Genomic DNA, 56,035 nt, shown 5'->3' on the forward strand with positions numbered 1-56,035 from the left:
TGGATCTGAAAGGGCAATACGCCCACGCCGACGTCCACCAGCCACCCAACGCGACCCTATACGAACGGGTGTTCGGCGCGTTCCCCGACGCGATCGTCGAAGATCCGGCGACCAGCGAGGAGACCCAGCCGTTGCTTGCCGACCACGCCGACCGACTCTCGTGGGACGTCCCCATCACAGACGTCGACGCGATCGAGTCACTCCCGTTCGAGCCGGAATGGGTCAACGTCAAGCCCTCCCGGATCGGCAGCGTCGAAGGGCTCTGTGACGTCGTCTCGTACTGTCAGGAAAACGATATCACGATGTACGGCGGTGGCCAGTTCGAACTCGACGTCGGCCGCTCACAGATCCAGACACTGGCGTCACTGTGCTATCCCGACGGCCCGAACGACGTCGCCCCGAGCGCGTTCAACGACCCCGATGTCGAAGGTGGACTGCCAGCGAGTCCGCTGGGTCCGCCGGAGCAGACGCCCGGTTTCGGTACGCACTGAGGACCTGGATCGAAGGGCCCACCTCGCTACGCCGACTCCTCGACGAGGTACTCCTCCTGGACGGCGACGACCTCGCTGGAATCCCCACAGTTGGCGTAGCGTTCGAGGGGCTCGGCGTTGAGTTCCAGGAACGTATGGCCCCACCGGAACTTCGAGAGGATGCGTTCGGCGTGGGCGCGCTCGCCGAGGATGACCAGCCCGCCGGCCAGCGCCTCGACGGTGTTCAACTGGAACGGCGTCCCGTAGTTGACGGGATTGGCAGCGACCAGAAACGGCAAGGATCGCTGGACGCCCGCGAAGTCGAAGGCCTCCCGTTCGGCTGTCTCCCAGGAACAATCCAGCGCGACCAGCCGGTCGTGATCGGCGTCGGCCGGTGAGAGTGCGCGGTCGGCGAAGGGATTAAGCACGACCCCGGCCGGCGTCGCCCGGGCCGATCGATGGAGCGTCACCATGTCCATGCGGTCGAGTTTCCGGGCCGTGCACTTCTCGGGATCGTCGTCACCCTCGTAGCGGACGTGTAACTCCACGGGCGAGCTAGCGGCCAGCGGGACAAAAACTCCCCGGAGCGCCAGCGGGTCACGCGCCCAGGGAAACACCGATCCGGGCGTCTTCAGGCGACGAAAGCGCGAGGTAGCCTTATCCCGGCGGCAGTACAATCCCCACCAATGCTGTCGCCGGGTGAACAACCGCCAGCCTTTACGCTCCCTGCGGTCGTCGAGGGCGACATCGAGACGGTGTCGCTGGACGAGTACCTCGGCGATCGGATCGTCATTCTGGCGTTCTATCCCGGCGACTTCAATCCGGCGTGTGGCGAAGAAAGCGACCTCGACGAACTGGATCTGTTCACGATGCAGCCGGACGTCGCCGTGATCGGGATCGCGCCGGACACGGTGTTCAGCCATCGAAAGTTCGCCGAGGAGTACGATCTGGCGATCCCGCTAGCTGCGGACACCCGCGGCGAGGTCGCGAGCGCCTACGGGGTCGATTTCGAGGACGAGCACGGTCAGCACCTGGCTGAACGGGCGGTGTTCGTGATCGATCTGGATGGCGTTGTCCAGTATACCTGGTCGACACAGGATCTCCGGAAGGTCCCGCCAACCGAACCGATCCAGCGAGCGGTCGGCGACATCGGGGGGGACAGGGCGGCAGTCTCGCGATATCGAGTCGCCCACGCCCACTACATCGAAGGACGCCGGGCGTTCACGAGTGCGATGGGCGAGTTCGAGGACCACGACTGGATGGTTTCCCGGTCGGACTTCGAACGCGCCCGCGAGGAGTTCACGACTGCCACCGATCAGTTCGCGTCGGCCGGCCGGTTCGTCGACGACGATCGGCTGTCAGAGCACTTCGAGCGTGCCCGGCGGAAGGCGAACGCACTCTGGCAGGCCGCCGACTGGCTCGCCGAGGCGGCCGACGCCTTCTCGAGTGGTGACGGCGAGGAGGGCAACGCCTACCGTTCGGACGCCGAATCACCCTTAGAGACGGCTCGGGACCTGGCCGAGCCGCTCGATCCAGACGACATCACTGTCGAGGACGACGAGATAACCATCGATCCCGACGCACTCGAGGACGACGACACCGTCTCCGCGATGGAGGCGATTCGGTCAGGCATGGACGAGGGGGCGGCGGCCGGCGGTGTCGACCTCGAACTCGAGGAGGTGACGATCGAGACCGATGATGACGACGAGTTGCCGGATCATGACGACCCGGATACCGAGACAGCCAGGCGAATGCGCGAGTACGCCGGGGCGGGAATGGAGATCGACGACCCCGGCGGGGCCGAGGACGATCAGATCGCCGACGCACTGGCCGAAGCCGACGAGAGCATCGAGCCGGCCGACGCCACCGACGAAGGAGAGGCAAAAACAGATGCGGGGGAGCAACCGCCCGATGGGTCACGCGGGCAGAACGGACCGGCCGAGACCGAGGGTAGCGACAGACCGGCCCAGCGGGAAGCCGAGACCGGTCATGAGAATGAAGCGACCGGCGAGACCGAGACGAGCGACACAGCTGCGGACGCCGAAGCGGACGTCACGGACGAAGAAATCGAGGAGATCGCCGAGGAACTCCAGTCCCAGAGTGACGAGACAGCAGCCGACGATGAGCGCTCAGAATAGGCTCGGCCGAGCAGCCACGCCCGAGTCGAGAGGCCCTTGTGTCCGGTCGTCGTGGGTCGAGTATGCCCACTGACGATCCCGCAGACCGCGTGCGATCGTTCTATGACGCCCTGGACGATCACGACTACGATCGGTTGACTTCGCTGCTCGCTCCCGATTTCGTCCACGACCGTCCGGGACTCACCCTCGACGGACGCGACCGGTTCGTCCAGTTCATGCGGGAGGAGCGACCGAACCGGGAGACGAGCCACCCGATCGACGCGATCTATCGCGACGGCGACGGCGAACTCGCCGTCCGTGGCCGACTGCTCGACGATGACGGCGAGAAAATGGCTGCCTTCGTGGATGTCTTCGGATTCGGAGATGACGGAATCGAATCAGTGCGGACGTACACCAGGTAGTCAATGAGCACCCGCACGGTGGCCGGTTTTCACGACCCGTTCGAGCGCCCGACGAAGCCGTCGGCCCGTCTCGATCACCCCCCAGTGGAACGCGACCACGAAGCTGATCGCGAGAATGGCAACCCGTGTGGGCAGATACACCCACGACCAGCCGGGGACGAAAAACCACCAGAAGGCAACCGGAAAGAGAAACACTGTCACACCCAAGAATGCGAGCGCGCTCCCGACAGCGGGCCGCCGATCACCGACATCCATCACAGCGAGGACGACTGCAACGAACGTGGCTCGCGGCACGCTGGGACCGACGGCCAGACTTATCAACGCCCAGACCACGAGCAGTTTGACGTACTCCGCCGTCTCGGCGGCAAAGAGACGAGCAATCTGGCCCGCCGTGGTCGACTCGCTCGAAAGCAGCGACACTACAACATTATTTTCGATTGATGCAAATAGGTGTTCGGGATCGCGGGAGTCCCTATTCGAGGCCGCGCCTCAATGGCCCTCGTCATGAGGATTCATGGTCGTCCCGTAGTCCTCGACGTGGTCGGTGTACTCGATGAATCGTGGCGCGTCGGGGTCGAACGGGCGCTCTAAGGCGTCGAACGCTTTCTTCTTGTCCCAGGACTGCAGACCGCCGACGGCCGAGCGGTCCTCCAGGTCGTGATAGTCCAGATCGTCCTTGGTCAGGTTCCAGGCGTCCAGTCCCGCCTCGGTGCGGACGATCACCGAGGAGTACTCGTCGCTCGATCCGACGGAGCCGACCGTCAGGTCCGCACAGTAGCCGGTGAAGTCCGCACACTCGTCACAGCCCTTCAGCGCGGCGTCGTGGAAGTTTTCGACGTCCTCGTCGACGATCAACTCGCCGTCGCGGTCGTACACCATCATCTTCCCGTCGAGGACGTCCATCTTGCCCACGTTGTCGAGGTCGATGTCCCGCTGTTCGACGAGTTGCTCGCCCATCAGGCGCTCGTAGTTGAAGTTCTTCGTACACATCAACGCGATGGCGTAGTCTATCGCCCGGACGCCCTCCTCGTGGCTGCCGTACTCCCACTCGAAGTCCTGCAGGGCGCGGATCCCCTCGATCTCGCAGGGCGTGCCCACGAGGGCAAGCGAGGCGTCCTCGATCAGCCCGTCGATCTTGTGATCCCACTGCTGCAAGTCGAGATTCCCCAGCGCCATCGTCTGGGTGTAGATCGACCCGGCGTTTTCGATGCACTCCTCGGGGGACGTGGCGAGAAAGGCCTCGGCCTTCCAGGGGTCCTCGTCGCTCTCGGTGGCGATGAGCGCGCCGTCGATCTCGCCAGCCTCCAGCAGGTGGCACAGCACGCTCGTGACGAGCCCGCCGTCCTGGGCGTTCTCCCGCCAGTCGTCCTCGACCTTCGCCGAGAACTCGGTGATCGGATCGCCGGCCCCGGAGACGTTGTCGTCGCCGCCCGTGATCTTCCACTGGCGTTCGTACCGGAGGCCACCGCGGGGACAGAAGTCCCAGCACAGCGAGCAGCCGGTGCACATCTTGACGAGTTCGGGCAAGCCATTTTCGTCGACGCCGATGGAGTCGCTGGGACACGAGGCGACGCAGGTCCCACACTGGATGCACCGCCCGTCGTCGATGACGGCGTCGTCGAGTTCCATGAACCACGTCTTCTCGTCGGGCGTCTCGATGTCGCTCATCCGCGAGCGGATCTCGTACGAGGGCGTGTCGAGTTCGAGGTGCTCTTCGCCGGGGCGCTGGACGCGCTGGTCGGGCGGCGTCTCGTAGACGTCCTGGCTCTCGTCGGCGGCGGGTTCGGTAAACTCGGTGTCCCGAAGCTGGCCGTGCTCGTCGACGTTCGCTGGCTTCGAGCCACCGTCTGACCGGACATCGGCCGTTCCGCCCGATGTGGTCTGTCCGCCACAGCCACAGGACGATCCACAGCCACAGGCGTCGCCCTGGTCACGTTCCGACTCGTCGCGACCGCCAGGGACGCCCGGCAGCGGGTCATCAGTCATCACTCGACCCCCGGCCGCCCGTCTCCTGGGCGACCCCGGCCGCGACGGGCGCGTCGGCCCGCTGCATGATCGATCGCAGGCGGTCGTTCTCGACACGGCGACACCACGCGTAGAACCGTTCGCCCTCGTTGCGCTCCTCGGTGTAGGCCGCGAACAGTTCCTCCAGGGCGGGAATCACCGCCCGGGCGGGCACCGCGGTCTCGACCCAATCGAGGAACTCGTTGTCGGTCCCGAGCGCGCCGCCCAGGCCGAAGTCCATCCCCTCGACGATGGCGTCGCCCTCGAAATTCGTCGAGTCCTCGGGATCGTCGACCTTCACCGTCTCCCCGCGGAACCCGATGTCGGCGATCTGTGGCTGGGCGCAGGAGGCCGAACAGCCGGACATGTGCATCCGGACGACATCCAGATCGTCGGGCGTCTCGATGCGGCGGTCGAGGGCCTTCGCCCACCGGTAGACCCGATTCTTCGTCTCGATGATGCCGTAGTTGCAGAACTCCGAGCCGGTACAGCCGACCGCGCCCCGAGAGAAGGGCCCGGGATCGGGGCTGTACTTCCGGGCGAACGGTTCGGCCATGAGGTCGCCGACGTTCTCGGCCGGAATGTGCGTGATCAGGAAGTTCTGGTCGGTCGCCAGCCGGATCGAGGCGTCGTCGGTGCCGTATTTCTTCGCCGCGCGGGCGGCCTCGACGAACTCCTCGCCGCTCATCCGGCCCGCGATCACGTTGAAGCCGACGTACTTCAGGCCGTCCTGTTTCTGGTCGTGGACGCCGACGTGATCGCCGGCGTAGCCCTCGGTGAGGTCGACGCCGCTCTCCGGGAGATCGACGCTACAGCGCCGTCGGACCGCAGCCTCGAACTCCTCGGTGCCGAGCTGCTCGACAAGGTAGCGCATCCGGCAGACGCCGCGATTCGACCGATCGCCCAGCTCCTTGAACGTCTGGGCGATGGCACGACAGAACTCGACAGCGTCTTCGGGTGGAACAAAGACATCCATCTGCGTGGCCATCCGCGGGCCATCGGAGAGCCCGCCGCCGACCTTGCAGTGGAAGCCGTAGATGTCCTTCCCACCGTCGGACGAGTCCGACGAGCCTCCGGCTTCGCCGGAGACGTCCACTTCCTTCCGGGCCGGCGTCAGCCCGACGTCGTTGATCTGGGACTGGCCACAATCGTGGGCACAGCCGGTGATCGTCATCTTGAACTTCCGGGGCAGGTTGGCGTACTCCCGGTTCTCCGTGAAGAACTCGTTGACGGCATCGATCACGGGCTGGGCGTCGAAGCACTCGTGGCCGTCCAGGCCGGCGGCCGGACACCCCAGGACGTTCCGCGCGGAGTCGCCACACCCCTGGACCGTCGTCAGGCCGACCTCGTCGTAGGTCGCCCAGATCTCGGGGACGTCCTCGACCTCGATCCAGTGCATCTGGATGTCCTGACGCGTCGTGATGTCGAGATACGCGTCGCCCCAGATTTCGTTCTGGTCCTCGCCACCGTGTTCGGCTGGAGCGGTGGCGTATTCCTCGGCCACCTCGCCGATCACCTCGGCCTGCTCGGGCGTGAGGTACCCGCCGGGCACCTTCGTCCGTTTCATGAAGAAATCGTCGTGCTCACCGTGGGCGTACAGCCCGGCCCACTTCAGGCGCTCCCACTCGCCGTCGCCCGCCCGATCCTCGATCTCGGAAAAGGAGAGGCCATCCTCTGCGTATTCCGTGACGTCCTCGATCACGTCGAGGGGGTGTTTCTCCTGTTTCCACTGTTCGACTGTATTCATTTATCTGACAGGTCATACTGTACCCGCACGGATAATCGTGATTGACACGGCAGCACGTGTCAGTGCTCGTGGGAAGGGGCGAGGCGTGCCGACAGCTACGACACAGCCGAGGTGATTGTCGGGGAGACGCTCACTCGCCGAGCGTCAGTTGATCGACGACCTCCTCGGGGTCGAACCGTTCGAGGTGATCGTAGCCCTGGCCGGTGCCGAGAAAGAGAATCGGCTTGCCCGTGACGTGGGCGATCGAGATCGCCGCGCCGCCCTGCGGGTCGGCGTCGGCCTTCGTGAGGATCGTCCCGTCGATCTCGGCAGCGGCGTCAAACTCGGTCGCCCGAGTGACGGCGTCCTGGCCGGCGACGGCCTCATCGACGAACAGCGTCATGTCCGGCTCGATGATGCGCTCGATCTTCGAGAGCTGATCCATCAGCCCCTCGCTGGTGTGGAGTCGCCCCGCCGTGTCGCCCAGCACGACGTCGACATCGTTGGCTTCAGCGTACTCGACGGCGTCGTAGATGACCGCCGTCGGATCGCCGCCCTGCTCGTGGGAGATGTAGGGGACATCGAGTGCCTCGGCGTGTTCGCCGAGTTGCTGGTTCGCGCCGGCCCGGTAGGTGTCGCCGTTGGCCAGCACCGAGGAGTGGCCCCGATCTTCGAGATACTGGGCAAGCTTGGCGATCGTCGTGGTCTTGCCGACGCCATTGACGCCCGTAAAGACGATCACGACCGGCTTCTCTGCCGCGGCGATTCGTTCCTCGAAATCGAACTGCCCGACGCTGATGACGTCGTACAGTGCCTCCCGGAGGGAATCCTGGACGAGATTGCCCGTGCTCTGGAGGCGACGGCGAGTCTCGCCCACGAGATTCGCCTCGACGCCGTCGAGGATCTCGCCCGCGACACTCATCTCGACGTCGCTGCTCAGCAACGCGAGTTCGAGATCATCGAGATGGTCCTGGAGGTCGTCCTCGTCGATGACGGTCTTACCGGTCGCAAAGAGTTTCGCCCGCTCGGCGACGCCACGGTCGGGTTCCGCCGCGTCCTCGGTGGACGCGTCCGGTTCGGCAGACGTCTCAGTAGCGGCTGTGCCGTCTGCTGGCTGCGTGTCGACCGTCGATTCAGCGTCTGCATCGGATTGGCTGGATGCGTCGCTCTCTGCCGCGGATTGGGTGACATCTCCCGCAGACCCACCCTCACCCGGGGCCTCAGCGTCGGCCCCGCTGTCATCGATATCGTCGGCCTCACCTTCTTCGACGGCGTCGACATCTTCCTCGACGTCGTCGCTGAAGCGGCCGAGCTTCTCGCGCAGTCCGTCGAACATCGCCTACTCTTCGCCGCCTTCCTGCTGTTGCATCTGCTGCATCTGCTGTTGCATCTGCTGCTGTTGCATCTGCTGGGCCTGCTGTTCGAGCTGTTGGCTCTCCTCTTCGAGCTCCGAAATTTCCTCGGAGAGCTGCTCGATCTGGTCGTCGATGGCGTCTTGCTTGCGTTCGAGGGTGTCGGTCGCGTCGTCCTGTCCCTGCTCGGCCGCGTAATCGGCACCGAGGCTCACGGTGATCTCGTCCATATCGAGGACTTCCGCGCGGACGTAGGCGTCGCCGCCGAGGGGAACCTGCACGGTCGAGCCCGTTTCGAGCGTCTCGATGGCCTCGATCGCCTCGTCGATCTCGGTCTGCTTGTTGCGGAGGTCCTGGACTTCCGCTTCGAGTTCCTCGCGTTCCTCGTCGATCGCTTCGATCGCCTGGGCGATCTCCTGGAGTTGTTGCTGACCGCCGCCACCACCGAGACTCATGCGTCTACCCCCTCGATCTCGATCTGGGTGCGTTTGAGTCCGTGCTGGGAGCCGAACTCGGCGAGAGTGTGCTCCTCGGCGACGTTCTCGTTCGGTGCCTCGATCTCTGTCTCGAACGATTGCCAGCCGTCACGGGCCTGGAAGGTCCCGGTAACTGTATATTCGCTCATGTTCACTGAAAGGGAGGGCAATGGGGAAGTATCTTCTCATCGAGTGTTCGCCGAAGCCGAGAGGGGCTCGCCAGTCGTTCCCCCCACAGGCCTCACTCGCGAGCGTCTTCGACCGCCGCGACGAACTCGCCAGCGTGTGCTTCGACGGCCTCGAAGTCGCCACGCTCGATGGCGTCATAATCGATAAGCGCGCTGCCTGCACCCACGACGGTCGCCCCAGCCTCGAAAAAGTCCGCGACGTTGTCCGGCCCGACGCCGCCGGTCGGCATCAACGGCAGGTCCCCAAGCGGGGCCTGGATCGCACTGAGATGACCCGGGCCGACGGTCGCGGCCGGGAACACCTTGATCAGGTCCGCCCCGGCTTCGGCGGCCCGCAGCGCCTCGGTCGGGGTCATCACGCCCGGCGCGACGAGCGTATCGTAGCGGTTGGCCGTCTCGATGACGTCTTCTTCGAGTGTGGGGCCGACGACGAATTCCGCGCCGGCCTCGATTGCCGACCGAGCCGCGGCAGCGTCGAGCACCGACCCGGCACCCACGACCGCGTCCTCGCCGTCGAACGTCTCGACGACGTCCCCGACCAATTCGCTCGCGTTCCGCGCGTCGACGGTGACTTCGAAGGCAGTCACGCCGCCCCGATGCAGGGCCTCGACGGTGTCTACCATCGCGTCGGCGTCGATGTTCCGGAGCACTGCCACGACCCCGCTGTCGACGAATTGCTGTTCGATATCGCTCATGGTCGCGAATCCGAATCGCGCCGTGAAAAGCGTCCCGACTGGTCGGTGAGGGGGATGGTGCAGCCGACTCCGGCCCGACACCAACCATTTGCATGACTAGGTCGTATGTCCACGCATGGCACTCGAGGACGTCTTCGAAAATCTCCCGGACCCCGGATCGTACTCGTTCCCGGACTACGCGATCCCACAGGGAGATCCCGTGATGCCGGTCGCGCTCACCGACGACGAACTGCACGCGTTGCTCGATCTCTACGAGACCTTCGCAGCGGTCGATCCGACGGGCCTCGACTCGAACCCGTTCCTTGCGAACACGACCGAGTTCCTCCAGCAGACCTTCGGCGCCCCCGCCTACCGGCCCGACGAGCAACTCAACGACGACATCGCCGGGATGCTCAACGACTTCGCCGAGGACCTCGGCGGCGGGGAGTTAGGTGTCGTCGACGCCAGCCCGAAACACCACCAGACGCTGTACTTCTTCCTGGTGAGCGCAAAAGGGTATCACATGGCCCCCCACATCCAGTTCGATCCCGATCCGGCCGCCGTCGAGACGCTCTATCGCCTCTACCAGCGCGTCACTGAGCAGGACTACTATCTGAAGCGTCCCTCGACGATTCTTGAGTGAGTGGGCGATGTCTGTTCGAGGTCTCGATCTGTCCCACCGTTTCCGGTGGAGATAGATATATCCCGAATCACGGCTCGAACTGCGCCCATGCTTCAAGAGGGCCTTTCGTGGGTCCAAAGCCGTCGCTAACGTCCACCGCTGGCTGGATCGACTTGCCAACCCACGACGACCGGGGCTCGCCGGATACCGCCGGTCGCCACGTGTCTTCCCAATCGAGTTCACCCCGCTGGATGGATTCGACCGCGTGATGAGCACAGCCTGCGCTCGTCCGGAGTTCAGCTCGAGTGTACGGAATGCGGATTCCTCCCTGTACCCGTCCGTAAGCTCTCCAGAGGCTGCCCCGGAGACTCCCGTCGTCCACCGGTGGATGGGCAAAGTGACGATACGATTCAAGCGCGCCGTCAAGTATGGTGTCGAACTGGAAGTCCTCGTCCCCGTACGTGGACTTCCGCTCGACGTCCTCCCTGGCCGCCTCCAGGACTCGTTGGGAGTCGAGCGGTTCTTCGCCCAGACAGTAGAGGTCGAAGAGGTCTTTGACGAAGTTTTGTCGTCCGAGATGACTTTCGAGATCGCGACCATACGGCGGATCGGCGGCAAGTAAGAGTTTTTGCGCGGCCCTCGTTTCCGGCGGCGCGGCCATTGGGAGTTCTCCGTCATCCCAGGGGGAGGGAATGTCCTGCCACGGCATGGATCCGGACGGCCATCGGTCGTTCTCGAGGACATCGACTCTGAGATCCCAATCAGGTCCCGATGCGCGTGGAAACTGGATGTGTCCGGTGAACCCGGCAACCGGACTTTCTCGGACTGTCAGGCGGATCTCGGAGTCAGAGAACGCGTCTTCTATCCGGGTGAGGGCGACTCGCAAATCCTGTGTATCTGCTACCTCGAGGTCGAGATCGACACTGGCTCTGTACGGCGGCCATTCGAGGGAGTTCTGCAAGAGCGTTCCCCCTTTCAGAAGCACTCGCTGATCCCGTTGGGTGATCTGTGTGAGCATCTCAATCGCCACCGCAGCTCGGAGGAGTTGATGGCCCCAGTCGCCGTGTTCTTTCCTGAGCGATTCTCTATCGAAGCGTTTCGGTGGACCGACGAGCTTCGATCGGTCCGCCTCGGCGAACAGATTCATCGCTCACCTTCGATGAGCGTCCCCGCGACCGGCGAGAGTTTCGAGACGAAGTCTTTTCGCATCTGTGGCCGGAGTTCCGTTCCGACGCCGGCGAGTAGCGCACCGATGTCGGTGGTAACACCCAGCGTCTCCCCAGCGGCCCACAGACGGTCCAGGGTGACGTCCGGATCCTGGAGAAGGGTTCGGACGATTGCTGACGCCTCAGGCGGCCCGTCCGATCCAAGGAACTCGACCAGAATCCGTTCGGGGAACGGCGTCCGATAGCCACCGGGTGTCAGTCCGGTCGCACCGAACTTCTCCCGCTCCACGAAGACGATACCATCTGACAGCCGATAGGGGGTCGGACTATCGGGTTCGAAGAGTCCTGGCCCGAGCGGTCCGCTCGTCTTGACACTCCAGGTTGCGACCGGTTCCTCGTCCGGCCAGGCCGCTTGCACTTCGTCCTGTAATGACGCGGCCGTTTTGTGTTCGACGACGAGTCGCGTGCCGGGCCCACCATCTTCGGCAAGCTGCAAATACGGCGTTGCGTCCCAGAGAACGGTGCGACGGAGCGAGTCGGCTCGTACTTTCTCTGAGATGATGTCGACAAGGCGTTCGAGAGCGTCCGTCATCTCCGGGTCCCTCCGGACGAGAGCGTATCTGCCACGTTCGGGTCGCTCGAGGATACCCTCCTTGGTGAGACTGGTGAGACGGCCACGAATCTCGTTGTCCGCTGGAAGTCTATCCCGGTCCTGAAGCTGTTCTCGCACGCTTTCGACGATCTCGCCGACGCTCATCGTTACGTCGGGCTCTCGTTCCTCAATGACTGATAAAATGGCCGACGACGTGGACGGGCGAGTCATGCTCATTGTGCTAATGAGCTTATTGAGCTAAAAAGCTTATTGAGCTTTCGTTCCACCCGCGTCGCTCTGACGGTGACGTGACTTATGGTCCACACGCGAGTACGGTCGGGTATGCAAACCCGTCCGCTCGGCACGACCGGTCAGGACTCAAGCGTCGTCACCTTCGGCGCGATCGCGCTGAACTGGCTCGAACAGGAGGGGGCCGACCAGATGGTCGAACTCGTCCTCGATCACGGCGTGAATCACTTCGACGTCGCGCCGACCTACGGCGACGCCGAGCTCAAGCTCGGCCCGAAGCTCAGAGAGTATCGTGAGGAGATCTTCCTCGGGTGTAAGACCCAGGAACGGTCCTACGAGGGGGCCTGGGAGAAACTCGAACGATCGCTCGATCGACTCGGCGTCGACACGATCGACCTCTATCAGGTCCACGGCCTGGAATACGCGGACGAACTCGACGATATCACCGCGGACGACGGGGCGCTTGCGGCGTTCCGCGAGGCACAGGAACAGGGACTCATCGAGAACATCGGCCTGACGAGCCACGGCAATCCGGGCCTGATCCTCGACGCGCTCGACCGGATCGACGACCTCGAGTCGGTGATGTTCCCACTGAACCCCGTCGTCGACGCCAAGGACGGCGACGAGTACGACTACCAGGCCGTCCTCGATCGCGCCGACCGCGAGGACGTCGGCACGCTGGCGATCAAGGCCTTCGCCGGCGGGTCGTGGCCCCCGACCGCGGAGTTGCCCGAGCATCGCCGACCCTACGCCAACTGGTACGAGCCGGTCGACACGCCCGAGACGATCCGCGATCGACTGAACTACACGCTTTCCCAGGGCGTCACTAGCGTCGTCAGCCCCGGCGATCCCAAGCTCGTGCAGATGGTCCTCGATGCGGGCGACCGCTTCGCGGAGCTCGACGCCGCGGCCCAGCGGAGCGTTCGCGAGGACGCCCGTCACGACGGGAGCCCGGTGCCGGAACAACTCCATCACTAGCATGGAGGTTCCCGAGACCGTCACCGCGGCGCTCGCCGATCGCCCTGTCGATGGCGCGCACTGCCTGGAAGCCGGTGCCGGCGCGGGGAACGCGACCGCCGGACTCATCGACGCGGGCGCGGCCCAGGTCGTCGCAGTGACCAACGAGCGCGAGCACGCCGAGACGGTCCGTGAACGGGTCGGTCAGGAGTATCCGGATCGGGTTCGCGTGCTCGAAGCCGACCTTCGCGAGATTCCACTCCCCGACGATTCGGTCGAAATTATCACCGCCCACGCGCTGTGCAACGTCGTTCCGCCGGCTGCACTCGACGCGATCGCCGCCGAAGTGACACGCGTCGCGGCCCCGGGAGCGCACCTGATCGTCGACGACTACGCGCCGCTGCCGGGCGAGACAGCCATGCGCGATCTCTTCGCCGTCGAGAACGCGGCCGCCGAACTTGCCGTCGGCCGGTCGGCACTGACGTTCTATCCGGCCCGCGTCCTCCGCGGCATCTTCGAGTCCTATGGGTGGACACACGACCGGACGGAAACCGTGCTCGATCCGGTCCCGTGGTCCGAATCACACGTCGCTGCCCACGCCGACATTGCAAAAGAATTTGCCGACGACGCCGCCACAGCCGGGAATCTGCTGGCCGAGAGAGCCGAGGGGCTCGCCACGAAGATCGGATCGGAGTCGACGGGCGAAATGTACAGCCTCGCGATGCGATTACCGGGGTCGTCAGCCGTCGGTTAGGTTCCAGTCGCGGTCTCTTCGAGATACGCCAGTTGATCCTCGAGTTCCTTGGTCCGCTGGCGCTTGATCAGCGTCGCGTCGAGGGCTGCCCCGATGACGCCGCCGAGTTCGAACTGTGTCTGTGCGGTGATCGTCGTCTCGCCGTCCGCACCGTCGAGACGATAGGTCGTCGTCATCTCGTTGAACATCCCCTCGACCTGTTCGTAGGTCAGCGCATCGTCGCTGTCGACGATTTCGAGCGTGAGTTCGAGCTCTGCCAGGCCGATCGCACGCTCGACCGTCACGCGGTCGCCCTCGACAGTGACCTCGTCGAATCCCGCAGCGTCCATGAACGCCTCCATATCCTCGAATCCTGCCCGGATCGACTCGGGATCGGCCGCCACGTCCCGCGAGGCAGTGACCTCTTGCATGGTCACCACAGGGACCCCCGGCGGCGTCAATCTGTCGTCGAACACGTTCGGCCCTGCGGCGGGTGAACCCGACGGACAGCCGCCGCTGTCGAACATGTTCGGAACAATTACCCTGGTTCGGCCCGAACACGTTCAAGACATGGTACATGCGACGCTGACGCTATCGATCCCCCGGCGGATCTGGATCGGCGCGCTCTCGCAGGATCATCCCGAGTCGTGTATTCGCGTCCTCTCGGCGTTCCCGAAGGGCGAGGAATCGGGCGTTGGACTGGTCGAAGTCGACGGCCCGGACGTGCCGGCGGTCGTCCGCGCCATCGACGAGGAGGAGACCGTCACCGATCTGGCGGTGCTGGGTCGCCACGAAGACACTGCTCTGGTGCAATTCGAGACCACCGATCCACTCCTCCTCTTCCCGATCATCGGCTCCGGGATCCCGCTGGAACTCCCCTTCGACATCCGCGATGGGGAGGCGCGCTGGGAACTCACGGCCTCCCAGGACCGCCTCTCGGAACTCGGCGAGCAACTGGAAACGCTTGGCATCTCCTTCACTGTCGAGCAGCTCCGCCAGCACGTCGAACCCGAGCAGGTGCTGACCGATCGCCAGACGACGCTGGTGACGGCGGCGATCGAGCGCGGGTACTACGACACCCCACGGGAGTGTACACTGACCGAACTCGCCGACGCACAGGACATGGCCAAATCGACCTGTAGCGAGACGCTCCACCGCGCCGAGGAGAAGATCGTCAAGGGCTTCTTCGAGGACGAACCGACCGCGAGCGCCCGGCGAAGGATCTAAACGGCTGAACGAAACGAAGCGAACGACGGTCGGAGAAAAGCCTTTGTGAGTCTGCATACAACTGTATGCACATGTCGAAGAGCATCCGTCTCTCCGAAGAGGCCTACGAGCGCCTCGCCGCGCACAAACGCGAGGAGGAGACCTTCTCCGAGGTGGTCCTCCGGCTGGCCGGCGAGCGGTCGCTCCTGGATCTTGCGGGGATCCTGAGCGACGACGAAGCCGACTCCCTCCGAGATGCCGTCGCGGAGCGCCGCGAACGGCGGAGCGACGAACTCGAGGGGATCGCCGACCGAATGGACGGGGTCTGACGTGCTCCTCGATACGTCGTTTCTCATCGATCTGATGAACGGCGACGACGCGGCCGTCGAGAAAGCCCGCGAGTTGGAACGGGATCTCGTCCAACAGCGGCTCTCGTCGATGACGCTGTTCGAACTGTACTATGGGATCGCTCGCGCGGCCGATTCCGAGACCGAGCGCGAGACGGTCGAAACCGTCCTCGACTCCAAGCCGATCTATCCCGCCGACGCCGCAGTCATGCGAAAGGCCGGGCAACTCTCGGGCGAGCTACAGAACGACGGCACACCGGTCGGAGACGGTAACGTGATCATCGCCGCCACTGCCGAGGTCGTCGAGGAACCCGTGCTCACTCGAAACGTCGAGGACTTCGAACGACTCGGCGTCGAAATAGAGACGTACTGAGCAAGCCCGAGCCGACAGACAGCGACGTAGTACTGATCGTTGGCGTCCGAGCGCGTCTGCTACTCCCGATCGAGACGCCCCCGAAGCGCCGCCAGGACGTCCTCGTGAATCTCACCGCTCGTGGCGATCAGCGAGTCGCTGTCGTGTCGCCAGCGTTCGCCCGAAAGATCGGTCACCTGACCGCCGCCGGCCCGGACCATGTGCGCGCCGGCGACGGTGTCCCAGGCGGTCATGTGGACCGTCGAGATCGCGGCGTCGATCTCGCCACAGGCGACCATCGCCATGGAAGTCTGGCCACTGCCCAGTCGCCGGAGATCGCCGAGTTCGTGGTGGATGTAACTCGTCACGTCGTCGTAGTCGTCCCGGTCGCGGTCCTTCAACCCGAAGATCGGGGCGACGATCAGCGACGAGGGATCCGTCCGGTCGCTGACGGCACACTCGACGCCGTTCCGTTCGACGACGCCGGGACCTGCCGCGTAGGTGTCGCCGGTGGCCGGTAACACCGTCGCGGCAGTAACGGGTTCGCCGTCGACCGTCCGTGCCAAGCTGACACTCCAGAGGCGGTTGCCCCGGACGAAGTTGTTGGTCCCGTCGATCGGATCGATGATCCAGGCCGGCCCGGATTCGGGAACGGTCTTTTCGGCGTCGTTCTCCTCGCCGACGATCGCCGCGTCCGGATCGCGGTCAGACAAGACCGTGATGATCCGTTCCTGGGCCTCCTGGTCGGCCTTCGAGACCGGGTCCATCTGGTCGCGCTTGAAGTCGTTGCCGATCCCCTCCCGGAAGTACTCACAGGCGATGTCGGCCCCGGATTCGGCTGCCTCCCGGGCGATCGACCGCCACTCTGCGGCCGTCTCCTCATCGATCTCGTTCACAGTATCACTCAGTGGATGCAAACAAAGGGGCCGCCGAAACTTGAGTGGTGGGGCTCTGCAGTCGGGCGAGTTTCGGAACTGTCCCACACCGCGAAGGGACCCTCAAGCCACGGAAGCGCTGCTGGCACGGGCCAGCAGTCGGATGGCGATGGCCCCGACGATGCCGTTGAGGACGAGAAGGATACCGACAGCGGGGACGACGGTGTCGGCAACACCGCCGAACCACGACACCGACACCACCGTCAGTGTGTCCTCGCCGAGGACCAGCGCGCGGACCGCCTCGACGCCGTAGGTGATCGGGTTGAAGGTGGCAACCAATTCGATATCATCGGACAGCGGGATGAACGCCGGTGAGAGAAAGAGCAACGGGAACATGAACAGCATCGTCGCCGCGTTGATGACCTCTTCGTCGCGCGCGAGCAACCCGACGATGTTCGAGACGGCCATAAAGAGCAGGCCGACAAGCAGACAGATGGCGAGAATGCCGAGGACACCGATCGCACCGGTTTCGATGTTCGCACCGATCGCAACCGCGAGGCCGACGACGACGGACAGCTGGACGACGATCTGGGCCAACTCCGCGGCGGCCTTCCCGGCGAAGACGGCCGTCGCGGACATCGGCGTGACGATCGTCTTCTCGAACATACCCGTCTCGAGGTCGCGCACGAGCCCCATTCCCGACGAAAAGGCAGACCCCATCGTCGCCTGCATGAGGACGGCCGGCAGCAGGTAGGTGACGTACGCCACGTCGCCAAACCCGGCGCGTTCGAGCGCCAATCCGCCCACGTCGCCAAAGACCGCGCTGAAGAGGACAAGCGAAAGGGTTGCGACGGCGATCTCGACGAGAAACGCCGTCGGATTGTGGACCGCTTTGCGAGTCCAGCGCTCGGCGTTGACTCGCAGGTCTCTCAATCTCGTGTTGGCCGTCTCAGTTACACTCATGCCTCGACCTCCGTCCCCTGAACAGCATTGTCGTCCTCCGCCGTCCGCCCTGTTTCCGTGTCACCGGACGTTTGCTCCGTGGCTGCCGCATCTTCCCCGGACGCTTCCTCCGTGGCCGCCGCATCCACCGTCTCGGTGGTCCCGTCCAGCCCGTCAGCCGAATCACCAGCGATAGCGAGAAAGACGTCATCCAGCGTCGGTTCCGTGACGTCGAATCCAGTCACGGGCACGTCGGCGTCCCGGAGCGCGAGAAGCACATCCGGCCCGAGGTCGCCCGCATCTCGCGCCGTGATTCTGATCGCGTCGTCGGTCGTTTCGACGGTTGCGCTCGGTTCGACCGCCGCCGTCTCGCGGACGATATCGGCGGCTGCGTCGACGGGTTCACCGGCCGACTCGGCCCGATCACCCCCGACTTCGAGTTCGAGAATGTCGCCACCGACGCGTCGCTTCAGTTCGTCGGGAGCGCCGTCCGCGACGATGCGGCCGTCGCGGATAACCGCCAGTCGATCACAGAGGTGATCAGCTTCCTCGAGGTACTGCGTGGTGAGAAACACCGTCGTCCCGCCCGCGTTGATGCGCCGGAAGTATTCCCACAGGCGGTTCCTGGCCTGCGGATCGAGGCCGGTCGTCGGCTCGTCGAGAAAGACCAGGTCGGGGTCGTGGACCAGCGCGGTCGCGGCGTCGAGTCGCTTTTTCATGCCCCCGGAGAAGTTGCCGGCGGGTGTGTCGGCGACGTCCGCCAGGTCGACGAGGTTCAGAAGGTCCGCGATACGTCTCGCCCGGTCGTCCCGGGGAACGCCGTAGGCATCGCAGGCGAACATGAGGTTCTCGCGGGCGGTCAGTTCCGTATCGATGCTGGTCTCCTGGGCCATGTAGCCGATCGAGGCGCGGACCGCAGTGCGGTCCCGGACGACGTCGAAGCCGTTGACTTCGACAGTCCCGCTGGTCGGTTCGAGGAGCGTCGCCAGCACCTTGATCGTCGTCGTCTTCCCGGCCCCGTTTGGACCCAGGAAGCCGAAGAACTCGCCCTGCGGGACCGAGAGCGTGACGTCCTCGACGGCGTGGGTTCCGTCAGCATAGGTCAACGAGAGGGCGTCCATCTCGATCGACCGCTCGGAATCAGTCACGTGGCCTCCAGTTGTCCTGTCTGTGTCTATCCCGTCAGTATCTGTCCCGTCAGTATCTGTCCCGTCGATGTCTGTTTCGTCGGCTGCCACCGATTGGTGTGCCATTGGCTGATCCAGCGGGCCGGCATCCGAGTGCCTGCTGTGCGGTATACGAGGGGGATTTATGTCAGCCGTCGAAGACAGGTTTTTGTTCCCGGCTCGGGACTGTGCGTCCAATGAGGTGGATCGAGTCGGGTCGTGGGATCGTGATTGTGGCGCTTGTGGGAATTGTCGTCGGCGGGGGACTCCTCGTCGGCGGTGCGGACGTAGCGGTCGCCGACAGCGAGAGCGACGACCCACCCACACTCGAGATCGGACAGACCACGACAGGGAACATCTTCCTGGCTGGCGAACAACCGCGGGTAGCCATCGAGACGGACGCACCCAGCGTCTCGTGGACCGTCCACGATCACCGGGGACGGCTGCTCGACAACGGGACGACGCCGGTCGACGGCGAGGTGACGCTGGAGCCATCCCTGAACGACGTGGGTCACTACACGCTTCGGGTACGAACGGCCGGCGACGGACAGCCGGCCACGGCCCAGACGACACTGGCGGTCCTGCCAGCCGACGACTTCGACAACGACGATCCTTTCTTTGGAATGTCCACGCAGTTCAACGCCGGCTGGGATCACGAACTGATGGACGTGATGGCGAGTGCGGGCGTCGCAAGCGTCCGCGAGGACTCGGGCTGGAGCCGGATCGAACGCTCCAGGGGCGCATACGACTTCTCGCCGTCGGATGAGTACATGACCGCCCTCCAGGACCACGGCTTCGATCGGCTGTACATTCTCGCCTACGGGAACGATCTGTACGATTCCGAGAACAGCGGTTACTTCACGATCCCCTACACTGAAGCCTATCGCCAGGCGTTCGGGAACTTCTCGACGGCCGCGGTCGATCATTACGGCGACGTTGGAGTCGTCGAGATCTGGAACGAACCGAATCTCGACACCTTCGCTCGCGGGCCAACGGGAACTGATCCGGCTGCCTACGCGGAATTGCTGGCGGCGACGTACCCGGCCATCCAGGGCAGCCGGGAAAACGTGACCGTCCTGGGCGGCGCGGCGGCGGTCAACGATACCGTCGACACCGAACGGACCTTTGACGATGGCTGGTGGCGTGGCCTGCTGGAAGCCGACGGTGCCGAGTACATGGATGCCATGTCGATCCACCTCTATCGGGACGAACCGACGGGCTTCGCGCGGGACCTCTCGGATCTCCGGGAGATGACCCGCGACCACACTGACGGCCAAGCGCTGCCGATCTGGGTGACGGAACTCGGCTGGCCGGCGACACCGACATCGCCCGGTGGCGAACAGACGGCTGACCAGGCCCGCCACCTCGTCCAGAGCCACGCCCGACTGGGGGCCGCCGGCGTCGAGCGTTTTTACTGGTATACCTTCCGGGACCCGACATTTGCGGACGGGGACACCCCCCAGACAGCCGAGGCCAGATACCTGGGTGGGTTGGTCCGGGGGCCAGACAATCCACGAGGAGCCAATACGCCGCGTCCGGGGCTAGTCGCCTACGCCACGATGACTCGCCAGCTGTCGGGCGCTGAATTCGTCGAGAACGCCTCGACGCCGGTTCAACAGTACATCTTCGCCGACGGCGACGACAGGACGCAGGTGCTCTGGGCCGACGAGCGGACGGACGTGACCGTCCACACGGGCGAACCAGTGACGGTCACCGGAATGCTCGGCGAGCAAACCAGGCTGGAACCACGCGACGGCGAGGTCTACCTGACGGTCGGCCCTGATCCCATCTACCTCGGTGGTAACGTCTCGGATATCACGGCCGGCGCGCCGGTCTCAGTCACCGGTCCCGTCGAATCAAACGGCCAAGCGCCCCACATCACTGTCACCGCCGACGACCTCGGCGACTCCGTTACCCACCGGATCGGCGGCGAGACGACGACCGTCGACGGGGAAACTGCAGGCTCGATACCCGTTCCATCGAGCCATCGCGACCGGGCTGGCATCGCCGTCGATATCGTGTCAGTGGACGGCGCGCCGGTGGCTCGACTTGAAACGCCAGTCGGTGCTCCAACTGCCCGCCTGGGCGAACCGGGCGAGTTCGCAGGGCTGACTGTCGAAACGAGCAATCCTGGTGAGGGTTGGTTCTCCGAAGCCAACGACGTTGGCACAGCTCACAGCGCTTTCAACGCAACCACCCGGGACGGTCGTCAGTGCTGGCGCAGCGACATCACCGCAGGCGGGCCGGGCAACAGCCTCCATCTCGACATCCCGCATGGCCATCTCGACGCCGGTGAGGACCGTCTGGTGTCAGTGTCCTACTATGACGGGACAGGCGGCGAAATCGGGATACAGTACGACGGCACTGAAACCGATACCGCGTGGGGGGGTTCTGTCGCACTCGATGGCACCGACCAGTGGCGAACTCACACGTTCACTCTGTCGTCCGCAGAACTCCGCGACGGACTCGGTCCCGGTCACGACGTTCGGCTGGTCTTCGATGGTGGAAACGGCGACGTCTGCATCGGATCCATCACTATCGGCAGCGAGGCGGCACCGCCGTTTCCGGCATCGACCGGCTCCGCATCGGATGCTCCCGTGGCGACAACCAGTGATGGACCGACGAACCCGACGGTCACTCCGACAACGGAACCGGCCGCCAGCGACACCACGACGAGCACGCCGGGAACAGCCGGTAGCGACGTGTCACCGTCACCGACGGGGCCGGACGTGACCTCGACAGCTGGCCCCGGATTCGGCTCCGTCATGGCCTTCGTAGCGCTACTCGCCACTGGTCACGTCGTCTGGCGGTCCGAGTGAGGCAAGCTCGAACGCGGTCGGTGTTGCTTCGAGCCCGACCTATTTGCGGTTCCTCGACGCTGCTTCAACAATGCGATACCTTCGCGTCACCGCACGCGTCGACACGATGCAGGCACCGCCGCTGTTCGACCGCCTGGCGAACACGTCGGCCATCGAGCAGGCGCGCGTCCTCGACTGGAACTTGACTGCCGAAGATGCAATGCTGCTGTTCGCCGTCGACGGCGATCCCACCCCACTCACCGGGTCGGAGGGCGAATTCGCCGGGGTCGACCGCGTCGAACTGGCAGGCGACGGCCAGCGGGGTGGCGAAAGCGGCGTCCGCATGCTCGCGCACGTCCAGCGGTCGGCAGTCCCGATATTCAGTTGTCTCGCGAGCGCGCTTGAGGCCGGTGGGTTGATCGTCCAGACACCCGTCGTCTTCGCCGACGGGGAGGTCCACGCCAGGATCGTCGGCGATCCCGGCCCGCTCCAGACGGCGTTCGAGCGACAGGGTGACGGGATCGACGTGCGGATCGACGAGATCACCTCGACTCCGGCAGTGAATAGGGCGTCGAACGGCGGGCTGAGCGAACGCCAGCGGGAGGCGATCGTCGCGGCGAAAGAGCTGGGATATTACGAGAAACCGCGGGGCGCAACGCAGGCGGACGTGGCGGCGGCACTAGAGTGTTCGCCCCAGACCGCGGGAGACCACCTCCGGAAAGCCGAAGCGAAGTTGGTGGACGCCGCGCTCGACGAGGTCGAATCCAGCGTCTGAGTGGCGACTGCCAGCGGGTTCACCGCGAATGAGCGCTCCCGCCGGACAGTATCACGGGCCAGTGACGGCCACGGAACCCAGTCAGCGGGAACAGTGTGAGAAAACAGCGACCCACGGTATCGTGAATGGTGTATTTTTTCACCGATTGTTCCAATAGTCGGCTGTGAACAATCGGCAGCGCTGGACGGTCGCCATCTTCACCTTCGTGGTCGGCGACGCCATTGCCCTCCAGATGCGAGGAGCCGTCCTCCCGGAGGTGGCAGCAGACTTCGACGTGCCGGAAGCGCTCCTTGGGCTGGTTGCGCCGGCCGGGACGCTCGGCTTTCTGCTGGCCGTGCTGGTCGTCGGACTGGCCGCCGGGCATCTGCCGGTCCGACGGACGATGCTCGCAGGGCTGGGGGTGGCGATGGCGGCGCTCCTCTCGATGGCCGTCGCACCGATATACGTGGTCTTTCTGGGCTTTCTGCTGATCCAGGGGACGGCCGACGGCGTCGGTCGTGCGCTGGATCGACCCGCCCTGAGTCACCTCTATCCCGCCCAGCGCGGGCGGACGTTCAACCTCTACGCGATGGCGTGGGCTGTCGGCGGTGCCAGCGCGCCGATCCTGGCGAACGTCGTCATCGACGTCGCGGACTGGCGATACGTCTTTCCCATCGTGGCCGTCCTGTTCGTCGTGCCAGTCGTCCTGCTGGCTCGATCGGCGGATCTGGAGTCGGCGGCCAACGAGCGGCGGCTGACCGTCTCCGGGCTTCGGGAGATGGTACGCGATCCGGCCGTCCTCGGCATGGCCGCGGCCCTCGTCTTCAGCGGCGGCGTCGAGGGGTCTATTTTCACGTGGCTCCCCTATTTCGCCAGCGAGCACGTCACGAAATCGCAGGCGAACATGGTGCTGTCGGCGTTTCTGGTCACGTATATTCCAGCCAGGGCAGCCTACGGACTCGTGATCGAACGCTACGATTATCTCGTGGTGACGTTCGTCCTGGCAATCTGTACCGCACCACTCGTCTACCTGGCGTTCACGACGACGTCCGTGACGGTGTTCGTCCTTGCGATCCTCGCGACTGGGGTGGGAGTGAGTAGTTTCTTCCCGACCCTCTCGGCCTTTGGCGTCGACGAGCATCCGGAGTACAGCGGGCCTGTCAGCGCCATCGCGACCGGTGGGAACTACCTCGGGATATCGGTGTTTCCGGCAGTCGTCGGCCTGCTCAGCACGTACATCGGGCTCGGGACGGCACTCAGTCTGCTGGCTGGCGCGTTCGTCTGTCTGGGGGCGATCATCGCCATCACTGCCTGGGTGACGCGACGTGGCGCGGTCGCCTGAGCGACCTAGCCCTGGGGAACGGGATGGACGGGTGTCAGGTCCTCGGTGTCGTCTGTGACCGACAGCGAGATGTCGTCGATCTCGATCCGATGGACTTCCATGTCCTCGTAGACCGCGCCCCAGCTGCCGATCGAGTAGGTTTCCGGCCCGAGATCCAGCAGGACGGAAAGCGACCCGGAGAGCTGTTCGAGCGACGGCGGCCCGCTTGTCCGGAAGTCGTCGGTGTAGGTGACGTCAGTGACACGACCGGCGACGGTCCGAAGTTCGCGCTTCTCGTTGTCGTACCCGATCGCCGTGATCGACACGTCCAGCCCACCGTCGAGGAGCACCGTGAAGTCCCTGACGAAGCCTTCAAGCGTGACGTAGGTCCACCCGCTGGCGGCGTCGACGTACGCCCGATCGTTGAGCGCCCAGTTGCAGGTATAAAAGTACCAGTGGAAGATAAAGGACAGCGTCTCGTCTTCGACCAGCAGTCCGTGCTGATCGGAGATACTGGCGTCCGGGATGAAGAAACACCGGCCACGGTCGACGACAGCCAGGAACGGACCAGGAATGTAGGATAACCGAAGTTCCGAGACGGCCGCCTCGACGTCGAGGTGGGTCGCAAGTTCGTCGGTATCCTGGTTGTCGTACAGCGTCACCCTGACGATGACGCCGTTCTCCCGCGCACTCACGAGCGCCGGATGGAGCGTCTCGAACTGCTCGGGCGACAGTACCATCTCGATGAGGGTATCGCTCTCGGCGATTGCCTCTTTTGCCCGCTCTAAAAGCGTTTCCTGATGTTTGACGACACCGCCGTTGTCGTCGTAGAGCTTCGGTTGCTCCCAGCGGTCCTCGATGTCGTCGGCCGCTTGCTGGAGTAACTGGCCAGTCGACCGGAGTTCGTCGAGCACCACGTCCGGATCGCGTGGGCGGACGTGAAGCTGGTCACGTTCGATCGTCTCGACGAAGCCTTTCTCCTCGAGATCACGCAAAACTTTGTAGACCTGGGAAACGGGAACGGAGCAGTTACGAGCGACCGTAACCGCTGGCGCTACCCCGAGTTCCAGAACCGCGAGATACGCGTCCGACTGATACGAGGTCAGTCCGGTGTTCTCCAGCGCATCCTGAAGTTCCTCCGCATCCATGTCAATACAATTCAAAATCGGCAACTATAACGCTTTTTCTATCCATCCGTAGCGTGTTGCTCTATTTTCATATTGGTTGTCAATTTTTGGGAGAAAGAGACACACGATCGGTGTCGAGCGCACAGGAGACGCGTTACTGGATCGCCAGCGCCGTTTCGATGTCCGCCCCGTCGACGAGATCCACCGCTCGTTCGGCGTGGGCGGTCATCTCGGCCGCGTTCTCCAGTAACACCGTCTCGCTGGGGAACAGACGATCGCCCACCAGGAGTCCGTGATCGCGCGCCGTCGATCCCGAGACCGTGATGTACACCCCAAGCCCGACCTCGGCGACGAGATCCTCTTCGGTCCGGTCACGGTCGGGATACCGGAAGTCGATCCCCTCGATGGCCGCTGTCCCGAGGACCGCCGTCACGAGGCGCTCGTAGCGCGGCGAGATGCAGAGCTCGCCCGCGTACTCGGCGACGAACTCCCGCGTGAGGTCGGCGTCCAGCTCGTCGGCAACGGCGGGGGTCGCGAGCAGCGTGTGATAGACCGTGTCACCGAGGCCGGTGTGGACGCGAACGTCGGTGTCGAGCGGGTCGATCCGCTCGTTGAGCGCCGCCAGGTCGGTGAGCGGTTCGGGGTCGAGGCGGACGACCTCCTCGAGAACGAGGTCGGCGCTGTCGAAGCCGAGCGCGAACTCGTGTTTCCGGAGCGCCCGGAACGGTTCCTCGCGACCGATCAGTTCCAGATCGACCGTCTCCGAGGGAATTCGGACGCTGTCGAAGACGATCCGGCGGGGCATCGACTGGCGGTCGTCCCGCATGAGCGTGTATTCGGGGGCAGTCGGGTCCGTGGCGTCGCTGTAGCTCGAAAGGCGGTCGTAGACCGGCGCGTCGGGCTGCTGGTCACCCTTGGCGATGGCCTTCTCGTAGCGTAGCGTCGAGATGATCTCGTCGGCCAGGCCCGTCCGGCCGGTCCGGCTCGCGATCCGTTCGAGGACCGCCTCCAGGGGCCGGCCCTTCCGGGGCACGGCTATCCGCACGCTCGTCATTGTCCGACGATAGGCGAGCGTGCCTAAAACGGGCGCGGTTCGCGATCGGCGATATCCGTGGTCACCCCCGACAGGACGAACTCTAAAAGGTTAATGTGATGGGGAGATTCCCTCCGTGCATGAAGGTACTGGTCACGGACCCGATCGACGACGCCGGGCTGGCACGCCTCCGGAGTGCCGGCCTCGACGTCGAGACCGACTTCGACATCGACACGGCGGGCGTCCTCGAGAAGATCGCGGACGTCGACGCCATGCTCATCCGCGGGACGGAGATTACCCGCGAAGTCTTCGAGAACGCGCCCAATCTCAAGATCGTCTCGCGGGCGGGCATCGGCGTCGACAACATCGACATCCCCGCGGCGACCGACCACGGCGTCATCGTCGCCAACGCCCCCCGCGGGAACGTCTACGCCGCCGCCGAGCACACGATCGGCCTGGCCTTTAACGCCGCCAAGCAGATCCCACAGGCCCACATGCAGGTCCAGGCCGGCGGGTGGGACGGTGCGTCCTTCGACGCGCTCGAACTCGGCGACATGACTGCCGGGATCGTCGGCCTCGGCCGGCTGGGCCAGGAGGTCGCCTGGCGGCTCGACAACCTCGGCATGGATCTGCTCGCCTACGATCCATATCTCGGCGAGGCCCGGGCCCGCCAGATGGGCATCGAACTGGTCGAACTCGACGAACTCCTCGAACGCGTCGACATGCTGTCGGTCCAGGCCCGCCTCACCGACGAGACCCGCGGGCTGATCGGGCCCGAGGAGATCGACCGCTTCGCCGGCGACCTGATCGTGTTGACCTCCCGTGGCGGTATCGTCGACGAGCCGGCGCTCGCCGACGCCGTCGAGTCCGGCGAGATCGCGGCCGCCGGCGTGGACGTCTTCTCGACGGAGCCGCCCGAGGACAACCCGCTGCTCGACGTCGAGAACGTCGTCGTGACGCCACACCTCGGCGCGAAGACCCACAACGCCCAGGTCAACGTCGCCGTCACGGCCGCCGACAGCATCATCTCGGCGCTGGAGGGCGACCTCGTCCAGAACGCGCTGAACCTCTCCTCGACGGACGCGAGTTCCGATCCCCGCACCCGAGGCTACGTCGACGTCGCCGAGACGGCAAGCAAGATCGCCCTCCGACTCTTCGAGGGTCGCGTCGAGTCGATCGAGATCGAGTACGCGGGCGACCTCGCCGACGAGGACACCAATCTGGTCACGGCCGCGGTGTTCAACCCCTTCGGCTGGCAGGATGTCGTCGTCGACGCGCCGACCCGGATTGCCGAACAGCGCGGCATCCAGGTCGTCGAGAGCAAGCGCCGCGAGACCGAGGACTACCAGAGTCTGGTGTCGATCACGGTCAGCGACGGGGTGCGCGAACTCACTGTCAGCGGGACGCTGTTCGGCGACAACGAACCCCGACTGGTCGAGATCGACGGGTTCAGAGTCGACGCGACGCCATACGGCCACATGCTGATCTCGCGCAACCGCGACGAACCTGGTGTCATCGGCGCGCTCGGCAGCGTCTTCGGCGAGTACGACGTCAACATCGCCGGCATGGCTAACGCCCGCGAGTCGATCGACGGCGAAGCGATGTCGGTGTACAACCTCGACGATCCCGTGACGCCCGAGCTCCTCGAAGAACTCGAATCGGATACCCGTGTCACGGGCGTGACGGCGATCGACCTGGATTAAGCCTCAGCTTTTGCGGATTCGTCGGCCAGCGTTCGGATGTGCTGCAGCCGTTTCGGCACGGGTGGGTGATCGTAGTGGAAGGTTTCATAGAGCGGGTGCGGGAACGGGTTCGAGAGGTTCTCGCTCGTCAGATCGGCGAGTGCGTCGGCCATCGGCTCGGCACCCATCACCTCGACGGCGAAGGCGTCGGCCTCGCGTTCGTGGGCGAGTGACAATCGGTTGGTGAGCGGCGCCGAAAGCTGGGCGACGGGCACGAGCCACAGCACGGCCAACACGAGACCGGCGTAGACCGGCTGGCCGGCAATGCCGAACATCTCATAGAGCCACGTGGCCTCGACCAACAGCGACGCGCCGAACAGCAGGGCACCCATCCAGAGGGCGCTCGCACCGAGTTGCTTCCAGATGTGCCCACGGTCGTAGTGGGCGAGTTCGTGGGCGAGGACTGCCTGCACCGAGGGGATCGACAACTGCTCGATCAGGGTGTCGAACAGCACGACTCGCTTGGTCCGACCGAAGCCGATGAAGTAGGCGTTGGCGTGGGACGATCGACGGCTGGCGTCCATCTCGTAGATCGCGTCGGTGTCGAAGCCCGCGCGATCGAAGACGTCAGTCACTGCGTCGTGGAGATCGCCGGACTCGATCGGGTCGAAGTCGTTGAACAGCGGCGCGATCACGCGTGGGTACAGGACCTGCATGAGCAAGGAAAAGCCGACGAACAACGCCCAGGCGGCGACCCACCACAACTCGCCGAGAGCATCCATGGCGAGAAACACCGCCGTAGCGAGGACGCCGACCAGCACCACCATCACGAGAAGCGAGACGAGTTGATCCCGGATGTACAGCCGTAGCGTCTGTTGATTGAAGTCGAAGAGGTCCTCGACGACGAACGTCTCGACGACGTCGAACGGGAGCGAGAGCGCCTGGAGCGCGAGGACGGTACCAACGACGAAGACAGTCCCGCGAACGAAGGGTGGCCAGCCAGTCGCCTCCAGGGCCGCAACGGCATCGGCATAGAGGCCCGAGTACAGTACCAGCAACACGACGACGAGCATCATCCAGGTCTGGAGGTGGCCCAGCGCCGTTCCCAGTCGGTTGTACGCGAGCAATTCCTCGGGATCGTCGATTCCGAGACGATCAGTCACGAAATCTCCCTCCTCGTCGACGGTCCGTTCAGCGTGCCGGACGTTCAACGCGGCGAGCGCGGTAAAGAAGCCGGTCGTACCAGCAAGTAACGTGACGAAGAGCGCATGATAGACGAGCATACCCGGGTTTGGAGACGGCGGGCAAAAAGCCACTGGACATACCAGCGCCAGGATTACGCCGGTGTAGGTGGCCCGGCAGCGTGGCTCCGTCCCACGCAATTTGCCGGGGAACGTGAAACTTACCTCGGGACGGCCTAACGTGAGGCCGTGCAACGTTCGCGGTTCATCATCGCCCTTGCCGTGGCGTTCGGCGCGATGACGGTCGCCCTCGCCATCGCGGGAGCACTGTATAACCTCGCGATTCTCGCTCCTGCAGGGCTGTTCGGTGCGGTGACGTACCTCCTCTGGATGCACGGAACCGGCCGGCTGGCCGCCCGCGTCTACCGCCGGGTCGAGCAACAGGCGGCGACCAACGGCGGCCCGTCCGGCCCGTCGGGCGCAGCAGAGACCCGGAGACAGGAGTCGACCGGTCGAACGCGGCGGTCACGACGCACCGGGAGTCGGCGGACGACTGACCGCCGGCGAGGCACGAGCGCGACGCGTCCGGATCGCTCGGAACCGGAGGAGATGTCTCGACGGGAAGCCTCTCGCGTCCTTGACGTCGAAATGGGGGCCGACCAGGAGACGATCAAGCGAGCGTACCGCGAACGGGTCAAGGACGTCCATCCCGACGCCGCCGACGGTGATACGCAAGCGTTCAAGCGCGTCCGGACCGCCTACGAGCGCCTCGAAGAGTGAGTGGAGCCCCACAGATTCAATTCCCTCGTACCACATACACGGCCCTCACGAATTGTTCGGGCCGAGAGATGCGCCGGCCGGGAATTGAACCCGGGCTATGAGCTTGGGAAGCTCATGTCCTACCACTAGACCACCGGCGCGCTCGTCACTGCGTTCCTCGCGCGCCGAGGCTCGCAAATCCTCCGGATTTGCTCACCACCGGAACGCTCGTCGCCTCACGTTCCGAGACTTGCCTCGCTCCGCTCGGCAAGACACCGGCGCTCGATTGCTACCTTCGATTTCCAATATCCCCGTGATCACACTTGAACATAGCGCTTCGTCGTCGTGTCCCGACTCGAGGTCGAAGACACCACGCTCGTCCAGCAATATCGCGTCGAAAGGTGACTATTAGTTCCTGGAACGCCAACAGCTTCGTATATGTCAGAAACCGAGGCGATCGCGAAAGGGGACTCGCCACTCGACCTCTCGCTTTCGGCCGCAGAACTCGACGCGCGACGTGAGCACATCACCGACTTCATCGCTGATCAACTCGATGCCGCCGGCGTCGACCGGGCGGTGCTGGGGCTCTCCGGTGGCGTCGACAGCTCCCTCGTCGCACACCTCGCCGTCGAGGCCATCGGGGCCGAGAACCTCCACGGGCTGGTCATGCCGAGTTCAGTCAACGACGAGGCGACGATGAGCGACGCCGAGCGAGTCGCGATGGAATTGGGCATCGAATACGACGTCATCGAAATCAACCCAATCGTCGATACGTTCCTCGACGCCTATCCGGAAGCCGAAGGCGAAAAGATGGCAGTCGGCAACGTTCGCGTCCGTGCGCGTGCAGTGCTAAATTATCTCGTCGCCAACACCGAGAACGCACTGGTACTGGGGACGGGCAATCGGACCGAATCGCTGACCGGCTACTTCACGAAGTACGGCGACGGGGCCGTCGACTGCCACCCGATCGCGAACCTTTACAAACAGCAGGTCCGCCAGCTGGCCCGCCACGTTGGGGTCCCCCAGGAGATCGCCGAGCGCACGCCGACCGCCGGCATGTGGGTCGACCAGACTGACGAGGGTGAACTCGGCGTCGAATACGACACCCTCGATTCGATCCTCGCGCTGGCGATCGAAGGGGAAGTCGGGACGAGTGCGACGGCCAGGATCGTCGGCGTGGATCGAGAGATCGTCGAGCGCGTGCGAGACCTCTTCGAGCAAAGTGGCCACAAGCGGTCGATGCCACCAGCACCGGCGAAACTGTAGCGACGATCCGCCCGACGTGGGCGGCGTTGAACGTGCTTCTCCCGGGTGGATACAGGGGGGCTTTCCAAAGGTCTTTGACTTTGCCTCCACTAGGATCGTGTAATGCAGGAAGTCGCGGTGGTTCGCCGGACCGCGAAGGAAGTCCTCGAGGGTGTCGAGCCCGAGCGGCTGCACGATCGAATCGTGTCCCGTCTCGACCGGAGTTCGATGACGGCCGGCGTTCTCGCGGTGCGGTGTGCGCGTGCCGTCCTGGACCGGCGAGGCACCGGAGGAACCCAGCCCGTGTTCGAGCGATCCGACGATTCATTGGCGGATGCGATCGCCCGCCGTGCTGTCGGTGTGCAACTGATTTACGAAGGGTTGGCGTTGACCCGGACGCTCGCCCAGAACCCGCCGTGGCTCGCTGACCGGAAAGCCGAGGGCGATCTGGACGTGTTGATCGCCGATATCATGGTGGCCAGGGGATTTTACCTCCTGGCCCGGACGGAAGCGGCCGACGAAGCCGTCGCGACGGTCCGGGCCTTTGGCCGCGATCAGACCGTCCGGCGCGAGACCGACGACCCCTCGCTTGATCGGAGTCTCGAAGCCGACGTCTACGAACTGGCGACCGTCGCCGGCACGACCGCGGTAGGCGGGCAGCCGTCGCCGTCGTTGCGTGAATACGCGGACTCGCTCGCTCGGAAGGCCCGGACCAATGGTGGCACGGCCGAGCCAGAATCGGATCAACTCGCGAGACTCGTCTCCGTCGATTCGACCGCCAGCGATGGGGTTCGAACCTCGGCTGATCACTGAGAATCGAAACGCCTAAAGTCAACTCGGGGTAAGCAGTTGATGCGTGCCTGGGTAGCTTAGCGGTAAAGCGCGTCCTTGGTAAGGACGAGACCCCGGATTCAAATTCCGGCCTAGGCTTCTACCGACACAATTCTGCGAGGCGTTAGTCGCCGAGCGATTGCTGTGTCGGTGAAGCCGAAACCGGCATTTGAATCCCTGCCAGTGGCACGCCCGCACAGCGACCGAAGGGAGCGAGCAGGAACCCCTGGCTCCGGTTCAAATTCCGGCCTAGGCTTTTTCCGAGCGATTGACCCCGGAGCGTCAGCGATGGGGTCCTGAGCGAGTGAAATGCCAAAGCGGAATTTGAATCCCTGGAAGACGCAGCGGCCGACCATGGGGAGGGCGACCGTCTTCCTCCGGTTCAAATTCCGGCCTAGGCTTCTACCGACACAATTCTGCGAGGGGTTAGTCGCCGAGCGATTGCTGTGTCGGTGAAGCCGAAACCGGCATTTGAATCCCTGGAAGGTATTGTCCCTGGCTGTCCCCCGAATTTACCACCAGTGACCACGTGACACACGGCATGCAGGACCTCACGCATCCGATCGAAACCGGGATGCAGACCTATCCCGGCGACCCGGCTGTCAGCGTCGAAGTAGTCGCGACCCACGACTCGGACGAGTATCGGGAATCAAAACTCACCTGCGGAAGCCACACTGGAACGCACGTCGACGCTCCCGCCCATACCGAACCGACCGGAGAAACCCTCGAGGAGTTCGACGTGGCGGCCTTCGAGCGAACCTGCCGTCGGGTGGACTGCCGCGATCTCGACGCCCGCGAGCCGATCTCCGCCGACCGCGTGCCGACGGTCGAATCTCACGTGGACTGCCTCGTCTTCTGGACTGGTTGGGACGTACACTGGGGCACAGACCAGTATCTCGACCATCCGTATCTCTCGCCGGCAGCCGCCGAACGCTGTGCCGAGCAGGGGGTGGCCGTCGGTGTCGACACGCTCAATCCCGATCCGACGCCGAGCGAACGGGCAGACCCAGCGGAGCCGGAGGGGTTTCCAGCCCATCACGCGATACTGGGGGCAGGGCTGATGATTTTCGAGAACCTGCGGAATCTCGGAGCGGTCGGGGATCGCTTCGAACTCCGGGCGTATCCCATCAGACTCGACGGCGACGGTGCGCCGGTCCGGGCGGTCGGCGTCGATCGGTGGCCTGGTGGTCTGAGTTACACAGCTATTGTTCGTGACGTGAGCGGAGAGTGAAACAGTGTGAAGGATACTCACTCCGCCGACGTGTCCACGGAGATCGGTTCACACGCTCGAACGGTATCCAACACTACATCGACGGTCACCGATCGCACGGCGGATTCCGTGAGCAGTTTGGCGACGTTCTCGTGCATGTCGTCGGTGTCGCGGAACCGACCGACGAGGACGACGTCATCCTCGCCGGTCACCTCGTACACCGAGCGGGCCCAGGGATATTCGCCAAGCGTCTCGATGACGAGTTCGGGGCCAGTACCCGTGCGGACCCGAACGACGGCCGTGACGTCGTAGCCGAGTGCGTCGTAATCGACGCTCGCAGCGTATCCTTCGATGACGCCGGCGTCTTCCAGGGCCTCGATCCGCCGTTCGACGGCCGTTGGGGAGATCCCCACGCCGGCAGCGAGAGCCTGAGTGGACGCACGGCCGTCTTCGAGCAGGGCGGCGACCAGCGCGCGGTCGATATCATCGAGGTCCATGTGGAGACCTGTGAGTGTTCAGACTGCCTCCGGACCGCTCTCGCCGGTGCGGACCTGGACGGCGTCATCGACCGGCAGGACGAAGATCTTTCCGTCGCCCTTCTCGCCCGTGTGAGCAGCCTCCCGGATCGCCTCGACGACGTCTTCGGCCGGAATATCAGCGACCACACACTCGATTTTGACCTTCTGGAGCAGGTCGACCACGTACTCCTCGCCGCGCCATTGGCCCTTCTTGGCGGCCTGGGAACCGCGACCCGACACCTGCGTCACCGTCAGCGAGGGCGCGCCGACCTCCGCGAGTGCTTGCTTGACCGCGCCTAGCCGATCCGGGCGGATCATCGCCATCACGAGTTTGATCTCGTCGTCGGCGTCCACAGTATCGTCGTCACTCATCGGAATCACCCCGCGAGCGGACCGCACTGACGCCACCGTCGGCGACGAGTGGGTCCTCGTCGCCGAACTCGGGGTAGGTCTCGACGCCGTGCTCGCTCAGGTCCAGCCCCTCACGCTCGTGCTCGGGTGTGACGCGGGCCTGGCCGATCGCCTTGAGGGCGCCCCAGACGACCCCCGTCGCGAGGATCGTCCACGCGGCGATGATGACGACGCCGAGGACCTGCGTGATGAATCCCTCGACCACGAAGCCCAGGTCGAGGCCGCCTTGCCAGGCTTCGACGGCGACGAACGGGAACGCGAGCGTCCCGAGCACGCCAGCGCTGCCGTGAACCGGGAAGACCGCACAGACGTCGTCGATCTTCAGGCGGTTCTCGACGAAGCCGAAGACGATCGGGAGCTGAGCGCCGGCGAGACCACCGACGATGAACGCGCCCCACCAGGTCGTCGTGTCCGGGATCGCCGTGATCCCGACCAGGCCCGCCAGCAGGCCGTTGGCGACGTAGAGGGTGTCGACCTTGTCGGTCTTGAGCCAGGCGACCAGGCCGGCACCCATCGCGCCGGCGGCCATCGCGATCGTCGTACCCATCGCGACGCGACTCAGCACGGCACCGTTGAACGCCAGCAGGTCGCCGTTCGGGCCGGCCTCGGCGAAGACGGCTGCGGTGCCGACGTTGAACCCGTACCAGCCGAAGGCGAGCATGAGCGTGCCCAGCACGGCGAACGTCATCGAGTGGCCGGGGATGACGTTCGGCGAACCGTCCTCGCCGAAGCGATCCATCCGCGGACCGAGGATGTAGGCGGCGGTCAGGCCGGCGATCCCGCCGAGTCCGTGCACGATCATCCCGCCCGCGAAGTCGTGGAAGACGGCGTCGCCGACGGCGATGTACTCACCGACCCACGTGATCCCCGTGACGACGGGGTAGATCACGGCCGCCAGCAGGAACGTGTAGGTGACGTACGCCCGGAGTTTCGCCCGGCCGGCGACGGCCCCGGAGACGATCGTCGCGGCCGTCATCGCGAAGACGGCACCGTAGAGCCAGCCGATGTACTCCTCGTCGAGGAACGGGAACGCGTCGGTGTACGGATCGCCCCCGATGAGTCCGGAGATCCCGGCCCCGATCACGAAGAACACCGTCACCCCGACGCTCCAGGTCAGCAGGTTCTTCGTCAACTGGTTGGCGACGTTCTTCGCTCTGACCTGCCCGGCCTCCAGCATCGCGAAGCCGGCGTGCATGAAGAAGATCAGGAACGTGACGGTGAGTACCCAGACGTTGCTGATCGCATCAGTCAGCGCGCTCGGCTCGACTTGCAACGGGAGCGCTTCGATCATCGCTCACACCCGCCGGATATACCCAAACTTTTGTCCAACTTTCCACCGAATCCGACCGCGATTGTGATCTTATTCACGTTTGAAGCTGATTGGGATAGCCATATATAAGAATTTGCTTCAGGATCGAAAATATACGAACTCCTGAATACACGTTTGTTCAAAATGCCATAGAATATTAGGAGTATAAGGTTATCGTCCGTAAATATTCATGCCAGGATGCGCTCGTAGAACTGGACGTTCGTATGGCCGATTTGGACGAAAAGTAGGGGTTCGTTGGGTGGACCGCGCGCGAGTCGGTCAGATCACGCCGTCCCCGATCCACAGGGGTTCACAGGCCCGGACGGCGTCGAGAACCACGTCGACGGTCACCGATCGCACAGCGGGTTCCGTGAGCAGTTCGGCGACGTTCTCGTGCATGTCGTCGGTGTCGCGGAACCGCCCGACCAGCAAGAAATCCGCCTCGCCGGTCACCTCGTACACCGAGCGGGCCCAGGCACACGTTGCCAGTGTCTCGGCGACGGCCGCGACCGATTCGCCAACCCGGAGACGCACGAGGGCGGTGACGTCGTAGCCGAGTTCGTCGTAATCGACGCTCGCAGCGTATCCCTCGATGACGCCGGCGTCTTCCAGGGCCTCGATCCGCCGTTCGACAGTCTCTGGGGCGACGTCGACAGCGGCGGCGAGGTCCTGAGTGGATGCCCGGCCGTCTTCGAGGAGGGCGTCGACCAGCGCACGGTCGATATCATCGAGGACCATGTGAAAACCTGTGAGTGTTCAGACTGCCTCCGGACCGCTCTCGCCGGTGCGGACCTGGACGGCGTCCTCAACCGGCAGGACGAAGATCTTTCCGTCGCCCTTCTCGCCAGTGTGAGCAGCCTCCCGGATCGCCTCGACGACGTCTGCAACCGGGATTTCCGAGACAACACACTCGATTTTGACCTTCTGGAGCAGGTCGACCACGTACTCCTCGCCGCGCCATTGGCCCTTCTTGGCGGCCTGGGAACCGCGACCCGACACCTGCGTCACCGTCAGCGAGGGCGCGCCGACCTCCGCGAGTGCTTGCTTGACCGCGCCCAGCCGATCGGGCCGAATCATCGCCATCACGAGTTTGATCTCGCCGTCAGTTTCGGATTCACTCATTCGTTGTCACCTCCGTTGAGCGAGCGACCGCCGTCGGTTCGGAGTTCACCGCCGTCGGGGGTGACCGTCGGGCCGGATGTGCCGGGCGTTCCCGGCTCGCCGCCGACGAATTCGGGGTAGACCGTGACGCCGTGTTCGCCCTCGTCGAGGCCGACTTCTTCCTCTTCGTCGGTGACCCGGAGGCCGAACAGCAGGTCGGCGATGCCGAAGGCGATCGCTGAACCGACGACCGCCCAGATCCCGATGACGATCACGCCGACGATCTGCATCCCGAGCGCGTCGATGCCGCCGAACGCCCACGGGTCACCGAGAATCATCGTCCCGCCACTCTCGTAAGCGAACAGGGGGATCAGCGCGGTCCCGACCGCTCCCGCCATGCCGTGAACGGCAAAGACGCCACAGACATCGTCGATCTTCAGGGTATCGACCGTCCAGCGGAAGGTCGGCAGGACCAGGGCCCCGGCCAGCGAGCCGAGGATCAGTCCGCCCCACCAGGTGACGTGTGGAACGGCACCCGTCACGGCAACCAGCCCGGCGAGCAGACCGTTGGCAGTCCATAGCGGGTCAGGTTTGCCCTGCCAGGTGGTTGAAACCAGCATTGCCGCGAGGGCACCGCCAGCCATACCCAGGGTCGTGTTCAGCGCGACGCGGCCGAGTTGGGCGCCCAGGAACGCGTTCGCGCCGTCGTAGATCCCCGACGTCCCGACGTTGAACCCGTACCAGCCAAAGGCCAGGAACAGGGTCCCAAGTACTGCGAGCAGCATCGAGTGACCCGGGATCGGCCGTGAGTTGCCGTTCTCGTCGTACCGGCCTTTCCGCGGACCGACCATGTAGGCACCGACCAGCCCGGCGAGACCACCGAGCATGTGGACGACCGTCGCGCCAGCGAAGTCCTGGTAGCCGACACCGATGATATCCGCGATGAACCCGTTGTTGGCCGGGTTATCGGCCAGCGCGAGCAGGCCACCGTCCCAGGTGATCCCCGTCGCGACGGGGTAGATGACCGCGGTCATCGCGGCCGCCACGAAGACGTATGCCTTGAAGTTCATCCGTTCGGCGACCGCCCCGGAAACGATCGTCGCCGCCGTCATCGCGAAGACGGCGCCCACGAGCCAGCCAACCCAACCGCTGGCCCCGCCGAAGTGACCGAACAGCGAGTCCATCGGGGTGATCGCCTGCCCACTGGTCAGCGTCGCGATGAGCACCGAGAACCCGAACCCGATGATGAAGTACGACAGGATGCCGAGCGTCCAGTCGGTCATGTTCTTCATCAGGACGTTCCCGACGTTTTTCGCCCGTACCTGTCCGGACTCCAGCAATGCGAAGCCCGGCTGCATGAAGAAGATCAGGAACGCCACGACGAGCGCCCAGACCGTATTGACGCCGCTGGCGACTTCCCCGCCGACCGGCATCAGCGGACACCTCCACCAGCTTTCGCTGACATTTCTGATAATCTGTTCTCTTTTTCACCGTATTCAGCAACGTTCGTGGTTGCCATCTCGGTTCGAGGCCAAGAAAGGACGGTATATAATTCCTTGGTTGAACGTGTGCTTATTTCCAACCGATAATAGGACATACGTCCAAGATTAGATAGAATATATACTGTATAAGGTCGACGGATGGTCACCATTCAGCCGATGGAAACGAGCGGAACTGGACAATCACCAAGCCCGTTGAGCGACAGTCAACGGTGAGAAACGGGTTGAGCGTCGCGCGCACGCCGGTGCCGAGCCGAAAAAATACGCTCGCAATCGACTTAGATCGCGTCGGTCCCGCGATCGCCGGTCCGGACCTGAACGGCGTCAAACACGGGCAGGACGAAGATCTTGCCGTCGCCCTTCTCGCCGGTGTTTGCCCCTTCACGGATCGCCTCGACGACGTCGTCGGCGTCTTCAGGTTCGACAACACATTCGACTTTGATCTTCTGGTGGAGGTCGATGACGTACTCCTCGCCGCGCCACTGACCAGTTTTGGCCGGCTGTGAGCCCCGCCCGGAGACCTGCGTCACCGTCAGTGAGGGGGCGCCGGCCTCGGCGAGAGCGGCCTTGACGTCTGAGAGTTTCTCCGGGCGGACGATTGCCATTACGAGCTCGAGGTCGGTGTCGTCAGTGGCTGGCGACATACGATCAGACTCCGATCGGGTCGAAGATAAAACCCCTCCTAAGCGGCAGGGATCAGCGGTACTACAGCGCGCCGGCGACGTCCTCGGCGAAGTACGTCAGAATGAGATCGGCACCCGCACGCTTGATCGAGAGGAGCGACTCGTAAGCGGTCGCCTCCAGATCGAGCCAGCCCTGTTCGCTTGCGGCGTGCAACATCGCGTACTCGCCGCTGACGTTGTACGCGGCGACGGGCTGGTCGAAGCGCTCGCGCACGTCACGGACGATGTCGAGATACGGCAATGCTGGCTTGACCATCAGGACGTCCGCCCCCTCTTCGACGTCGAGAGTCACCTCACGCATGGCCTCGCGGGCGTTGGCGGGATCCATCTGGTAGTGGCGGCGATCACCGAAGGCGGGCGCGCCGTCGGCTGCGTCCCGGAACGGGCCGTAAAACGCCGACTCGTACTTGGCGGCGTAACTCATGATCGGCACCTCGGTGTGACCGGCGTCGTCGAGGCCCTCGCGGATCGCCCCGACCATGCCGTCCATCATCGCGGAGGGCGCAACCATGTCCGCGCCCGCCGCCGCGTGGGAGACGGCTGTCCGGGCCAGCGCGTCCAGTGTCTCGTCGTTGCGGACAGTCAACACCGGGTCCTGGCGGGCGTCGTCTTCGAGGAGACCGCAGTGGCCGTGGTCGGCGTACTCGCACATGCAGACGTCAGTGATGACGTAGGCGTCGGTCTCGGCAGTGATCCGCCGGACAGCCTTCTGGACGACGCCATCGTCGGCCCAGGCCCGCGATCCCTCGCTGTCTTTCGATTCTGGCACCCCGAAGACGATGATCGCTTCGACGCCGGTCTCACGGATCTCCTGAACACGCTCGACCGCCTGCTCGACCGGGACGCGCTCGTGACCGGGCATCGTCTCGATGGGTACCCGTTCGTCAGTCGTCGCGTCGATGAAGACGGGCGCAATCAGATCGCTCGCATCCAGCGTGGTTTCGCTGACAAGTGGCCTGATGCCATCCGTCCGGAGACGGCGCGGGCGGTTGGGATGGTTCATGCACGGGAGTTGTTGCGTCTGTGCCATAGCAGTGACGTTCCAGTACCGCCGTTGGACACCGCGTAGCGCGTGTCGCAACATTCTTTAGGGCACTACTTGATCTAATACTGAGATATGAAGTACGGGCATTTCGACGACGATGCGCGCGAGTACGTGATCACCGAGCCGGAAACGCCACGGCCCTGGATCAACTACATCGGCCGGCAGGACTACGTCGGGATGATCTCCAACACTGGCGGCGGTTACAGTTTCTATCAGGACCCACGCTATCGCCGACTGGTCCGGTATCGGTACAACAATGCGCCCCGGAACGTCGGGGGGCGCGGTCTCTATCTTCGGGACGCCGAGACGGGAGAATACTTCTCACCCACCTGGCAACCCGCGCGCGTCGACCTCGACGACTACGAGTGTCGCCACGGACTGGGCTACACGACGATCCGCGGCGAGAAGGACGACATCGCCGCCGAGGTTACCTACTTCGTCCCACCCGGCGAGGATCTGGAGGCCTGGCGCGTCACCGTCGAAAACGACAGCAACGAATCCCGCAGCCTGCAGTTGTTCAGTCTCGTGGAGTTCTGTCTGTGGGACGCCATGGACGACATTTCCAACTACCAGCGCAACTACAACACCGGCGAGGTCGAGGTCGAGGATTCGGTCATCTACCAGAAGACCGAGTACCGCGAGCGCCGCAACCACTTCGCCTATTTCGCCTGTTCGGCGGACATCGACGGGTTCGACACCCAGCGGGACGCGTTCCTCGGCAACTACGAGGGCTTCGACGAGCCGGCAGTCCTCGAAGCCGGCGAGGCGACCGACTCTATTGCTACCGGGTGGGCGCCGATCGGCTCCCACCAGGTCGATATGGAACTGGAGCCAGGCGAGAGCGAAGAGATCGTCTTTCTGCTGGGCTACCACGAGAACCCGGAAGACGAGAAGTTTGAGGAGCCGGGCGTCGTCAACAAGGAATACGTCGAGCCAACGATCGGGAAATACTGCGACCCGGCTGCGCTGGATGACGCCTTCGACGAGCTGACCGAGTTCTGGGAGGGGCAACTATCGGCGCTGCAGGTCGAGACGCCCGATCCCGAGACCGACCGGATGGTCAACACCTGGAACGCCTACCAGAACACGGTCACGATGAACCTCGCCCGGTCGGCCTCGATGTACGAAACCGGCCTGACGCGCGGGATCGGCTTCCGTGACTCCCTGCAGGATCAACTCGCGGTCCTCCATCAGTTCCCGGATCGCGCTCGACAGCGCATCCTGAACCTCGCGAAGATACAGCTGAAGGACGGCGGGGCCTACCACCAGTATACGCCCCTCACCGGCGAGGGCAACGGCGACATCGGCGGCGGGTTCAACGACGACCCGATGTGGCTGGTCATGTCCACCGCCGCCTACGTCAAGGAGACCGGCGACACCTCGATCCTCGACGAGGAGATCGTCTTCGAGAACGAACCGGGAACGGAAGCGCCGCTTGCCGAGCATCTCCAGCGCGCCGTCGAGTACGTTCGGGAACGCCGTGGCCCCCACGACCTGCCGCTGATCGGTCACGCCGACTGGAACGACTGTCTCAACCTCAACTGTTTCTCGGAGAACCCCGACGAGTCCTTCCAGACGGCCGAACACGACGTCGAGGAGGAGCGCGCCGAGTCGGTGTTCATCGGCGGCCAGTTCGTCTACGCCCTCCAGGAGCTCGCCGAGTTGGCCGAACAGACTGACATCCTACCCGAGTCCGCCGAGGAGTACCAGGGCTACGCCGACGAGATGGCCGAAGCCGTCGCCGATGCCGGCTGGGACGGCGAGTGGTTCCGACGGGCCTACGACCACTACAGCGACCCGATCGGGTCGAGTGAGAACGACGAAGGCCAGATCTTCGTCGAGTCCAACGGCATGTGCGGAATGGCCGGGATCGGTCGCGACGAGGGCAAGGTCCAGGACGCGATGGACTCGGTTCGGGAACGGCTGGCGACCGAGCACGGGATCGTGCTCCACCAGCCAGCCTTCACCGAGTACGACAAACGCTACGGCGAAATCACCTCCTACCCGCCGGGCTACAAGGAGAACGGGTCGGTATTCTGTCACACCAACCCCTGGATCATGATCACCGAGGCGAAACTCGGCAACGGCGAACGCGCCTATGAGTACTACAAGCGGATCTGCCCGGCAGCCCGCGAGGACATCAGCGACACCCACACCACCGAGCCCTACGTCTACGCTCAGACGATCGCCGGTCCGGACGCCCCGACCACCGGCGAGGCCAAGAACTCCTGGCTCACGGGCACAGCAGCCTGGAACTACGTCGCGATCACCCAGCACATCCTCGGCGTGCGCCCGGACCACGACGGCCTCGTCGTCGACCCGGCGATCCCGGCCGACTGGGACGAATACGAGGTCCACCGCGAGTTCCGCGGCGCAACCTACGAAATCACCGTCGAGAACCCCAACAACGTCGAATCGGGCGTCGATCGGGTCGAAGTCGACGGAGAGGAAATTGACGGCCAGACGATCCCCGACCTCGGCGACGGCAAGACCCACGACGTTCGCGTCGTGATGGGCTGAGGCGGCTGCTCCCCCGCTTTGTACCGTTGACAACTGCACCAACGCCAGCAACCCACGACAGACAATGACATACGGACACGTCGATCAGGAAACGGGCGAATACGTCATCGAACGACCCGACACGCCGACGCCGTGGATCAACTACCTCGGCGAGGGCGTCTACGGCGGCATCGTCTCGAACACCGGTGGCGGCTACAGCTTCTATAAAGACCCGAAGAACCAGCGCGTGACGCGCTATCGGTACAACGCCGTCCCGGACGACCAGCCCGGTCGCTACGTCTACCTGCAGGATCGGGAAAGCGGCGAGTACTGGTCGCCGACCTGGCAACCCGTGAAGACGGACCTCGACGACTACGAGTGTCGTCACGGGCCGGGCTACACCACGATCGAGAGCAAATACGACGGCATTGCGGCCGAGATGACGTATTTCGTCCCGCTCGGTGAGGACTGCGAACTGTGGGTGCTGGACATCGAAAACGAGGGCCGGGAGACCCGCACCCTCGGGGCGTTCTCCTACGTCGAGTTCTCGTTCCCGGACGCGCTGGGTGACCAGACCAATCTCGACTGGACGGGCCAGATCATGCGCTCGCGGGTCGACGAAACCGAGGGCGTCATCGAGATGTACTCTTCCGCCCAGGAACTCAGCTACACCCACGCGACCAGTGCCGAGGTCGTCGGCTTTGACACGCAGCGGCGGGAATTCGTCGGCCAGTACGGCAGCCTGGAGGAACCAGCCGTCCTGGAAGCGGGAGCAGCCAGAAACTCACAAGCCACACACGACAACGTCATCGGTTCCTTCGAGCACGACCTCGAACTCGAACCGGGCGAGAGCGAGCGAATTGTCTTCATGACCGCGCCCGAACGAAACGACGACCTCATCGCGAAGTACGACGATCCGTCGGTCGTCGACGAGGCGTTCGAGGCCCTGCAAGCGGAGTGGGAGGACTATCTCTCGACGCTGCAGGTCCAGACCCCTGACGAGCAGATGAACACAATGGTTAACGTCTGGAACCCGGTGCAGTGTCGCTCGACGCTGTACTGGTCCCGGACGGCCTCCCGCTACCAGGCCGGGTTGGGCCGCGGGATGGGGACGCGTGACTCCAGCCAGGACACGCTCTCGATCGTCCACGCCGTGCCCGATCAAGTCCGGGAGACCCTGGAGATGCTCTGGAAACTCCAGTTCCCCGACGGCCACGCCTGGCACCAGGTTTACCCACTCAGCGGCGAGGGTGACGCCGGTCTCGCCACGGAGGATCCCTCCAAGCCACAGTGGTTCTCCGACGACCATCTCTTTCTCGTGCTGGGAACCGTCCAGTATCTCAAGGAGACCGGCGACTACGACTTCCTGGAAGCCGATATTCCATTCGAGGACGGCTCCACGGGCTCCGTCCGCGAGCACATCGAGCGTGCCATCGAGTTCACCGACGAGCACCGCGGCACACACGGCCTGCCGCGGATGGGCTACGCCGACTGGAACGACTCGCTGAACCCCGACGACGGCAGCGGCGAGGCCGCCAGCGTCATGGTCGCGATGATGTACTGTCGCGTCCTCGATGAAGTCGCCGGCCTCTACGAGTTCCTGGGCGAGGACGACCGGGCAGCCGAACTCCGCGCCAAACGCGAGGCAGAGATCGAGCGGATCGACGAGCACGCCTGGGACGGCGACTGGTACACCCGCGCCTACGACGACGAGGGGCGCGTCATCGGATCAGCCAGTGAAGACTACCAACAGATCTCGCTGAACACCCAGACCTGGGCCGCACTCGGCGGCGTCGACGACGACCGCGCCCGGGAAGCCATGGAAAACGCCCACGACCGCCTCAACACCGAGTACGGCTTCGCACTGCTCGACCCGCCGTGGGAAGGCGAGGGCAAGATCGACCGGATCGGCGGCACGACGACCTACCCGCCCGGGGCCAAGGAGAACGGCGGCATCTTCTGTCACGCCCACACGTGGTCGGTCGTCGCCGCCGGCCTGCTGGGCGACGGCGAGCGCGCCTACCAGTACTACCGGCAACTCCTCCCGCTGGCCCACGACGACGTCGCTGATCTCCGGCGCGTCGAACCGTACGTCTACTGCCAGAACGTCCTCGGGCCCGCACACGAGGAGTTCGGCGTCGCGAAGAACTCCTGGCTGACCGGGACCGCATCATGGGCGTACGTCGGTGCGACCCAGTACCTCCTTGGCGTTCGACCGACCTTCGATGGCCTCCTGGTCGACCCGACGATCCCCGCAGAGTGGGACGGCTTCGAGATGGAACGGGAGTTCCGCGGCGCGACCTACGAGATCGCCGTCGAGAATCCCGACGGCGTGGAGAGTGGCGTCGCGAGTGTCGAAGTCGACGGCGAGGTGATCGAGGGCAATGTGGTGCCCGCGTTCGAGGACGGCGAGACCCATGAAGTTCGGGTCGTGATGGGCTGAAGAACAGAACGAATCCAAAGTGACGACCAATCTGGTTGCTACGTGGCTGAGTCAAAGCAAAACAACGCGATAAGCAACATCGATAACGGTGAACACAGAAATGGCAGTATTAGTCATTTACCCATTAATTCCTATCAATAGTAAATTCGCATATAATATTATTTAAATATTATGAATATTTGAGATTTTCTTTTTCAACTTTTGAGAAGACAGAAATGATATTAAGGTAGTGTGTGATATGCGTCATATATACATGGATGATCAGAGCAGCCGCCGGGAGTTCATCTCAACTATTGGAAGTGTCACTATAGGGGTTTTCGGAAGTGCAATCATGTCGCAAACGGTTCAGGCTTCGGGCCCAACAGCGAAAGGTCAGATTGTTCCAGAAGTCGATACACAGGCCAGTAACGACGAAGTGAATTTCAGAGGCCCGAATGGTAGTTTTGCCGAAACGACCACAGACATGCAAGGAAACTTTGAGGTAAGCATACCAGAGAAGGGACAATATGATCTTGCGATATATAAATCAAGCAGCCGAAATTTCGCAGAGCAAGAAAAAAACGGGATACCGCAAGTCTACCAATATCCGAGATCATTTCGTATCGATGAAGATGTGAATGATTTTGGTAAAATCTCATTACCAGAAGGATATCTTGTTGATGTTCGAGTCGTAGATGAGGACGAAACTCCGCTTTCGGGAGCAAGCCCAGAAATCCGGCATAATGGATATGGATTTGGGGGAGGATACCAATTCAATGAAGATGGGTATCTTCAACACGAAGACGCTTCGTTCACCGGAATAGAAATTAGAGATAATCTTTCGGTCGGTATCTCACCACCGCCAGACCGTGTTTACGAAAAAGGAGAATTCATTAATGAGTTCTTTATTGATGAACCAAGTGAAATAATTGTAACACTCAGTGAATCAGAGGCAACGTGGGATGTGTCAAAAAATGGTCAGCCGTCAACAACTACCGTAGAACCGACTACCACTCAAACAACCGAAACCACAACAACTACTGTAGAACCGACTACCACTCAAACAACCGAAACCACAACAACTACTGTAGAACCGACTACCACTCAAACAACCGAAACCACAACAACTACTGTAGAACCGACTACCACTCAAACAACCGAAACCACAACAACTACCGTAGAACCGACTACCACTCAAACAACAGCAGCTGGAACTCAGCAAACAAAATCAGCACGGAAAACACCCACCGATAGATTCATCACCACAACTACACCAGAACCAACAGATACCACAGCAAGTGAGAGATCACGGGGTTTCATTTCAAACTCGGGAGAGCAATCAGATATCGCATCAAATGCAGTGAATTTAACGACTGTCGGGTTTGCGTTATCAGTGGTTGGGTTGGGCCATCAAATGATTGAGGGACGATAAATCATGGCCCGTGGACTTCCAGCGATCTGGAGTAGTGCGGCCGGAATACCGCTTGTGGGAGTAGGCGGATACATGCATACTGTTGAGTCGAATGTTCCACCGGAAGCAGGGCTACCGTTTGCCCTTTTTGGAGGATTTGTAGTCTGTCTCGGGTTGTATATCCAACTTGTTGCTGCACCTGAACCGCCGCTAATGAGGGAAAACGAAGAAATCATTGAAACAAGGAACCCCGCCCAACGGGCTGCTGCTGCAAAGACAGCAATTGGTTTAGCTGCCCTCGCAGTAGCGGTCTACCTACTAGTATTCACGTTCAAGCCATACATCTATCCGACAGGATCACTTGTTTTAGGATTATACTGGTTCACAACTGGATTGCATGCATACTGGACAAATACGTTAACTACATATTACGTAACCAATCAACGGATCATCAAAGAGTATCGATTCATATCACTCGTCAGACAAGAGCTGCCGTTCAGCAAAGTCCGGGGGGTCGAAGAGCGGAAATCAATTTGGGAAACACTCGTGGGTTTAGGAAACGTGCGTGTCGCATCTGGCGGTGGCGGCACCCTCGAAGTGGTTATACGAAACGTATACTCACCCACGGCATTCGCAAATGAGATTCGGGAATTGATATGATGAAAGGACCTTAATTCAAATTAAGAATATTTTCTTATATATACAATATTGATAAGAAAATGAATGGGCTCCTGTTACGGTCGACGGCAGAGACGTTGACGACAACCCCGTCCTCGCCTTCGGGGATGGCAAGAACCACGTCGTGATGGGTTGAAGCCGCGAGTTCTATCTCCGGATCAAGAGTCCGCCATCACCACGTCGAGGTCGACGAGATCGTACAGCGGTGGCTTGTCGAAGTCCGTGGCATTGTGCGTGACGAACGTGCCACCCGCAGCGTGGGCGGTCGCGAGATTGAGCAGATCGGCGGGATCCAGCCGGATCCCCTGTGCGCGAAGCTGTTCGTCGAGATACGCGGCTTCGAGGGCACAATCGTCGGTGAAATCCAGCACGCGATCGAACTGCTCGTCGAGGACGCGCTGGGTCCTGAGCATCTCCGTCCGGCCCGACCCGGCCTTGTAGGACTCCCAGGCGACGACGGCGGGGATCGTCCACTCCTCTCTGCGGTACTGCCCGAGGTGTGACAGGATCGCCTCGTTCGGATCACGGCCGGCGATCTTCGCGAGGACGTCACGATCGAGAACGATCATCGCCGGCGGGACAGCGACTCGTTCAGTTCGTCGTGGGCCGCCCGCATCTCCGCTTCCAATGTCCCGTCCTCGTCGAGGAAGGCGAGACTGCCGGCCATCTCCTCGATGTCTTTCTCCCGGCGGCTCAACCGATCCAGTAGCTCGTCGAAGGACTCCTCGTCGCGCTTCAGGGCACGCAGGCGTTCCTTGACCTCCTCGGAAACGCGAATCGTACTCATGTGTATACGGTGTGTACGAGAGTGAATAGGTGTTACGCCGGTCCGAGAACGTCACAGATCAAACGGATCGACGAACCGTTTGTCCCAACGAGTGTACCGGGCCACCGTCAGCAGGTCAGAACGGGAAGCCGCCGTATCGCAGGTAGACCATGTCGAGGATCAACAGAAGCTGGAAGGCACCCTGGACGCCCCCGAGCATCGCGTTCTGCTTGCCGATGGCGGCGATGACGCCGGAGTCGGGATTCGCCGACGTCATCTCCCGGTAGATCCGCAACTCGCCGGGCATCAGGAAGCCGAAACCCTGGACCGAGAGGATCGTGACGATCGCCAGCGCGACCGCGATCGCGGGCTCGATCGCCGGCAGGGCATCGAGCGTCAACGCGACCCAGGCCAGCGAGCCGACCGTCGCGACGCCGAAGGGCAGTTGCCAGCGCCAGTCCCGCCAGGCGTCGAGTCGCCACCCGAGCAACAGGAGGATCGGGACGGCGTTGGCGGCCGTGAACAGCGCGAGCCACCCCTCGCCGTCGGCCAGGTAGCCCAGTTCGAGGGCGAGTGCGATCCCCGAGGCGATCGTCACCGTCGCCAGTGAGGGCAAGAGAAAGGCGGTTTTGGGTGTGAGTCGCTGGAACACCGCGGCGCTCTCCTCGTCGTCGAGGCCGCCGATCACCGGCCCCAGGACGGCCCCGATGAACACGTCGATGCCCGTCCAGAGGACGCCCGCCATCACGTGAACGTAGGTGTGGCCCTGAATCGATGCGACCGTGAGCGCGTAGCCCAGCGCCGCAAGCGGAATCGCGACCACTGCGACCGCAAACGCCGGATTCGCTCGTTGTGCCATGCCCGCGATGGTCCCCCGTACCGTCGTTGCCATACGGGACGGCGATCCAGCGACCTGATGTTAATGGTACGTCTCCCTGCAAGGGCGGCCGGTTCTCGACGGGCAGGACGCCTTCCGAATCGCGGTTCGACGCCACGAACCAATCTTTTTGCCCCGTGGCGACGCGTCTTCTGGGAGGCAATGACCCAGGACGACCCGCTCTATCGCCGGCCCGATCAGCCGACGGAACACCGCGTCGAAGACCTGCTTTCGCGGATGACACTCGAAGAGAAGGCAGGCCAGGTGGTCGGCACCTGGGCCGGTGAGCGTGGCGAAACACATGATATCCCGGTGGTGAGAGACACAGTCGCCGAGCACGGCTTCGGAAGCGTCGCCGCCTTCGGGTGGGCAGGGGCGGCGGTTTCGACTCCCCGCGAGATCGTTGAGGCTGTCAACACCCTCCAGGAGACGGCGATGGAGGAGACACGGCTCAGCATCCCGGTGCTGTTCACCGTCGATGCCGTCCACGGTCACGCCTACGTCGAGGACGCGACCGTGTTCCCGAACGGCCTCGGCGCGGCAGCGACCTGGGATCCGAAGCTGATCGAACGCTCCGCAGCCGCGACGGCGCGTGAGGTTCGCGCGACCGGCGCACACCAGAATTACTCGCCGACCTGTGACGTCGCGCGGGAGCCACGCTGGGGGCGCGTCCAGGAGACCCACGGCGAGAGTCCGCGACTCGCCGCCGACTTCGCCGCGGCGAAGGTGTGGGGCCTCCAGGGAGAAGGAATCGACGATCCCGAGTCGGTCGTCGCGACGGCCAAGCACTTCCCCGCCTACAGCGATCCCGAGCGTGGCCAGGACGGCGCACCGGTCGAAGTCTCCGAGTACGTCCTGGGGAACACCTTCCTGCCGCCGTTCGAGGCCGCGATCGACGCGGGCGTCGAGTCGGTGATGCCGGCCTACAGCGCGACGAACGGCGAGCCAGCCCACGCGTCAATTCAACTGCTGACGGACCGTCTCCGGGACGAACTGGACTTCGACGGTCACGTCGTCGCCGACTGGAGCGGCATCAAGCAACTCCACGAGTCCCACGGCGTGACCGCCGACTGGCGCGAGTCCGTCCGTCGCACACGCGAGGCTGGCCTGGACGTGGGGTCAGTCGACCACACGGTCCACGTCGAGGAACTCGTCGAACTCGTCGAAGACGGGCAACTCGACGAGGCGATTCTCGACGACAGCGTCCGACGAGTCCTCCGGGTAAAATTCGAGCTGGGGCTGTTCGAGGAACCCTTCATCGACGTCGAAGACGCGGTCTCGACGCTTGGCTGCGACGAGCACCGTGAACTCGCCCGAGAGACCGCCAGCCAGTCGATGACGCTGCTCGAAAACGACGGGATCCTCCCGCTCTCTGGCGACGAGACGGTCTTCGTCGGCGGGCCGAACGCCGACAATCTCGTTCACCAGGTCGGCGGGTGGAGCCACCACGAGGAAGCAGGGCTGGCCGGCGATACCGTCCGGGAGGCCATCGAGGAGCGGGCGGCCGGCGAGGTACTGTTCGAGCAGGGGGCGACGCTCATCGAGGAACGCGATATCGACGCCGCCGTGGAAAAAGCCAGTCGGGCGGACGTCGCCGTCCTGGGACTCGGCGAAGGCTGGTACATCCACGAGTTCGGCCCCCAAGACATGCTCGGAACCGACACCGGCGAGTGGCCGACGCGCTCGGAGTTGCGGCTCCCGCCCGCCCAGCGACGGCTGGCCGAGGCAATCCACGCGACCGGGACGCCGGTCGTTGGCGTCCTGCTGACCGGCCGGCCGCTGATCGTCGACTGGCTGGCAGAGCACGCCGACGCGCTGCTGATGGCATACTTCCCAGGGTCAGAGGGCGGCCAGGCCGTCGCGGAGACGCTGTTCGGCGATCGCGATCCCGGCGGGCGACTCCCGATCTCGATCGCCCGGTCGCACGGCGATCTTCCACAACTGCACGATCACGCCCGCCATCCACTCACGCTCGGCAAAGCCGAACACCCCGATTCCTACGACCCGCTGTATCCGTTCGGCCACGGGTTGAGCTATACGACATTCGAACGTCGCGATCTAGAACTCACCGAGACAGCCGTCGGACCTGACGGGACGGTCTCCGTCGCGATGACCGTCGAGAACGTCGGCTCGCGGCCGGGCGAGGACGTGATCCAGGTCTACGGTCGCCAGGAGACGCCCTCCCGAGTACGTCCCGACCGGGAACTGGTCGGCTACGATCGCGTCGCACTCGATCCCGGCGAAGCGAGGACCGTCGAGATCGGGGTTCCCGTCGAGCACTTCGGCTTCTACAAACCAGGGGAGGGCCACGTCCTCGAGGGCGACACCTACCACGTCACAGTCGCGGGCATGGAAGCAGCGTTTACAGTCGAGTGAAGAGAGAGGGCCGGGTCAGTTACCACTCGCCGTCGAAATCCTCGTGAGAGAAGGGGATGGCGTCCTCGCCAGCGTAGGAGGCGACCAGGTGGCCGTCGCCTTCGAGGTAGTACTTGTAGGTCGTCAGCCCCTCTAGGCCGACGGGCCCGCGGGCGTGGATCTTGCCCGTCGAGATGCCGACCTCCGCGCCCAGGCCGTAGCGATAGCCGTCGGCGAACCGGGTCGAGGCGTTGTGGAAGACGCTGGCGGCGTCGACACCCGTCATGAATTTCCGGGCCTTGGCGTCGTCCTCGGTCAGGATCGACTCGGTGTGCTTCGAGCCGTTCGTGTTGACGTGATCGATGGCGTCCACCAGCGAGTCGACGACCTTGATCGAGAGGATCAGGTCGCCGTATTCGGTACGCCAGTCTTCCTCAGTCGCCTCGAGCACGTCCAGGCCCGAATCAGCGAGAATCTCCCGCGTCCGGTCGTCGCCACGCAGTTCGACATCGGCCTCGGCGTAGCGGTCGGCCATGGTGGGCAGGAACTCCTCGGCGACGTCATCGTGGACCAGCAGCGTCTCGACGGCGTTACAGACAGCGGTGTACTGCACCTTCGCGTCGTAAGCCACCTCGACCGCTTCGTCGAGGTCGGCCTCGCTGTCGACGTAGACGTGACAGACGCCCTCGGTGTGGCCCAGCACGGGAATCTGCGTGTTTTCCTGGACGTAGCTGACAAACGCCGAGGAGCCGCGAGGCATCAGCAGGTCGATGTATTCGTCCATTTCTAGGACGGTGTCGACGGCCTCCCGGGCCTCGATCAACTGGACCCAGCCCTCGGGGATGGCCTCGACGTCCTGGGCAGCCTCGCGGATGATCTCGAAGAGTTCACGGTTGGACTCGCTGGCCTCGCTGCCGCCCTTGAGGATGACCGCGTTGCCCGATTTGAGGGCGAGGGCGGCGATCTGGACTAAGGCGTCGGGCCGAGACTCGAAGACCGTCCCGATCACGCCGATGGGGACCGCGACCTTGTAGAGATCCAGGTCGTCGTCGAGGTGGCGCGCTTCGAGGGTCTCGCCGAGCGGGTCGTCCATCGCCGCGACGCTCTCGACCATCTCGACGATCGAGTCCATCTTGGCGTCGTCCAGCTTCAGCCGGTCGACCAGCGCCTGGGTGTATTCGCCGGCTTCGAGCAACTCCTCGCCGGCCTCGACGTCCTCATCATTGACCGCGATGACTTCCTCGCGGTGATCGTCGATGGCCGTTGCGATCGCTTCCAGGGCGGCGCGACGATCGGCGTCGCTGACGTTGGCCAGTTCGAGCGCCGCAGCTTCGGCGGCCTCGACCTTGGATTCAGTGTCCGTATCAGTCATCGTATGCTCCGTTGACAGGCAAGAATATTGTGCCCACCGATTCGCCGGCGGCGATGCGGGCAAGCACGTCCGGTTCGGCCGAGCCCGCGATCACCGCCGGGATCCCGTGCTCGTTGGCCGTTCGCGCGCCCTCGACCTTCGTCGTGATCCCGCCGAATTCCTCGGTCGTGCTCTGGGCGACGATCTCCTGGACGGCCCCGTAGTTGCTCCCGACGGCCTCGATCTTGGTCGCGTCGGGATCGTCCTTCGGGTTGCCGGTGTAGACGCCGTCGACATCGGTCAGCGTCACCAGCAGGTCGGCCTCGATCCCGACCGCGATCGACGAGGAGAGCATGTCGTTGTCGCCGATCTGGATCTCCGCGATCGCGACGGCGTCGTTCTCGTTGACGATCGGGACGATCCCCCAATCCAGCAGCGTCTCGACAGTGTTGTGGAAGTTGGTGAACCGCTCGGGATCGTCCAGGTCGGCCTGCGTGACCAGAATCTGGGCGACCTTCCGATCGTAGCGCTCGAAGCTCTCGGTATACCGGCGCATCAGATGGCTCTGGCCGACGGTCGACAGCGCCTGGGACGCTTCGACGGTGTCGGTCTCTGCGTCGACGCGTCCCCGGCCGGCCCCGATCGCCGCCGAAGAGACCAGCAGGACCTCCTTGCCGTGATCGAGCAGGTCGGCCACGTCGTCGACGAGCTTGTCGAGTTTCGCGTCGTCGAGGTTCGACTCGGCGTCCGTCAGGGAGTTCGTCCCCGCCTTGACGACGACCCGCTCGGCGTCGGCGGCGAGTTCGCGCGTCCGCTCGATCTCTTCGGGGTCGATGGCGTCACTCATCGTCGACCTCGCTGGTGATCTCCACGGAAGGACGCTCGATGGTTGCAGTGGTCAGTGCCATCCCGTGTGTTGGATGTCCGCGTACGGTGGCGACCGATGGGAGTACCGGATCTCATTGTAATGGGAGAAATGGGCGACGGACAAACCTACTACGGTTCGCAACGAGTTGCCAGTCAGTAGGCTACAACACCCTCCAGCGTTGGGTATCGTTTACCGCTCTCGTGTAGATGTACCACAGAAATTAATAGAATGAAAGAACGGATATATAATATGGACGATGGAGTATCAAATGGAGTTGTCATTGGGCTCTCTGCGGGAATTCTGGGGTGGACCCTCTTGATGATTCAGCAGCCAATATTCGGAATTGCTGTCGTCTCTGGTTTGACGACGTCATATTCCACATGGCGACACGAAAAACCCGAGGAGACAGGGTTGCTCATAGCCCTCTGGAGTTTGATTGCGATCGCTGCTTGGACAGCCAATCTACTATTCATCGCCGGATCAGTCGTCATAGCGGCAGTTGTCTACATCGCGTGGACAGTGAGAAAATTGGTGGGTAGTGTTGAAAGTCAGTGAATCCCTGAAGGCATCGTACTCACTCCTCGCCGACTTCTGCGGTGATCTCTGCCGACCGTTCTTCGGCGGCCGTCACAGCTTCGCCGAGGACGTCCTCAACGTCGCTGTCCCACAGCACCTCCATGCCCTCGATCGTCGTCCCGCCTTCCGTCGCCACGGCGTCGATCAGTTCATCGACGCTCTCGTCGCTCTGCAGGGCGATCTCGGCCGCGCCTTTGAACGTCTGGGCGGCAAGTGCCGCAGCGTCATCCGAGTCAAGGCCGCCCTCAATGCCAGCCTGCTGCATCGCGCCGATCAGGTAGAAGACGAACGCCGGCCCACTGCCGTTGATCGCCGTCGCAAGGTCCATCTGGTCCTCCTCGATCGTGACAACGGTCCCCAGGTCTGCGAGGACTGCGGCGACATCGCCCGTGGGTTCGGGCGTCACCGCGGCGGCCATCTCGCCGTACTCGGCGGCGAGGTTCGGCATCATCCGGACGACGGCGGCGTCGGTCGTCGATTCGAGGACCGACGTCGAGACGCCCGCGGCGACCGAGACGACCGTCTGGTCGGGGTCGAGACCGAGACCCGCGAGCACTTCGCCGGCGATATCGGGGCCGACCGCCAGCACGACGATCGGCGCTGAGGCTGCCGCTTCGAGGTCGGTCGTCGTCCCGTCGGCGACGCCCGATAGGTCTTCGAGTGCCGATTCGTCGACGTCACAGGCCGTCACCCGGTGGTTGGCGGCGGACAACCCACGGACGAGCGCCCCGCCCATGTGTCCACAGCCGATAACGCTAACGTGAACCATTCTCTGGGTGGCTCTCGGACGGTGGCGGATTTACCAACTGCGATTCGCTCCGGTGAAGACCAGCGGTTCACCCGACGTACTCGGGCACGTCCCGGTCCGCGACGAGCAGCTCCCGGATGACGAACTCGGCGATGGCGTCTCGCATCCGCCGAGTGGCGTCCGCGGCACCGAGGGTGACCTGGTAGGTTCGCGCCCCGACCATCGCGGTGTAGATGGCTTCGCCCACGCGCTCGGGATCGACGTCCCGGAAGACGCCTGCCTCGATCCCGTCGGCGAGGATGTCGGCGACGGTTTCGACGTTGCGTTCGTAGTGTGCCTGCAGTTTCTCGCGGAACTGGGGGTGGTGGACGGCCTGGACGCGTAGCTCAGCGATTGCGACGGCGAACGTCTGCCGATCGGACTCGTCCGGCTCGATCACGAACCGATCGACGTACTCCGCCAGCCTGGGGAGTGGCTCGTCGGTCTCCGTCTCGGCCAATCGATCCCCGATCCACCCCACCATCTGGTCGACGAACGCGAGCAGCAGGTCCTCCTTCGTGTCGTAGTGATAGTGCAACAGCGACCGGCTCTTGTCGAACTCGTCGGCGATGTCCTGCATCGTGAGGTCGGCGTAGCCATGCTCACACAGCGCGCGATAGGTCGCACCCATGATCGCCTCGTGGGTGTCGCCAGCGGCGTCCGTCGCAGTGCCGGACCCAGTGTCACCCTCCGAAGCGCTGTTGCCGGCGTCGCCCTCCGTGCCCATGTTTCTCCGGTCGGGAGGCACCCGGTAAAAACTTCGGAAAATCCTGACTGACGCGACAGTCAGGTTTTTGTGCGGTGGTACGTTAGCGGGGGCCATGTCCTGGGGCTTTTCGGGCGGCAACGACGACGCGGACACCTTCGAACACCTCCGTGAGGGTGTCGACCGCCCGATGTGGCGGCTCCTCGGGAACTACGGCCGGGGATACATTCCGGAGTTCGTCCTCGGTGGGGTGGCGAGCGTCGTCGCACGGTTTCTCGAACTCATTCCGGCGCTGGTGCTCGGGGTCGCCATCGACGCGCTGTTCGTCGGGGGCCAGGATTTCACGCTGCCGCTCGTCCCGCAGTCGGTCATCCCGGCGGACGAGCCGGGGCAGTTCTGGTTCGCCGTCGGCCTGGTCGGGGCGGTTTATCTGCTCAGCGCCGGGCTGAACTGGGTCAACGGCTGGGCCTGGAACCGCTTCGCCCAGCACCTCCAACACGAGGTCCGGGTCGACACCTACGACGTCGTCCAGCGGATGCGCATGGGCTTTTTCGACGACAAACAGACCGGCGAGGTCATGTCGATCCTCAACAACGACGTCAACCAGCTCGAGAGTTTTCTCACGAACGATCTCAACGCCGGCATCCGGATCTCCGTGCTCGTGGTCGGCGTCGCGAGCGTGATGGTCTGGCTCAACTGGCAACTCGCCATCGTCGCGCTGCTGTCGGTGCCGGTGCTCGCCGTCGCGAGTTACCTCTTCGTCCAGCGGATCGGCCCCAAGTACGGCCGCGTCCGGCGGTCGGTCGGGGCGCTCAACTCCCGGCTCGAGAACAACATCGGCGGCATCGAGGTCGTGAAGTCCTACGGCCGGGAGTCCTTCGAGCGCGACCGTGTCGAGGAGGCCTCCGAGGAGTACCTCGACGCCAACTGGGACGCAATTACGACCCGAATCAAGTTTTTCCCGACACTACGGATCATCACCGGGCTGGGATACATGTTCACGTTCCTCGTCGGCGGGTACTGGCTGCTGTTCGGGCCGCCATCCGTGTCACTCGCCGGGACGACCGTCGGGTTCACGGGCGGGATGACACTTGGCGTACTCACACCGATGTTGCTGTACGCCAGGCGGTTCCTCTGGCCGATGCGCCAGTTCGGCAACGTCGTCAACAACTACCGCTACGCCTTCGCGGCCGCGGAACGGATCGTCGGCCTCATGGAGTACCCGGGCACCGTCGACGATCCCGACGACGCGGTCGACCTGGGCGGCGTCGACGGTCGCGTCTCCTACGCGGACGTGACGTTCCAGTACCCGGAAGCCGACGAGGCCTCGGTCGACGACGTGAGTTTCAGCGCCGAGGCCGGCGACTTCGTGGGCCTCGTCGGCCCGACCGGCGCGGGCAAGACCACCCTGCTCAAACTCCTGGTGCGGCTCTACGATCCCGAGGAGGGCGAGATCCGCGTCGACGGCCACGACGTCAGGGACGTCTCCCTCGCGAGCCTCCGCGAGCACGTCGGCTACGTCAGCCAGGAGCCGTATCTCTTCCACGGGACCGTCGCCGAGAACGTCGCCTACGGCATCGACGCCGGCGACGACGA

At 63.8% G+C, this 56,035-nt stretch carries 55 protein-coding genes, 2 tRNA genes and 1 pseudogene (2 of these 58 only partly in view); 25 read left to right on the forward strand and 33 right to left on the reverse strand.

What is annotated here, in order from left to right; translation table 11 throughout:
- Nucleotides 1–491, forward strand: the 3' end of a protein-coding gene (locus HUTA_RS06440; RefSeq protein ID WP_015789071.1) for an enolase-like domain-containing protein. 553 nt of this gene lie to the left of the window's left edge; only the last 491 of its 1,044 coding nucleotides appear in the window; its start codon lies beyond the left edge, outside the window; the stop codon is at nt 489–491.
- A 26-nt stretch (nt 492–517) separates the two neighbouring features.
- On the opposite strand, the gene HUTA_RS06445 is transcribed toward HUTA_RS06440, so the two are convergent.
- Nucleotides 518–1,018 (reverse strand): DUF367 family protein, encoded by a 501-nt coding sequence (locus HUTA_RS06445; RefSeq protein WP_015789072.1) that lies wholly within the window; start codon nt 1,016–1,018, stop codon nt 518–520.
- 138 nt (nt 1,019–1,156) lie between these two features.
- Here HUTA_RS06445 and HUTA_RS06450 point away from each other — a divergent pair, with 138 nt between their 5' ends.
- Nucleotides 1,157–2,608 (forward strand): redoxin domain-containing protein, encoded by a 1,452-nt coding sequence (locus tag HUTA_RS06450; protein WP_015789073.1) that lies wholly within the window; start codon nt 1,157–1,159, stop codon nt 2,606–2,608.
- A 62-nt stretch (nt 2,609–2,670) separates the two neighbouring features.
- Nucleotides 2,671–3,009 (forward strand): nuclear transport factor 2 family protein, encoded by a 339-nt coding sequence (locus HUTA_RS06455; RefSeq protein WP_015789074.1) that lies wholly within the window; start codon nt 2,671–2,673, stop codon nt 3,007–3,009.
- Here the strand turns inward: HUTA_RS06455 and HUTA_RS06460 are convergent, their stop codons facing one another.
- The 7 genes and pseudogenes from HUTA_RS06460 to HUTA_RS06490 form a co-directional block, all read right to left on the reverse strand.
- Entirely contained in the window at nt 3,010–3,429 is a 420-nt protein-coding gene (locus tag HUTA_RS06460; protein WP_015789075.1) for a hypothetical protein, read from the reverse strand.
- A 69-nt stretch (nt 3,430–3,498) separates the two neighbouring features.
- A pseudogene (locus HUTA_RS06465) lies at nt 3,499–5,013 on the reverse strand (Coenzyme F420 hydrogenase/dehydrogenase, beta subunit C-terminal domain); the annotation flags it as partial.
- Entirely contained in the window at nt 4,988–6,760 is a 1,773-nt protein-coding gene (locus HUTA_RS06470; RefSeq protein ID WP_015789077.1) for a nitrite/sulfite reductase, read from the reverse strand. The pseudogene HUTA_RS06465 and the gene HUTA_RS06470, both read right to left, overlap by 26 nt.
- Nucleotides 6,761–6,890: 130 nt before the next feature.
- On the reverse strand, nt 6,891–8,075 hold the full coding sequence (gene ftsY / locus HUTA_RS06475) for a signal recognition particle-docking protein FtsY (RefSeq protein WP_015789078.1): 1,185 nt from the start codon (nt 8,073–8,075) through the stop codon (nt 6,891–6,893).
- Between the two features lie 3 nt (nt 8,076–8,078).
- On the reverse strand, nt 8,079–8,546 hold the full coding sequence (gene pfdA, locus HUTA_RS06480) for a prefoldin subunit alpha (RefSeq protein WP_015789079.1): 468 nt from the start codon (nt 8,544–8,546) through the stop codon (nt 8,079–8,081).
- Entirely contained in the window at nt 8,543–8,716 is a 174-nt protein-coding gene (rpl18a, locus tag HUTA_RS06485) for a 50S ribosomal protein L18Ae (RefSeq protein ID WP_015789080.1), read from the reverse strand. The genes pfdA and rpl18a overlap by 4 nt, the downstream gene beginning before the upstream one ends.
- A 92-nt stretch (nt 8,717–8,808) precedes the next feature.
- Nucleotides 8,809–9,450, reverse strand: coding sequence for a bifunctional 4-hydroxy-2-oxoglutarate aldolase/2-dehydro-3-deoxy-phosphogluconate aldolase (locus HUTA_RS06490; RefSeq protein ID WP_015789081.1), 642 nt, complete (start codon nt 9,448–9,450; stop codon nt 8,809–8,811).
- A gap of 115 nt (nt 9,451–9,565) precedes the next feature.
- On the opposite strand from HUTA_RS06490, the gene HUTA_RS06495 reads away from it, so the two are divergent.
- Nucleotides 9,566–10,072: a hypothetical protein gene (locus HUTA_RS06495; protein WP_015789082.1), complete on the forward strand. Its 507-nt coding sequence runs from the start codon at nt 9,566–9,568 to the stop codon at nt 10,070–10,072.
- 67 nt (nt 10,073–10,139) lie between these two features.
- Here the strand turns inward: HUTA_RS06495 and HUTA_RS06500 are convergent, their stop codons facing one another.
- A complete protein-coding gene (locus HUTA_RS06500) occupies nt 10,140–11,198 on the reverse strand; it encodes a nucleotidyl transferase AbiEii/AbiGii toxin family protein (RefSeq protein WP_015789083.1) in 1,059 nt (352 codons plus the stop codon).
- A complete protein-coding gene (locus HUTA_RS06505; protein WP_015789084.1) occupies nt 11,195–11,974 on the reverse strand; it encodes a hypothetical protein in 780 nt (259 codons plus the stop codon). The genes HUTA_RS06500 and HUTA_RS06505 overlap by 4 nt, the downstream gene beginning before the upstream one ends.
- A gap of 177 nt (nt 11,975–12,151) precedes the next feature.
- Here HUTA_RS06505 and HUTA_RS06510 point away from each other — a divergent pair, with 177 nt between their 5' ends.
- Both HUTA_RS06510 and HUTA_RS06515 read left to right on the forward strand, forming a co-directional pair.
- A complete protein-coding gene (locus HUTA_RS06510; RefSeq protein WP_015789085.1) occupies nt 12,152–13,036 on the forward strand; it encodes an aldo/keto reductase in 885 nt (294 codons plus the stop codon).
- Nucleotide 13,037: 1 nt separating this feature from the next.
- The gene (locus HUTA_RS06515; protein ID WP_015789086.1) at nt 13,038–13,769 is read left to right on the forward strand and encodes a class I SAM-dependent methyltransferase; all 732 of its coding nucleotides are present in this window, start codon (nt 13,038–13,040) and stop codon (nt 13,767–13,769) included.
- Here HUTA_RS06515 and HUTA_RS06520 read toward each other — a convergent pair.
- On the reverse strand, nt 13,766–14,179 hold the full coding sequence (locus tag HUTA_RS06520) for an SRPBCC family protein (RefSeq protein ID WP_245529144.1): 414 nt from the start codon (nt 14,177–14,179) through the stop codon (nt 13,766–13,768). The genes HUTA_RS06515 and HUTA_RS06520 overlap by 4 nt on opposite strands.
- Before the next feature lie 139 nt (nt 14,180–14,318).
- On the opposite strand from HUTA_RS06520, the gene HUTA_RS06525 reads away from it, so the two are divergent.
- The 3 genes from HUTA_RS06525 (at nt 14,319) to HUTA_RS06535 (ending at nt 15,674) form a co-directional block, all read left to right on the forward strand.
- Entirely contained in the window at nt 14,319–14,975 is a 657-nt protein-coding gene (locus HUTA_RS06525; RefSeq protein ID WP_015789088.1) for a helix-turn-helix domain-containing protein, read from the forward strand.
- A 71-nt stretch (nt 14,976–15,046) separates the two neighbouring features.
- A complete protein-coding gene (locus HUTA_RS06530) occupies nt 15,047–15,283 on the forward strand; it encodes an antitoxin VapB family protein (RefSeq protein WP_049941221.1) in 237 nt (78 codons plus the stop codon).
- A gap of 1 nt (nt 15,284) precedes the next feature.
- Nucleotides 15,285–15,674, forward strand: a complete 390-nt coding sequence (locus tag HUTA_RS06535) for a type II toxin-antitoxin system VapC family toxin (RefSeq protein WP_015789090.1) — start codon at nt 15,285–15,287, stop codon at nt 15,672–15,674.
- Between the two features lie 59 nt (nt 15,675–15,733).
- Here the strand turns inward: HUTA_RS06535 and HUTA_RS06540 are convergent, their stop codons facing one another.
- The 3 genes from HUTA_RS06540 to HUTA_RS06550 form a co-directional block, all read right to left on the reverse strand.
- Nucleotides 15,734–16,549: an inositol monophosphatase family protein gene (locus HUTA_RS06540; RefSeq protein WP_015789091.1), complete on the reverse strand. Its 816-nt coding sequence runs from the start codon at nt 16,547–16,549 to the stop codon at nt 15,734–15,736.
- 102 nt (nt 16,550–16,651) lie between these two features.
- Nucleotides 16,652–17,491 carry an ABC transporter permease gene (locus tag HUTA_RS06545; RefSeq protein WP_015789092.1) on the reverse strand — a complete coding sequence of 280 codons (840 nt, stop codon included), beginning with the start codon at nt 17,489–17,491 and terminating at the stop codon, nt 16,652–16,654.
- Nucleotides 17,488–18,723: an ABC transporter ATP-binding protein gene (locus HUTA_RS06550; protein WP_015789093.1), complete on the reverse strand. Its 1,236-nt coding sequence runs from the start codon at nt 18,721–18,723 to the stop codon at nt 17,488–17,490. Before HUTA_RS06550 ends, HUTA_RS06545 begins: the two co-directional genes overlap by 4 nt.
- Nucleotides 18,724–18,833: 110 nt before the next feature.
- Between HUTA_RS06550 and HUTA_RS06555 the strand changes: the two genes are divergently transcribed.
- The 3 genes from HUTA_RS06555 (at nt 18,834) to HUTA_RS06565 (ending at nt 23,530) form a co-directional block, all read left to right on the forward strand.
- On the forward strand, nt 18,834–21,455 hold the full coding sequence (locus HUTA_RS06555) for a glycosyl hydrolase (RefSeq protein WP_015789094.1): 2,622 nt from the start codon (nt 18,834–18,836) through the stop codon (nt 21,453–21,455).
- Between the two features lie 70 nt (nt 21,456–21,525).
- Nucleotides 21,526–22,209: a helix-turn-helix domain-containing protein gene (locus HUTA_RS06560; protein ID WP_015789095.1), complete on the forward strand. Its 684-nt coding sequence runs from the start codon at nt 21,526–21,528 to the stop codon at nt 22,207–22,209.
- A 163-nt stretch (nt 22,210–22,372) separates the two neighbouring features.
- The gene (locus tag HUTA_RS06565) at nt 22,373–23,530 is read left to right on the forward strand and encodes an MFS transporter (RefSeq protein WP_015789096.1); all 1,158 of its coding nucleotides are present in this window, start codon (nt 22,373–22,375) and stop codon (nt 23,528–23,530) included.
- 5 nt (nt 23,531–23,535) lie between these two features.
- Here the strand turns inward: HUTA_RS06565 and HUTA_RS06570 are convergent, their stop codons facing one another.
- Nucleotides 23,536–24,657: a TrmB family transcriptional regulator gene (locus tag HUTA_RS06570; RefSeq protein WP_015789097.1), complete on the reverse strand. Its 1,122-nt coding sequence runs from the start codon at nt 24,655–24,657 to the stop codon at nt 23,536–23,538.
- 133 nt (nt 24,658–24,790) lie between these two features.
- Nucleotides 24,791–25,690: a hypothetical protein gene (locus HUTA_RS06575; protein ID WP_015789098.1), complete on the reverse strand. Its 900-nt coding sequence runs from the start codon at nt 25,688–25,690 to the stop codon at nt 24,791–24,793.
- 119 nt (nt 25,691–25,809) lie between these two features.
- On the opposite strand from HUTA_RS06575, the gene serA reads away from it, so the two are divergent.
- Nucleotides 25,810–27,372, forward strand: a complete 1,563-nt coding sequence (gene serA, locus HUTA_RS06580; RefSeq protein WP_015789099.1) for a phosphoglycerate dehydrogenase — start codon at nt 25,810–25,812, stop codon at nt 27,370–27,372.
- Here the strand turns inward: serA and HUTA_RS06585 are convergent.
- On the reverse strand, nt 27,369–28,634 hold the full coding sequence (locus tag HUTA_RS06585) for a M48 family metallopeptidase (protein ID WP_015789100.1): 1,266 nt from the start codon (nt 28,632–28,634) through the stop codon (nt 27,369–27,371). The two genes, serA and HUTA_RS06585, sit on opposite strands and share 4 nt — an antisense overlap.
- A 147-nt stretch (nt 28,635–28,781) precedes the next feature.
- On the opposite strand from HUTA_RS06585, the gene HUTA_RS06590 reads away from it, so the two are divergent.
- A complete protein-coding gene (locus tag HUTA_RS06590; protein ID WP_015789101.1) occupies nt 28,782–29,312 on the forward strand; it encodes a J domain-containing protein in 531 nt (176 codons plus the stop codon).
- A 69-nt stretch (nt 29,313–29,381) separates the two neighbouring features.
- On the opposite strand, the gene HUTA_RS06595 is transcribed toward HUTA_RS06590, so the two are convergent.
- Nucleotides 29,382–29,452, reverse strand: a tRNA-Gly gene (locus HUTA_RS06595).
- 277 nt (nt 29,453–29,729) lie between these two features.
- On the opposite strand from HUTA_RS06595, the gene HUTA_RS06600 reads away from it, so the two are divergent.
- The 4 genes from HUTA_RS06600 to HUTA_RS06615 all read left to right on the forward strand — a co-directional run bounded on the left by HUTA_RS06600 (nt 29,730) and on the right by HUTA_RS06615 (nt 32,598).
- A complete protein-coding gene (locus HUTA_RS06600; protein ID WP_015789102.1) occupies nt 29,730–30,557 on the forward strand; it encodes an NAD+ synthase in 828 nt (275 codons plus the stop codon).
- A 102-nt stretch (nt 30,558–30,659) separates the two neighbouring features.
- Nucleotides 30,660–31,349: a DUF7114 family protein gene (locus HUTA_RS06605; RefSeq protein WP_015789103.1), complete on the forward strand. Its 690-nt coding sequence runs from the start codon at nt 30,660–30,662 to the stop codon at nt 31,347–31,349.
- 45 nt (nt 31,350–31,394) lie between these two features.
- A tRNA-Thr gene (locus HUTA_RS06610) sits at nt 31,395–31,466 on the forward strand.
- 442 nt (nt 31,467–31,908) lie between these two features.
- Complete coding sequence (locus HUTA_RS06615; RefSeq protein WP_015789104.1) at nt 31,909–32,598, forward strand: cyclase family protein; 690 nt, start codon at nt 31,909–31,911, stop codon at nt 32,596–32,598.
- 17 nt (nt 32,599–32,615) lie between these two features.
- Here the strand turns inward: HUTA_RS06615 and HUTA_RS06620 are convergent, their stop codons facing one another.
- From HUTA_RS06620 to hemB, 8 genes are all read right to left on the reverse strand, one after another.
- Complete coding sequence (locus HUTA_RS06620; RefSeq protein WP_015789105.1) at nt 32,616–33,074, reverse strand: Lrp/AsnC family transcriptional regulator; 459 nt, start codon at nt 33,072–33,074, stop codon at nt 32,616–32,618.
- Between the two features lie 18 nt (nt 33,075–33,092).
- Nucleotides 33,093–33,467, reverse strand: a complete 375-nt coding sequence (locus HUTA_RS06625) for a P-II family nitrogen regulator (RefSeq protein WP_015789106.1) — start codon at nt 33,465–33,467, stop codon at nt 33,093–33,095.
- Nucleotides 33,460–34,797 (reverse strand): ammonium transporter, encoded by a 1,338-nt coding sequence (locus HUTA_RS06630; protein ID WP_015789107.1) that lies wholly within the window; start codon nt 34,795–34,797, stop codon nt 33,460–33,462. Before HUTA_RS06630 ends, HUTA_RS06625 begins: the two co-directional genes overlap by 8 nt.
- 297 nt (nt 34,798–35,094) lie before the next feature.
- Nucleotides 35,095–35,553 (reverse strand): Lrp/AsnC family transcriptional regulator, encoded by a 459-nt coding sequence (locus tag HUTA_RS06635; protein WP_015789108.1) that lies wholly within the window; start codon nt 35,551–35,553, stop codon nt 35,095–35,097.
- 18 nt (nt 35,554–35,571) lie between these two features.
- A complete protein-coding gene (locus HUTA_RS06640) occupies nt 35,572–35,937 on the reverse strand; it encodes a P-II family nitrogen regulator (protein ID WP_015789109.1) in 366 nt (121 codons plus the stop codon).
- On the reverse strand, nt 35,934–37,349 hold the full coding sequence (locus HUTA_RS06645) for an ammonium transporter (protein WP_015789110.1): 1,416 nt from the start codon (nt 37,347–37,349) through the stop codon (nt 35,934–35,936). The genes HUTA_RS06640 and HUTA_RS06645 overlap by 4 nt, the downstream gene beginning before the upstream one ends.
- Nucleotides 37,350–37,693: 344 nt before the next feature.
- Nucleotides 37,694–38,059, reverse strand: a complete 366-nt coding sequence (locus HUTA_RS06650; protein WP_015789111.1) for a P-II family nitrogen regulator — start codon at nt 38,057–38,059, stop codon at nt 37,694–37,696.
- A 61-nt stretch (nt 38,060–38,120) separates the two neighbouring features.
- Nucleotides 38,121–39,101 carry a porphobilinogen synthase gene (gene hemB / locus HUTA_RS06655; protein ID WP_015789112.1) on the reverse strand — a complete coding sequence of 327 codons (981 nt, stop codon included), beginning with the start codon at nt 39,099–39,101 and terminating at the stop codon, nt 38,121–38,123.
- 114 nt (nt 39,102–39,215) lie between these two features.
- On the opposite strand from hemB, the gene HUTA_RS06660 reads away from it, so the two are divergent.
- The 4 genes from HUTA_RS06660 to HUTA_RS15025 all read left to right on the forward strand — a co-directional run bounded on the left by HUTA_RS06660 (nt 39,216) and on the right by HUTA_RS15025 (nt 46,135).
- Nucleotides 39,216–41,663, forward strand: coding sequence for a GH36-type glycosyl hydrolase domain-containing protein (locus HUTA_RS06660; protein WP_015789113.1), 2,448 nt, complete (start codon nt 39,216–39,218; stop codon nt 41,661–41,663).
- A gap of 64 nt (nt 41,664–41,727) precedes the next feature.
- Nucleotides 41,728–44,085, forward strand: coding sequence for a GH36-type glycosyl hydrolase domain-containing protein (locus HUTA_RS06665; RefSeq protein WP_015789114.1), 2,358 nt, complete (start codon nt 41,728–41,730; stop codon nt 44,083–44,085).
- A 253-nt stretch (nt 44,086–44,338) separates the two neighbouring features.
- Nucleotides 44,339–45,496 (forward strand): hypothetical protein, encoded by a 1,158-nt coding sequence (locus tag HUTA_RS15745; protein WP_179943822.1) that lies wholly within the window; start codon nt 44,339–44,341, stop codon nt 45,494–45,496.
- A gap of 3 nt (nt 45,497–45,499) precedes the next feature.
- Entirely contained in the window at nt 45,500–46,135 is a 636-nt protein-coding gene (locus HUTA_RS15025) for a PH domain-containing protein (protein ID WP_015789116.1), read from the forward strand.
- A 176-nt stretch (nt 46,136–46,311) separates the two neighbouring features.
- Here the strand turns inward: HUTA_RS15025 and HUTA_RS06670 are convergent, their stop codons facing one another.
- From HUTA_RS06670 to HUTA_RS06680, 3 genes are all read right to left on the reverse strand, one after another.
- Complete coding sequence (locus tag HUTA_RS06670) at nt 46,312–46,722, reverse strand: type II toxin-antitoxin system VapC family toxin (protein WP_015789117.1); 411 nt, start codon at nt 46,720–46,722, stop codon at nt 46,312–46,314.
- Entirely contained in the window at nt 46,719–46,940 is a 222-nt protein-coding gene (locus tag HUTA_RS06675; RefSeq protein ID WP_015789118.1) for a DUF7557 family protein, read from the reverse strand. Before HUTA_RS06675 ends, HUTA_RS06670 begins: the two co-directional genes overlap by 4 nt.
- Before the next feature lie 115 nt (nt 46,941–47,055).
- Complete coding sequence (locus HUTA_RS06680; RefSeq protein ID WP_049941429.1) at nt 47,056–47,778, reverse strand: hypothetical protein; 723 nt, start codon at nt 47,776–47,778, stop codon at nt 47,056–47,058.
- 180 nt (nt 47,779–47,958) lie between these two features.
- Between HUTA_RS06680 and HUTA_RS06685 the strand changes: the two genes are divergently transcribed.
- Entirely contained in the window at nt 47,959–50,172 is a 2,214-nt protein-coding gene (locus HUTA_RS06685; protein WP_015789120.1) for a glycoside hydrolase family 3 N-terminal domain-containing protein, read from the forward strand.
- Between the two features lie 19 nt (nt 50,173–50,191).
- Here the strand turns inward: HUTA_RS06685 and HUTA_RS06690 are convergent, their stop codons facing one another.
- Both HUTA_RS06690 and proB read right to left on the reverse strand, forming a co-directional pair.
- Nucleotides 50,192–51,523, reverse strand: coding sequence for a glutamate-5-semialdehyde dehydrogenase (locus HUTA_RS06690; RefSeq protein WP_015789121.1), 1,332 nt, complete (start codon nt 51,521–51,523; stop codon nt 50,192–50,194).
- Complete coding sequence (gene proB, locus HUTA_RS06695; RefSeq protein ID WP_015789122.1) at nt 51,516–52,349, reverse strand: glutamate 5-kinase; 834 nt, start codon at nt 52,347–52,349, stop codon at nt 51,516–51,518. Before proB ends, HUTA_RS06690 begins: the two co-directional genes overlap by 8 nt.
- A gap of 270 nt (nt 52,350–52,619) precedes the next feature.
- Here proB and HUTA_RS06700 point away from each other — a divergent pair, with 270 nt between their 5' ends.
- On the forward strand, nt 52,620–52,925 hold the full coding sequence (locus tag HUTA_RS06700) for a hypothetical protein (protein WP_049941223.1): 306 nt from the start codon (nt 52,620–52,622) through the stop codon (nt 52,923–52,925).
- Between the two features lie 19 nt (nt 52,926–52,944).
- On the opposite strand, the gene HUTA_RS06705 is transcribed toward HUTA_RS06700, so the two are convergent.
- Together HUTA_RS06705 and HUTA_RS06710 are read right to left on the reverse strand one after the other, a co-directional pair.
- Nucleotides 52,945–53,715 carry a pyrroline-5-carboxylate reductase family protein gene (locus tag HUTA_RS06705; protein ID WP_015789123.1) on the reverse strand — a complete coding sequence of 257 codons (771 nt, stop codon included), beginning with the start codon at nt 53,713–53,715 and terminating at the stop codon, nt 52,945–52,947.
- Between the two features lie 67 nt (nt 53,716–53,782).
- Entirely contained in the window at nt 53,783–54,460 is a 678-nt protein-coding gene (locus tag HUTA_RS06710) for a TetR/AcrR family transcriptional regulator (protein ID WP_015789124.1), read from the reverse strand.
- Nucleotides 54,461–54,554: 94 nt separating this feature from the next.
- Between HUTA_RS06710 and HUTA_RS06715 the strand changes: the two genes are divergently transcribed.
- A protein-coding gene (locus tag HUTA_RS06715) for an ABC transporter ATP-binding protein (protein WP_015789125.1) crosses the window boundary here: on the forward strand, nt 54,555–56,035 show its 5' portion. It continues 475 nt past the right edge of the window; 1,481 of the gene's 1,956 nt are visible here — the first part of the coding sequence; its start codon is at nt 54,555–54,557; its stop codon lies off the right edge, out of view.

The sequence above is a fragment of the Halorhabdus utahensis DSM 12940 genome (assembly GCF_000023945.1).
GTDB classification, from domain to species: Archaea; Halobacteriota; Halobacteria; order Halobacteriales; family Haloarculaceae; genus Halorhabdus; species Halorhabdus utahensis.

Bases quoted from the DNA above. Each gene is read 5' to 3' on its own strand.
- HUTA_RS06450 (WP_015789073.1), top strand. From the start codon at position 1,157: ATGCTGTCGCCGGGTGAACAACCGCCAGCCTTTACGCTCCCTGCGGTC.
- HUTA_RS06455 (WP_015789074.1), top strand. From the start codon at position 2,671: ATGCCCACTGACGATCCCGCAGACCGCGTGCGATCGTTCTATGACGCC.
- HUTA_RS06470 (WP_015789077.1), bottom strand. From the start codon at position 6,760: ATGAATACAGTCGAACAGTGGAAACAGGAGAAACACCCCCTCGACGTG.
- ftsY (WP_015789078.1), bottom strand. From the start codon at position 8,075: ATGTTCGACGGACTGCGCGAGAAGCTCGGCCGCTTCAGCGACGACGTC.
- pfdA (WP_015789079.1), bottom strand. From the start codon at position 8,546: ATGAGTCTCGGTGGTGGCGGCGGTCAGCAACAACTCCAGGAGATCGCC.
- rpl18a (WP_015789080.1), bottom strand. From the start codon at position 8,716: ATGAGCGAATATACAGTTACCGGGACCTTCCAGGCCCGTGACGGCTGG.
- HUTA_RS06490 (WP_015789081.1), bottom strand. From the start codon at position 9,450: ATGAGCGATATCGAACAGCAATTCGTCGACAGCGGGGTCGTGGCAGTG.
- HUTA_RS06495 (WP_015789082.1), top strand. From the start codon at position 9,566: ATGGCACTCGAGGACGTCTTCGAAAATCTCCCGGACCCCGGATCGTAC.
- HUTA_RS06500 (WP_015789083.1), bottom strand. From the start codon at position 11,198: ATGAATCTGTTCGCCGAGGCGGACCGATCGAAGCTCGTCGGTCCACCG.
- HUTA_RS06505 (WP_015789084.1), bottom strand. From the start codon at position 11,974: ATGAGCGTCGGCGAGATCGTCGAAAGCGTGCGAGAACAGCTTCAGGAC.
- HUTA_RS06510 (WP_015789085.1), top strand. From the start codon at position 12,152: ATGCAAACCCGTCCGCTCGGCACGACCGGTCAGGACTCAAGCGTCGTC.
- HUTA_RS06515 (WP_015789086.1), top strand. From the start codon at position 13,038: ATGGAGGTTCCCGAGACCGTCACCGCGGCGCTCGCCGATCGCCCTGTC.
- HUTA_RS06520 (WP_245529144.1), bottom strand. From the start codon at position 14,179: ATGCAAGAGGTCACTGCCTCGCGGGACGTGGCGGCCGATCCCGAGTCG.
- HUTA_RS06525 (WP_015789088.1), top strand. From the start codon at position 14,319: ATGGTACATGCGACGCTGACGCTATCGATCCCCCGGCGGATCTGGATC.
- HUTA_RS06530 (WP_049941221.1), top strand. From the start codon at position 15,047: ATGTCGAAGAGCATCCGTCTCTCCGAAGAGGCCTACGAGCGCCTCGCC.
- HUTA_RS06545 (WP_015789092.1), bottom strand. From the start codon at position 17,491: ATGAGTGTAACTGAGACGGCCAACACGAGATTGAGAGACCTGCGAGTC.
- HUTA_RS06550 (WP_015789093.1), bottom strand. From the start codon at position 18,723: ATGGCACACCAATCGGTGGCAGCCGACGAAACAGACATCGACGGGACA.
- HUTA_RS06555 (WP_015789094.1), top strand. From the start codon at position 18,834: ATGAGGTGGATCGAGTCGGGTCGTGGGATCGTGATTGTGGCGCTTGTG.
- HUTA_RS06560 (WP_015789095.1), top strand. From the start codon at position 21,526: ATGCGATACCTTCGCGTCACCGCACGCGTCGACACGATGCAGGCACCG.
- HUTA_RS06570 (WP_015789097.1), bottom strand. From the start codon at position 24,657: ATGGATGCGGAGGAACTTCAGGATGCGCTGGAGAACACCGGACTGACC.
- HUTA_RS06575 (WP_015789098.1), bottom strand. From the start codon at position 25,690: ATGACGAGCGTGCGGATAGCCGTGCCCCGGAAGGGCCGGCCCCTGGAG.
- serA (WP_015789099.1), top strand. From the start codon at position 25,810: ATGAAGGTACTGGTCACGGACCCGATCGACGACGCCGGGCTGGCACGC.
- HUTA_RS06585 (WP_015789100.1), bottom strand. From the start codon at position 28,634: ATGCTCGTCTATCATGCGCTCTTCGTCACGTTACTTGCTGGTACGACC.
- HUTA_RS06600 (WP_015789102.1), top strand. From the start codon at position 29,730: ATGTCAGAAACCGAGGCGATCGCGAAAGGGGACTCGCCACTCGACCTC.
- HUTA_RS06605 (WP_015789103.1), top strand. From the start codon at position 30,660: ATGCAGGAAGTCGCGGTGGTTCGCCGGACCGCGAAGGAAGTCCTCGAG.
- HUTA_RS06615 (WP_015789104.1), top strand. From the start codon at position 31,909: ATGCAGGACCTCACGCATCCGATCGAAACCGGGATGCAGACCTATCCC.
- HUTA_RS06620 (WP_015789105.1), bottom strand. From the start codon at position 33,074: ATGGACCTCGATGATATCGACCGCGCGCTGGTCGCCGCCCTGCTCGAA.
- HUTA_RS06625 (WP_015789106.1), bottom strand. From the start codon at position 33,467: ATGAGTGACGACGATACTGTGGACGCCGACGACGAGATCAAACTCGTG.
- HUTA_RS06630 (WP_015789107.1), bottom strand. From the start codon at position 34,797: ATGATCGAAGCGCTCCCGTTGCAAGTCGAGCCGAGCGCGCTGACTGAT.
- HUTA_RS06635 (WP_015789108.1), bottom strand. From the start codon at position 35,553: ATGGTCCTCGATGATATCGACCGTGCGCTGGTCGACGCCCTCCTCGAA.
- HUTA_RS06640 (WP_015789109.1), bottom strand. From the start codon at position 35,937: ATGAGTGAATCCGAAACTGACGGCGAGATCAAACTCGTGATGGCGATG.
- HUTA_RS06645 (WP_015789110.1), bottom strand. From the start codon at position 37,349: ATGCCGGTCGGCGGGGAAGTCGCCAGCGGCGTCAATACGGTCTGGGCG.
- HUTA_RS06650 (WP_015789111.1), bottom strand. From the start codon at position 38,059: ATGTCGCCAGCCACTGACGACACCGACCTCGAGCTCGTAATGGCAATC.
- hemB (WP_015789112.1), bottom strand. From the start codon at position 39,101: ATGAACCATCCCAACCGCCCGCGCCGTCTCCGGACGGATGGCATCAGG.
- HUTA_RS06660 (WP_015789113.1), top strand. From the start codon at position 39,216: ATGAAGTACGGGCATTTCGACGACGATGCGCGCGAGTACGTGATCACC.
- HUTA_RS06665 (WP_015789114.1), top strand. From the start codon at position 41,728: ATGACATACGGACACGTCGATCAGGAAACGGGCGAATACGTCATCGAA.
- HUTA_RS15745 (WP_179943822.1), top strand. From the start codon at position 44,339: ATGGATGATCAGAGCAGCCGCCGGGAGTTCATCTCAACTATTGGAAGT.
- HUTA_RS15025 (WP_015789116.1), top strand. From the start codon at position 45,500: ATGGCCCGTGGACTTCCAGCGATCTGGAGTAGTGCGGCCGGAATACCG.
- HUTA_RS06670 (WP_015789117.1), bottom strand. From the start codon at position 46,722: ATGATCGTTCTCGATCGTGACGTCCTCGCGAAGATCGCCGGCCGTGAT.
- HUTA_RS06675 (WP_015789118.1), bottom strand. From the start codon at position 46,940: ATGAGTACGATTCGCGTTTCCGAGGAGGTCAAGGAACGCCTGCGTGCC.
- HUTA_RS06680 (WP_049941429.1), bottom strand. From the start codon at position 47,778: ATGGCACAACGAGCGAATCCGGCGTTTGCGGTCGCAGTGGTCGCGATT.
- HUTA_RS06685 (WP_015789120.1), top strand. From the start codon at position 47,959: ATGACCCAGGACGACCCGCTCTATCGCCGGCCCGATCAGCCGACGGAA.
- HUTA_RS06690 (WP_015789121.1), bottom strand. From the start codon at position 51,523: ATGACTGATACGGACACTGAATCCAAGGTCGAGGCCGCCGAAGCTGCG.
- proB (WP_015789122.1), bottom strand. From the start codon at position 52,349: ATGAGTGACGCCATCGACCCCGAAGAGATCGAGCGGACGCGCGAACTC.
- HUTA_RS06700 (WP_049941223.1), top strand. From the start codon at position 52,620: ATGGACGATGGAGTATCAAATGGAGTTGTCATTGGGCTCTCTGCGGGA.
- HUTA_RS06705 (WP_015789123.1), bottom strand. From the start codon at position 53,715: ATGGTTCACGTTAGCGTTATCGGCTGTGGACACATGGGCGGGGCGCTC.
- HUTA_RS06710 (WP_015789124.1), bottom strand. From the start codon at position 54,460: ATGGGCACGGAGGGCGACGCCGGCAACAGCGCTTCGGAGGGTGACACT.